At 60.3% G+C, this 57671-nt stretch carries 49 protein-coding genes (1 of these 49 running past the window's edge); 24 read left to right on the forward strand and 25 right to left on the reverse strand.

What is annotated here, in order from left to right:
• Positions 1-345 precede the first annotated feature (345 nt).
• From glpD to ASE80_RS10395, 8 genes are all read left to right on the forward strand, one after another.
• Complete coding sequence (gene glpD, locus ASE80_RS10360; protein WP_056858824.1) at positions 346-1884, forward strand: glycerol-3-phosphate dehydrogenase; 1539 nt, start codon at positions 346-348, stop codon at positions 1882-1884.
• Positions 1885-2312: 428 nt separating this feature from the next.
• Positions 2313-3239 (forward strand): glutamate/aspartate ABC transporter substrate-binding protein, encoded by a 927-nt coding sequence (locus tag ASE80_RS10365; RefSeq protein ID WP_056858825.1) that lies wholly within the window; start codon positions 2313-2315, stop codon positions 3237-3239.
• Positions 3240-3433: 194 nt separating this feature from the next.
• Positions 3434-4180, forward strand: coding sequence for an amino acid ABC transporter permease (locus ASE80_RS10370; RefSeq protein ID WP_056858826.1), 747 nt, complete (start codon positions 3434-3436; stop codon positions 4178-4180).
• Positions 4180-4851 carry an amino acid ABC transporter permease gene (locus ASE80_RS10375; protein WP_017137030.1) on the forward strand — a complete coding sequence of 224 codons (672 nt, stop codon included), beginning with the start codon at positions 4180-4182 and terminating at the stop codon, positions 4849-4851. Before ASE80_RS10370 ends, ASE80_RS10375 begins: the two co-directional genes overlap by 1 nt.
• Positions 4848-5582, forward strand: coding sequence for an amino acid ABC transporter ATP-binding protein (locus ASE80_RS10380; RefSeq protein ID WP_049709764.1), 735 nt, complete (start codon positions 4848-4850; stop codon positions 5580-5582). Before ASE80_RS10375 ends, ASE80_RS10380 begins: the two co-directional genes overlap by 4 nt.
• 209 nt (positions 5583-5791) lie before the next feature.
• Positions 5792-7693 (forward strand): sensor histidine kinase, encoded by a 1902-nt coding sequence (locus ASE80_RS10385; protein WP_056858827.1) that lies wholly within the window; start codon positions 5792-5794, stop codon positions 7691-7693.
• Positions 7693-9030, forward strand: coding sequence for a sigma-54-dependent transcriptional regulator (locus tag ASE80_RS10390; protein WP_056858828.1), 1338 nt, complete (start codon positions 7693-7695; stop codon positions 9028-9030). The genes ASE80_RS10385 and ASE80_RS10390 overlap by 1 nt, the downstream gene beginning before the upstream one ends.
• Positions 9030-9368: a GlpM family protein gene (locus ASE80_RS10395; RefSeq protein WP_056858829.1), complete on the forward strand. Its 339-nt coding sequence runs from the start codon at positions 9030-9032 to the stop codon at positions 9366-9368. Before ASE80_RS10390 ends, ASE80_RS10395 begins: the two co-directional genes overlap by 1 nt.
• Before the next feature lie 134 nt (positions 9369-9502).
• Here ASE80_RS10395 and ASE80_RS10400 read toward each other — a convergent pair whose 3' ends face one another.
• Genes ASE80_RS10400 through ASE80_RS10425 form a run of 6 tightly spaced genes read right to left on the reverse strand, consistent with a single transcriptional unit; the run spans position 9503 to position 16771 of the window.
• On the reverse strand, positions 9503-10900 hold the full coding sequence (locus ASE80_RS10400; RefSeq protein ID WP_056858830.1) for a sigma-54-dependent transcriptional regulator: 1398 nt from the start codon (positions 10898-10900) through the stop codon (positions 9503-9505).
• Complete coding sequence (locus ASE80_RS10405) at positions 10890-12668, reverse strand: sensor histidine kinase (protein ID WP_056858831.1); 1779 nt, start codon at positions 12666-12668, stop codon at positions 10890-10892. Before ASE80_RS10405 ends, ASE80_RS10400 begins: the two co-directional genes overlap by 11 nt.
• Positions 12668-13792 (reverse strand): GNAT family N-acetyltransferase, encoded by a 1125-nt coding sequence (locus tag ASE80_RS10410; RefSeq protein ID WP_056858832.1) that lies wholly within the window; start codon positions 13790-13792, stop codon positions 12668-12670. Before ASE80_RS10410 ends, ASE80_RS10405 begins: the two co-directional genes overlap by 1 nt.
• A gap of 9 nt (positions 13793-13801) precedes the next feature.
• Positions 13802-14677 carry an alpha/beta hydrolase gene (locus ASE80_RS10415; RefSeq protein ID WP_017137022.1) on the reverse strand — a complete coding sequence of 292 codons (876 nt, stop codon included), beginning with the start codon at positions 14675-14677 and terminating at the stop codon, positions 13802-13804.
• Positions 14674-16068 (reverse strand): aspartate aminotransferase family protein, encoded by a 1395-nt coding sequence (locus tag ASE80_RS10420; RefSeq protein WP_056858833.1) that lies wholly within the window; start codon positions 16066-16068, stop codon positions 14674-14676. Before ASE80_RS10420 ends, ASE80_RS10415 begins: the two co-directional genes overlap by 4 nt.
• Complete coding sequence (locus ASE80_RS10425) at positions 16061-16771, reverse strand: MtnX-like HAD-IB family phosphatase (protein WP_056858834.1); 711 nt, start codon at positions 16769-16771, stop codon at positions 16061-16063. Before ASE80_RS10425 ends, ASE80_RS10420 begins: the two co-directional genes overlap by 8 nt.
• A 226-nt stretch (positions 16772-16997) precedes the next feature.
• Between ASE80_RS10425 and ASE80_RS10430 the strand changes: the two genes are divergently transcribed.
• The gene (locus ASE80_RS10430) at positions 16998-17768 is read left to right on the forward strand and encodes a MipA/OmpV family protein (protein WP_056858835.1); all 771 of its coding nucleotides are present in this window, start codon (positions 16998-17000) and stop codon (positions 17766-17768) included.
• Positions 17769-17889: 121 nt separating this feature from the next.
• Here ASE80_RS10430 and ASE80_RS10435 read toward each other — a convergent pair whose 3' ends face one another.
• Together ASE80_RS10435 and ASE80_RS10440 are read right to left on the reverse strand one after the other, a co-directional pair.
• Positions 17890-18543: a DsbA family oxidoreductase gene (locus tag ASE80_RS10435; RefSeq protein WP_056858836.1), complete on the reverse strand. Its 654-nt coding sequence runs from the start codon at positions 18541-18543 to the stop codon at positions 17890-17892.
• Positions 18544-18601: 58 nt separating this feature from the next.
• A complete protein-coding gene (locus tag ASE80_RS10440; protein WP_056858837.1) occupies positions 18602-19621 on the reverse strand; it encodes an alpha/beta fold hydrolase in 1020 nt (339 codons plus the stop codon).
• A gap of 182 nt (positions 19622-19803) precedes the next feature.
• Here ASE80_RS10440 and metR point away from each other — a divergent pair, with 182 nt between their 5' ends.
• The gene (gene metR / locus ASE80_RS10445) at positions 19804-20721 is read left to right on the forward strand and encodes a transcriptional regulator MetR (protein ID WP_056858838.1); all 918 of its coding nucleotides are present in this window, start codon (positions 19804-19806) and stop codon (positions 20719-20721) included.
• A 166-nt stretch (positions 20722-20887) separates the two neighbouring features.
• On the opposite strand, the gene ASE80_RS10450 is transcribed toward metR, so the two are convergent.
• The 3 genes from ASE80_RS10450 to ASE80_RS10460 are packed head-to-tail and all read right to left on the reverse strand — an operon-like array spanning position 20888 to position 23111.
• Positions 20888-21394 (reverse strand): GNAT family N-acetyltransferase, encoded by a 507-nt coding sequence (locus ASE80_RS10450; RefSeq protein ID WP_056858839.1) that lies wholly within the window; start codon positions 21392-21394, stop codon positions 20888-20890.
• A complete protein-coding gene (locus tag ASE80_RS10455) occupies positions 21388-21801 on the reverse strand; it encodes an NUDIX hydrolase (RefSeq protein WP_056858840.1) in 414 nt (137 codons plus the stop codon). The genes ASE80_RS10450 and ASE80_RS10455 overlap by 7 nt, the downstream gene beginning before the upstream one ends.
• On the reverse strand, positions 21798-23111 hold the full coding sequence (locus ASE80_RS10460) for an HD domain-containing phosphohydrolase (protein ID WP_056858841.1): 1314 nt from the start codon (positions 23109-23111) through the stop codon (positions 21798-21800). Before ASE80_RS10460 ends, ASE80_RS10455 begins: the two co-directional genes overlap by 4 nt.
• A gap of 227 nt (positions 23112-23338) precedes the next feature.
• On the opposite strand from ASE80_RS10460, the gene ASE80_RS10465 reads away from it, so the two are divergent.
• The 4 genes from ASE80_RS10465 to ASE80_RS10480 are packed head-to-tail and all read left to right on the forward strand — an operon-like array spanning position 23339 to position 29396.
• On the forward strand, positions 23339-25213 hold the full coding sequence (locus tag ASE80_RS10465; RefSeq protein WP_056858842.1) for a putative bifunctional diguanylate cyclase/phosphodiesterase: 1875 nt from the start codon (positions 23339-23341) through the stop codon (positions 25211-25213).
• A 21-nt stretch (positions 25214-25234) separates the two neighbouring features.
• Positions 25235-26197 (forward strand): cytochrome-c peroxidase, encoded by a 963-nt coding sequence (locus ASE80_RS10470; protein ID WP_056858843.1) that lies wholly within the window; start codon positions 25235-25237, stop codon positions 26195-26197.
• On the forward strand, positions 26194-28020 hold the full coding sequence (locus ASE80_RS10475; RefSeq protein ID WP_236708822.1) for a DAHL domain-containing protein: 1827 nt from the start codon (positions 26194-26196) through the stop codon (positions 28018-28020). Before ASE80_RS10470 ends, ASE80_RS10475 begins: the two co-directional genes overlap by 4 nt.
• A complete protein-coding gene (locus tag ASE80_RS10480; protein ID WP_056858845.1) occupies positions 28017-29396 on the forward strand; it encodes an ATP-binding protein in 1380 nt (459 codons plus the stop codon). The genes ASE80_RS10475 and ASE80_RS10480 overlap by 4 nt, the downstream gene beginning before the upstream one ends.
• Positions 29397-29416: 20 nt before the next feature.
• Here ASE80_RS10480 and ASE80_RS10485 read toward each other — a convergent pair whose 3' ends face one another.
• The 3 genes from ASE80_RS10485 to ASE80_RS10495 form a co-directional block, all read right to left on the reverse strand.
• Positions 29417-29689, reverse strand: coding sequence for a type B 50S ribosomal protein L31 (locus ASE80_RS10485; RefSeq protein ID WP_056858846.1), 273 nt, complete (start codon positions 29687-29689; stop codon positions 29417-29419).
• Positions 29690-29789: 100 nt separating this feature from the next.
• Entirely contained in the window at positions 29790-31115 is a 1326-nt protein-coding gene (locus ASE80_RS10490; RefSeq protein WP_056858847.1) for an APC family permease, read from the reverse strand.
• A 188-nt stretch (positions 31116-31303) separates the two neighbouring features.
• On the reverse strand, positions 31304-32125 hold the full coding sequence (locus ASE80_RS10495) for a carbon-nitrogen hydrolase family protein (protein WP_056858848.1): 822 nt from the start codon (positions 32123-32125) through the stop codon (positions 31304-31306).
• A gap of 93 nt (positions 32126-32218) precedes the next feature.
• On the opposite strand from ASE80_RS10495, the gene ASE80_RS10500 reads away from it, so the two are divergent.
• The 5 genes from ASE80_RS10500 to ASE80_RS10520 all read left to right on the forward strand — a co-directional run bounded on the left by ASE80_RS10500 (position 32219) and on the right by ASE80_RS10520 (position 37703).
• A complete protein-coding gene (locus ASE80_RS10500; protein ID WP_056858849.1) occupies positions 32219-32983 on the forward strand; it encodes a helix-turn-helix transcriptional regulator in 765 nt (254 codons plus the stop codon).
• 101 nt (positions 32984-33084) lie between these two features.
• The gene (gene bglX / locus ASE80_RS10505; RefSeq protein WP_056859194.1) at positions 33085-35346 is read left to right on the forward strand and encodes a beta-glucosidase BglX; all 2262 of its coding nucleotides are present in this window, start codon (positions 33085-33087) and stop codon (positions 35344-35346) included.
• Positions 35347-35429: 83 nt separating this feature from the next.
• The gene (locus tag ASE80_RS10510) at positions 35430-37049 is read left to right on the forward strand and encodes an FMN-binding glutamate synthase family protein (protein WP_056858850.1); all 1620 of its coding nucleotides are present in this window, start codon (positions 35430-35432) and stop codon (positions 37047-37049) included.
• A gap of 12 nt (positions 37050-37061) precedes the next feature.
• The gene (locus ASE80_RS10515; RefSeq protein WP_056858851.1) at positions 37062-37346 is read left to right on the forward strand and encodes a putative quinol monooxygenase; all 285 of its coding nucleotides are present in this window, start codon (positions 37062-37064) and stop codon (positions 37344-37346) included.
• A gap of 60 nt (positions 37347-37406) precedes the next feature.
• Positions 37407-37703, forward strand: a complete 297-nt coding sequence (locus tag ASE80_RS10520; RefSeq protein ID WP_056858852.1) for a cupin domain-containing protein — start codon at positions 37407-37409, stop codon at positions 37701-37703.
• Between the two features lie 14 nt (positions 37704-37717).
• Here ASE80_RS10520 and ASE80_RS10525 read toward each other — a convergent pair whose 3' ends face one another.
• Genes ASE80_RS10525 through ASE80_RS10535 form a run of 3 tightly spaced genes read right to left on the reverse strand, consistent with a single transcriptional unit; the run spans position 37718 to position 40583 of the window.
• Complete coding sequence (locus ASE80_RS10525; protein WP_162238847.1) at positions 37718-39211, reverse strand: glycosyltransferase family 39 protein; 1494 nt, start codon at positions 39209-39211, stop codon at positions 37718-37720.
• Between the two features lie 44 nt (positions 39212-39255).
• A complete protein-coding gene (locus ASE80_RS10530; RefSeq protein WP_056858854.1) occupies positions 39256-40212 on the reverse strand; it encodes a glycosyltransferase family 2 protein in 957 nt (318 codons plus the stop codon).
• On the reverse strand, positions 40209-40583 hold the full coding sequence (locus ASE80_RS10535; RefSeq protein WP_056858855.1) for a GtrA family protein: 375 nt from the start codon (positions 40581-40583) through the stop codon (positions 40209-40211). The genes ASE80_RS10530 and ASE80_RS10535 overlap by 4 nt, the downstream gene beginning before the upstream one ends.
• A 222-nt stretch (positions 40584-40805) precedes the next feature.
• Here ASE80_RS10535 and ASE80_RS10540 point away from each other — a divergent pair, with 222 nt between their 5' ends.
• A complete protein-coding gene (locus ASE80_RS10540; RefSeq protein WP_056858856.1) occupies positions 40806-41930 on the forward strand; it encodes an OpgC family protein in 1125 nt (374 codons plus the stop codon).
• A 46-nt stretch (positions 41931-41976) separates the two neighbouring features.
• Here the strand turns inward: ASE80_RS10540 and ASE80_RS10545 are convergent, their stop codons facing one another.
• Positions 41977-43389 (reverse strand): amino acid permease, encoded by a 1413-nt coding sequence (locus tag ASE80_RS10545; protein WP_056858857.1) that lies wholly within the window; start codon positions 43387-43389, stop codon positions 41977-41979.
• Between the two features lie 382 nt (positions 43390-43771).
• Between ASE80_RS10545 and ASE80_RS10550 the strand changes: the two genes are divergently transcribed.
• Entirely contained in the window at positions 43772-46867 is a 3096-nt protein-coding gene (locus ASE80_RS10550; RefSeq protein ID WP_056858858.1) for a transglycosylase domain-containing protein, read from the forward strand.
• Positions 46868-47093: 226 nt separating this feature from the next.
• Here ASE80_RS10550 and ASE80_RS10555 read toward each other — a convergent pair whose 3' ends face one another.
• The 5 genes from ASE80_RS10555 to ASE80_RS10575 form a co-directional block, all read right to left on the reverse strand.
• The gene (locus ASE80_RS10555; protein ID WP_056859195.1) at positions 47094-47576 is read right to left on the reverse strand and encodes a CS1 type fimbrial major subunit; all 483 of its coding nucleotides are present in this window, start codon (positions 47574-47576) and stop codon (positions 47094-47096) included.
• 5 nt (positions 47577-47581) lie between these two features.
• On the reverse strand, positions 47582-48340 hold the full coding sequence (locus tag ASE80_RS10560; protein WP_056858859.1) for a hypothetical protein: 759 nt from the start codon (positions 48338-48340) through the stop codon (positions 47582-47584).
• A 58-nt stretch (positions 48341-48398) separates the two neighbouring features.
• Positions 48399-49634, reverse strand: a complete 1236-nt coding sequence (locus tag ASE80_RS10565) for a hypothetical protein (RefSeq protein WP_056858860.1) — start codon at positions 49632-49634, stop codon at positions 48399-48401.
• A gap of 18 nt (positions 49635-49652) precedes the next feature.
• Positions 49653-52175 carry a TcfC E-set like domain-containing protein gene (locus ASE80_RS10570; RefSeq protein WP_056858861.1) on the reverse strand — a complete coding sequence of 841 codons (2523 nt, stop codon included), beginning with the start codon at positions 52173-52175 and terminating at the stop codon, positions 49653-49655.
• Between the two features lie 115 nt (positions 52176-52290).
• Positions 52291-52788, reverse strand: coding sequence for a CS1 type fimbrial major subunit (locus ASE80_RS10575; RefSeq protein ID WP_056858862.1), 498 nt, complete (start codon positions 52786-52788; stop codon positions 52291-52293).
• Between the two features lie 497 nt (positions 52789-53285).
• On the opposite strand from ASE80_RS10575, the gene ASE80_RS10580 reads away from it, so the two are divergent.
• Entirely contained in the window at positions 53286-53795 is a 510-nt protein-coding gene (locus tag ASE80_RS10580; protein ID WP_056858863.1) for a PadR family transcriptional regulator, read from the forward strand.
• A complete protein-coding gene (locus ASE80_RS10585) occupies positions 53792-54559 on the forward strand; it encodes a siderophore-interacting protein (protein ID WP_056858864.1) in 768 nt (255 codons plus the stop codon). Before ASE80_RS10580 ends, ASE80_RS10585 begins: the two co-directional genes overlap by 4 nt.
• A gap of 57 nt (positions 54560-54616) precedes the next feature.
• Here the strand turns inward: ASE80_RS10585 and ASE80_RS10590 are convergent, their stop codons facing one another.
• Together ASE80_RS10590 and ASE80_RS10595 are read right to left on the reverse strand one after the other, a co-directional pair.
• Positions 54617-55240 carry a Pr6Pr family membrane protein gene (locus tag ASE80_RS10590; protein WP_056858865.1) on the reverse strand — a complete coding sequence of 208 codons (624 nt, stop codon included), beginning with the start codon at positions 55238-55240 and terminating at the stop codon, positions 54617-54619.
• 4 nt (positions 55241-55244) lie between these two features.
• A complete protein-coding gene (locus tag ASE80_RS10595; RefSeq protein WP_010212838.1) occupies positions 55245-55478 on the reverse strand; it encodes a VF530 family DNA-binding protein in 234 nt (77 codons plus the stop codon).
• A gap of 204 nt (positions 55479-55682) precedes the next feature.
• On the opposite strand from ASE80_RS10595, the gene ASE80_RS10600 reads away from it, so the two are divergent.
• Positions 55683-57671 carry the 5' portion of a TonB-dependent receptor gene (locus ASE80_RS10600; RefSeq protein ID WP_056858866.1) on the forward strand. It continues 30 nt past the right edge of the window, so 1989 of the gene's 2019 nt are visible here — the first part of the coding sequence; it begins with the start codon at positions 55683-55685; its stop codon lies beyond the right edge, outside the window.

Here is a 57671-nt window from a genome sequence, read left to right on the forward strand (position 1 = left end):
GCCTGCATGCGGATACTACTGATCAGACTAAATGCCATGCTGCGAGACGGTACAGAATGGCGCTGACGGACGGTAGGTTAAGACAGTTGCTCCCACAGTTGATCTGCATTCTCATGCAGGCACTCGTTCAACTGTGGGAGCCGGGCTTGCCCGCGATAGCGATAGTTCCGACACCACAAATCCCGAGCCGGCCCTAGGCTCATGTTCACAATTCTTCCTTTTCCCGCCCTTCGATGAGTTTTTTCAATCGAAGTCAGGTGGCTGTGCGCGCGTTTATCAGCTACCATTTTCGCAAATGAACATTAATGTTCGAATTCAAAGACGAAAAGATCGCGAGGCCAGCCGATGAACCCTTCCACCTTGCCTGCTCCACCGCTTGCCGAAGTCTATGACGTTGCCGTAATTGGCGGCGGGATCAATGGCGTCGGCATTGCAGCAGACGCAGCCGGGCGCGGTTTGTCGGTATTCCTTTGCGAAAAGGACGACTTGGCCAGCCACACCTCTTCGGCCAGCAGCAAGCTGATCCACGGTGGCCTGCGTTACCTCGAACATTACGAATTCCGCCTGGTACGCGAGGCGCTGGCCGAACGTGAAGTGCTGCTGGCCAAGGCCCCGCACATCGTCAAGCAGATGCGCTTTGTATTGCCGCACCGCCCGCACCTGCGCCCGGCGTGGATGATTCGCGCGGGCCTGTTCCTGTACGACCACTTGGGCAAGCGCGAAAAACTCGCCGGGTCCAAGAGCCTCAAGTTCGGCCCCGACAGCCCGCTGAAGAGCGAAATCACCAAAGGCTTCGAATACTCCGACTGCTGGGTCGATGACGCACGCCTGGTTGTGCTCAACGCCATGGCCGCCCGCGAAAAAGGCGCACATATCCACACTCAGACCCGTTGCATCAGCGCACACCGCAGCAACGGCATGTGGGAAATGAACATGGAACGCGCCGATGGCAGCCTGTTCTCGATCCGCGCTCGCGCCTTGGTGAACGCCGCCGGCCCGTGGGTCGCCAAGTTCATCAAGGAAGACCTGAAGCTGGACTCGCCTTACGGCATCCGCCTGATCCAGGGCAGCCACCTGATCGTGCCGAAACTCTACGAAGGTGCGCATGCGCACATTCTGCAGAACGAAGACCAGCGCATCGTCTTCACTATTCCGTACCTGAACCACCTGACCATCATCGGCACCACCGACCGTGAGTACACCGGTGACCCGGCGAAGGTTGCGATTACCGAAGGTGAAACCGACTACATGCTCAAAGTAGTCAACGCGCACTTCAAGAAGCAGTTGAGCCGCGACGACATCGTGCACACCTACTCCGGCGTGCGCCCGCTGTGCAACGACGAATCGGACAACCCGTCGGCCATCACCCGCGACTACACCCTGTCACTGTCTGGCGGTAATGGTGAAGCGCCGATCCTGTCGGTGTTCGGTGGCAAGTTAACCACCTACCGCAAGCTGGCCGAGTCGGCGATGGCGCAACTGGCGCCGTTTTTCACGCAGATGCGCCCAAGCTGGACCGCCACCGCGAGCCTGCCGGGCGGCGAAAACATGACCACGCCAGAAGCCTTGTCCGAAGCGATTCGCGCCAAATTCGACTGGGTGCCCAGCGAGATCGCACGCCGTTGGTCTACCACATACGGCAGCCGTACCTGGCGCTTGCTCGAAGGTGTGCAATCGCTGGCTGACTTGGGCGAACACCTGGGTGGCGGCCTGTACACCCGCGAAGTCGATTACCTGTGCGCCGAAGAATGGGTGACGCAACCGCAGGACGTGCTGTGGCGCCGGACCAAGCTGGGCTTGTTCACTACACCGCAAGAGCAGGACAACGTGCAGCGTTACCTGTCCAAGGTTGAGCAAAACCGCGCAAAGATTGAAGCGGCCTGATCGCAGGCAGTGACAAGAAGCCCCTGTACCGCAAGGTTCAGGGGCTTTTTTATGTTGCCAGTGCCTGCGATTGCATCACCTCGGCTCAACTAAAGACCGAGGTGCCTGCATCGCAGCGGTGCGACGATTCGACAAGCCAGCTCCCACAAAAGCCCCGCTCGGAATACCTTGCTGAGCATTCGGTTTTCCGAACGCTACACCCCACCCCATTCGGTTTGCCGGACCGAACCGTTATAAATCCCTCGTAACACAAAGTTAATCTCCTTATAAATCAATCAAATAACCTTTTATTTCCGGTATGGCACGACTCATGCTCTACACTCCCTGACGATTGCCTGAGGCGCCTTAGGAGCCGTCATGGGCATTCGCAGTACAAAGAGAGCCGCTAAGCCGGCTTCATAAAAAAAACAAATGTCGAGGAAGTATTGATGCGCATCGTTCCCCATATCCTGGGCGCAGCTATCGCTGCTGCTCTGATCAGCACTCCAGTTTTCGCCGCCGAACTCACCGGCACACTGAAGAAAATCAACGACTCCGGCACCATCACCCTCGCTCACCGCGACAGCTCCATTCCGTTTTCCTACATCGCGGATGGCTCGGGCAAACCCGTGGGCTACTCCCACGACGTTCAGTTGGCTGTGGTTGAAGCCCTGAAAAAAGACCTGAACAAGCCCGACCTGAAGGCCAAGTACAACCTGGTGACTTCGCAGACTCGTATCCCGCTGATCCAGAACGGCACGGCGGACCTTGAGTGCGGCTCCACCACCAACAACGCCGAACGCGCCCAGCAAGTTGATTTCACCGTCAACATCTTCGAAATCGGCACCCGTCTGCTGGTCAAGAAGGACAAGGATGGCAAGCCGTCCTACGCTGACTTTGCCGACCTGAAAGGCAAAAACGTCGTGACCACCGCCGGCACCACGTCCGAGCGCATCATCAAAGCGATGAACGCCGACAAGCAGATGGGCATGAACGTCATTTCCGCCAAAGACCACGGCGAATCCTTCCAGATGCTCGAAAGCGGCCGTGCCGTTGCGTTCATGATGGACGACGCTCTGCTGGCCGGCGAAGAAGCCAAGGCCAAAAATCCGAAAGACTGGGTCATCACCGGTACTCCACAGTCCTTCGAAGCCTACGCGTGCATGGTGCGTAAAGACGACCCGGCCTTCAAGAAAGCCGTGGATGACGCCATCGTCGCCCTGTACAAATCCGGCGAGATCAACAAGATCTACAGCAAGTGGTTCGAGAGCCCGATCCCACCAAAAGGCCTGAACCTGAACTTCCCGATGAGCGAAAAGGTTAAGGAGCTGATCGCTAACCCAAGCGACAAGCCAGCCCCTGACGTAAAAATCTGATACCTGACTAAGCTTATGTCCTGAGGGAGCCAACCCTCCCTCAGGCGTCTGTTACTACCTGCTGGCTTTAATGTGGAACACTCGACCTGGCGGTTTTCGAGCCGATCGCGTGTGCCTGGCGTTCACCGTCAGGCGGGAAAGGATCTTCCCCAAGCAGGTGCTTGTACATCGATCGATCTCGAGGGGAGACCCTAATGAATTACAACTGGGACTGGGGCGTGTTCTTCAAGTCCACTGGCGTGGGCAGCGAGACTTATCTCGACTGGTACATCGCCGGTTTGGGCTGGACCATCGCCATCGCTGTCGTGGCATGGATCATCGCCTTGTTGCTTGGCTCCATTCTGGGCGTCATGCGCACCGTGCCAAACCGCCTCATAGCGGGCATCGCGACCTGTTACGTGGAACTGTTTCGTAACGTGCCGCTGCTGGTGCAGCTGTTTATCTGGTACTTCCTGGTGCCCGATATGCTGCCGCAGAACCTGCAGGACTGGTACAAACAAGACCTCAACCCGACCACCTCGGCCTATCTGAGCGTTGTCGTGTGCCTGGGCCTGTTCACCGCCGCCCGTGTGTGCGAACAAGTGCGTACCGGCATCCAGGCGCTGCCACGTGGCCAGGAAGCTGCGGCGCGCGCCATGGGCTTCAAGCTGCCGCAGATCTACTGGAACGTGCTGCTGCCCCAGGCCTACCGCATCATCATTCCGCCGCTTACCTCGGAATTCCTCAACGTGTTCAAGAACTCCTCCGTGGCGTCCTTGATCGGTTTGATGGAACTGCTGGCGCAAACCAAACAGACCGCCGAGTTTTCGGCCAACCTGTTTGAAGCCTTCACCCTGGCCACGTTGATCTACTTCACCTTGAACATGAGCCTGATGTTGCTGATGCGTGTGATCGAGAAGAAAGTCGCGGTGCCCGGCCTGATCTCCGTGGGGGGTAAATAATGGACTTCGATTTCAGCGGTATCATCCCCGCCATCCCGGGCCTGTGGAACGGCATGGTCATGACCTTGCAGTTGATGGTCATGGGTGTGGTCGGCGGCATCGCGCTGGGTACGGTCCTGGCGCTGATGCGCCTGTCGTCCAGCAAACTGCTGTCACGCCTGGCCGGCGCCTACGTGAACTACTTCCGCTCGATCCCGCTGCTGCTGGTGATCACCTGGTTCTACCTGGCGGTGCCGTTCGTGTTGCGCTGGATTACCGGCGAAGACACCCCGATCGGTGCGTTCACCTCCTGCGTCGTGGCCTTCATGATGTTCGAAGCCGCGTACTTCTGTGAAATCGTGCGGGCCGGCGTGCAGTCGATTCCCAAGGGCCAGATGGGCGCAGCCCAGGCGATGGGCATGACCTATGGCCAGACCATGCGCCTGATCATCCTGCCCCAGGCGTTCCGCAAGATGACCCCGTTGCTGCTGCAACAGTCGATCATCCTGTTCCAGGACACCTCGCTGGTCTACACCGTGGGCCTGGTGGACTTCCTCAACTCCGCCCGCTCCAACGGCGACATCATCGGCCGCTCCAATGAGTTCCTGATCTTCGCCGGTGTCGTCTACTTCATCATCAGCTTTTCCGCCTCGCTGCTGGTCAAGCGTCTGCAAAAAAGGTTTGCCGTATGATCTCTATCAAGAACATCAACAAGTGGTATGGCGACTTCCAGGTGCTGACCGATTGCAGCACTGATGTCAAAAAAGGCGAAGTGATCGTGGTGTGCGGCCCATCGGGTTCGGGCAAATCCACCCTGATCAAGTGCGTCAACGCGCTGGAACCGTTCCAGAAGGGCGACATCGTGGTCGACGGCACCTCCATCGCCGACCCGAAGACCAACCTGCCCAAACTGCGCTCGCGCGTGGGCATGGTGTTCCAGCACTTCGAGCTGTTCCCGCACCTGACCATCACCGAAAACCTGACCATCGCGCAGATCAAGGTGCTGGGCCGCAGTAAAGAAGAAGCCACCAAGAAGGGTCTGCAACTGCTTGAACGCGTTGGCCTGTCGGCACACGCCCACAAGCACCCGGGCCAGCTCTCCGGCGGTCAGCAACAGCGTGTGGCCATCGCCCGCGCCCTGGCCATGGACCCGATCGTCATGCTGTTCGACGAGCCGACCTCGGCACTCGACCCGGAAATGGTCAATGAAGTGCTCGACGTGATGGTGCAACTGGCCCACGAAGGCATGACCATGATGTGCGTGACCCACGAAATGGGCTTCGCGCGCAAAGTGGCCGACCGCGTGATCTTCATGGACGCCGGCAAGATCATCGAAGACTGCCCGAAAGAGGAGTTCTTCGGCGACATCAGCGCCCGCTCCGAACGCGCGCAGCACTTCCTTGAGAAAATCCTGCAGCACTAAAAAGCAGCACTGTTCTCCCTGTGGGAACCGGGCCTGTGTGGAAAACGGCTTGTGTGGGAGCTGGCTTGCCTGCGACAGCATCACCTCGGTGCAAATGATACACCGAGGCGCCTGCATCGCGGGCAAGCCCGGCTCCCACACAGTCAAACTGCCCACACAACCGGTTTCACAGCAGGGCTGACAGCGCTGGTTGACCCAAGGCATCTGTGATGAAATGCGACCCCAACCAATTTCGCGCCGCACCGCCATCACTTGCCGTGAAACCTCGTCTGATTCGCCAACTGTTCCTGCCGCCGTTGATCATCGCCCTGATGGTCGGCCTGGGTTACATCGGCTTCTGGGTCAGTGAGTACTATGGCATCCGCACCCTCAGCGACAACGGCGAGCGCCAGCTGGAACTGCATGCCCGCACCGTCGAAAGCGAACTGAGCAAATACACCTACCTGCCCAGCCTGTTGGAGCTCGAATCCAGCGTCTCCAGGCTGCTGGCCGACCCGAGCCAGGAAACCCGGCAAACGGTCAATAGTTACCTCGAAGGCCTGAACCGACGCAGTCGCAGTCGGGCCATCTACGTGATGGACACCACCGGCCGCGTACTGGCCACCAGTAACTGGCGCGATGCCGACAGTTACCAGGGTGAAGACCTGTCCTTCCGTGCCTATTTCCAAAATGCCGTGCGCGGCCAGCCCGGCCGTTTCTATGGCATTGGCAGCACCAACGGCGAACCCGGTTACTACCTGGCCCACGGCCTCGAAGAGCACGGCAAGATCATCGGCGTGGCCGTGGTCAAAGTGCGCCTTGAAGCCCTCGAAGAACGCTGGCAGCGCGCGCGTCTTGAAGCCTTTGTGAGCGACGAAAACGGCATCATCATCCTTTCCAGCGACCCGGCCCGGCGCCTCAAGGCCGTGCGCCCGCTGAGCGATGACACCAAGGAACGCCTGGCCCACAGCCTGCAATATTACTGGGCAACGTTGAACGAGCTGGAGCCGTTGGCCCGCGAGCGACTCAACGAAGGCACCGAGAAGCTCACCTTCCCGGCCAACAGTGAAGTGGTCAACGACGAGCGTGAAGTCAGCTACCTGGCCCAGACCCGCCCGCTCAGCGACACGCCGTGGAACTTCACCCTGCTGACCCCGCTTAACGACTTGCGCCGCGCCGCGATCAATCAGGGCATTCTGGTGGCGGTCGCCTTTGGCCTGGTCGCGTTCCTGCTGATCGCCTGGAACGAGCGGCGCAAAGTCATCGCCACCCGCCTCGCCGCGCGCGAAGCCTTGCAGGAAGCCAACAGCCAGCTGGAACGACGGATTGCCGAACGCACCGCCGACCTGCGCGCCAGTAACGAACGGCTCAAGGGCCAGATCCGCGAGCGCCGCCAGGCCGAAGAAACCCTGCGCCGCGCCCAGGATGAACTGGTGCAGGCCGGCAAGCTGGCGGCCATCGGCCAGATGTCGACCAGCATTGCCCATGAATTGAACCAGCCGCTGGCGGCATTACGCACGCTGTCGGGCAACACCGTGCGCTTCCTCGAACGTGGCGCCCTCGACACCGCCAGCGCCAACCTCAAGACCATCAACGAGCTGATCGACCGCATGGGCCGCATCACCGCCAGCCTGCGCTCATTTGCCCGGCGCGGTGATGACCAGGGCGAAGCCAACCTGGGCAAAGCCGTGGACGCCGCCTTCCAGGTGCTGGGCGCGCGCCTGGACGGCTTGCCGTTGACCGTGCACCGCAACTTCGCCCCCGCCCAGCTGCAGATCGACCAGACCCGCCTGGAGCAGATCCTGGTCAACTTGATCGGCAACGCGCTCGATGCGATGCAAGCTCAGCCGACACCCGAGCTATGGTTGGACGGCCAGGGCGCCGACGGTAAATACCGTCTGCACGTGCGCGACAATGGCCACGGCATCGACCCCGAAGCGCGCAAACATTTATTCGAACCGTTCTTCACCACCAAACCCGGCGAACAAGGCCTGGGCCTGGGCCTGACCCTTTCCGCCAGCCTGGCGGCGGCCACCGGCGGCAACCTCGCCGTGGAACACCCGGCCAGTGGTGGTACTGCCTTTGTCTTGTGCCTGCCGTTGGTGGGCACCCAAAAAGCTGAGTCGACATGATGAGTACCGATCCTAAAGACCTCACCGTTCTGATCGTCGAAGACGACCCCCATGTGCTGCTCGGCTGCCAGCAAGCCCTGGCGCTGGAAGACATTCACAGCGTGGGTGTGGGCAGCGCCGAAGAAGCCCTCAAGCGCATCGGCGAGAACTTTGCCGGCATCGTCATCAGCGACATTCGCCTGCCCGGCATCGACGGCCTGGAGCTGCTGACCCGCCTCAAGGCCCTGGATAAAAGCCTTCCGGTGGTGCTGATCACCGGCCATGGCGATATCTCGATGGCGGTCGGCGCCATGCGTAACGGCGCCTACGACTTTATGGAAAAACCCTTCTCCCCCGAACGCCTGGTCGATGTGGCGCGCCGCGCCCTTGAGCAACGTGGGCTGGCACGGGAAGTCTGGTCGCTGCGCCGCCAACTGGCCGAGCGCGACTCGCTGGAAGGCCGCATCATCGGCCGCTCGCCCGCCATGCAGAACCTGCGCGAGCTGATCGCCAACGTCGCTGACACCTCGGCCAACGTGCTGATCGAAGGCGAAACCGGCACCGGCAAGGAACTGGTCGCGCGTTGCTTGCACGATTTCAGCCGGCGCCACGACCACCAGTTCGTAGCCCTGAACTGCGGCGGCCTGCCGGAGAACCTGTTCGAAAGCGAAATATTCGGTCACGAAGCCAACGCCTTTACCGGCGCGGGCAAGCGGCGTATCGGCAAGATCGAACACGCCCATGAGGGCACGCTGTTCCTCGACGAAGTGGAAAGCATGCCGATCAACCTGCAGATCAAGCTGCTGCGCGTGTTGCAGGAGCGCACCTTGGAACGCCTGGGCTCCAACCAGAGCGTGGCGGTGGATTGCCGGGTGATTGCCGCGACCAAATCCGATCTCGACGAGCTGAGCCGCGCCAGCCAATTCCGTAGCGACCTGTACTACCGCCTTAACGTGGTGACCCTGGAACTACCACCGCTGCGCGAGCGCCGCGAAGACATTCTGCAGTTGTTCGAACACTTCCTGCAGCAGTCCTCCTTGCGTTTTGACCGCAGTGTGCCGGAGCTGGACAACCAGACCGTATCGACCCTGATGAGCCACGATTGGCCTGGCAACGTGCGCGAACTGCGCAACGTCGCCGAGCGCTTTGCGCTGGGCTTGCCGGCCTTCAAGAAAAGCGGCGCCAGCAGCAGCAATCACGGCCTGGCCTTTACCGAGGCGGTGGAAGCCTTCGAGCGCAACCTGCTCAACGATGCCCTGCAACGCAGCGGCGGCAACCTTACCCAGGCGAGCCTGGAACTGGGAATGGCCAAGACCACGCTGTTCGACAAGGTCAAGAAGTACGGGTTGAGCCACTGATGGACTTACTCCTGAAAGCCGCCCTGGGCGCGGCGGTGGTGCTGATCCTGGCGGCGCTGGCCAAGACCAAAAACTACTACATCGCAGGGCTGGTGCCGCTGTTTCCGACCTTCGCGTTGATCGCGCACTACATCGTCGGCAAGGGCCGTTCGGTGGACGACCTGAAGACCACTATACTGTTTGGGATGTGGTCGATCATTCCGTATTTTGTGTATTTGGCGACGCTGTATGTGATGGTCGACCGCATGCGCCTGGAGGCGTCACTCGCCGTGGCGGCGGTGGCATGGCTGATGGCGGCGACCGTGTTGGTGAGCGTGTGGGTACGCGTCCACGCCTGACACACCGCAAACTGATCGTTCCCACGCTCCGCGTGGGAATGCCGCTTGTGACGCTCTGCGTCACGCTTCGGGACGCGGAGCGTCCAGGGCTGCGTTCCCACGCAGAGCGTGGGAACGATCGGCATCAAACACTTTCAGCGGATGATCTTCTCGACCTGAATCCCCAGCTTTTTCAGCCGATACCAGAAGCTCCTCTCGGAAATCCCGATCTTCGCCGCCGCCGCAGCCTGCACGCCGTTGCTCTCGTTCAGCGCTGCCATGATGTAGGTTTTCTCGACTTCAGCCAGCGCCGCATCCAGGTCGGCAGGCACGCCCGGTGTGTCGCCCAGCAGCGCCGTAACGCCGTCCTCGGCAGGCTTGGATGCAAACAGGTAAGCCGGCAAGTCAATGTCTTCGATCACCGGGGAAGCCGCCACGATGGTCGCCCGCTCCACGCAGTTTTGCAGCTCACGGATATTGCCCGGCCAGTGGTAGGCCGCCATCGCCTGCAACGCCTCGGGGCTGAAGCCGGTGATGCGTTTGCCCGCAGTAGCACTCAGGGTCTGGGCGAAGTGGCGGGCCAGGGGCACGATGTCTTCGGCGCGCTCGCGCAGGGCCGGCAAAGGAATCGGGAACACATTGAGGCGGTAATACAGGTCTTCGCGAAACTCTTTATTGGCCACCGCATCCAGCAGGTTCTTGTTGGTGGCGGCGATCACGCGCACATCCACCTTGCGCTCGCGGGGGTCGCCCACCGGCTCGATCACGCGCTCCTGCAAGGCCCGCAGGATCTTGGCCTGCAACGCCAACGGCATGTCGCCCACTTCATCCAGAAACAAAGTGCCCTGGTCGGCCTGCATAAAGCGCCCTACCCGGTCGGCCACGGCGCCGGTAAAGGCGCCTTTGCGATGGCCGAACATCTCGCTTTCCAGCAAGCCTTCGGGAATGGCCGCGCAGTTGACCGCCACGAACGGTTTGTCGGCGCGGCTGCCATGTTTATGAATCGCTCGCGCGACCATTTCCTTGCCGGTGCCGCTTTCGCCGGTCAACAGAATGGTCGCGTTGCTGTCGCGTACCGAATCGACCGCGTGCAGCACCTGGCGAAACGCCGGGCTGTCGCCCACCAGGCTGTCGAACTGCGCATGGTGATCCAGCTCGGCGCGCAGGCGCGCGTTGTCGCGCATGATGTCGCGAAACTGCAGGGCCTTGGCCACGGTGATGTCCAGCTCGTCGATATCGAACGGCTTGGCAATGTAGTCATAGGCGCCGTTGCGCATCGACTGCACGGCGTTTTTTACCGTGCTGTAGGCGGTCATCACGATCACCGGCAACTCCGGGAAGCGCACTTTTATCTCGGCCAGCAGCGCCGGCCCGTCCATGCCCGGCATACGCCAGTCGCTGATCACCAGGTCGATGTCCTCCTGCTCCAGCACCTTGAGCGCGTGCAGGCCGTTGCCGGCGGTAAAGACCTGAATGCCATTCTGGCTCAAGGCCGATGACAGCAAGTCGCAGAGCTTGGGCTCGTCGTCGACTACCAATACGTTATGCGTCATGAACTTCCTCATCGTCGCCGTCATCTTCGCCATGGGCCGGAATGTACAGGCTGAAGGTGGCGCCGGCATCTTTCTCACTGGCACATTCGATGCTGCCGTCGTGACTTTCCATGATCGAATAGACTTTAGCCAGCCCCAGGCCCGTGCCCGAGGCCTTGGTGGTGACGAATGGTGTGAAGATGCGCTCGATCATATCGGCCGGAATACCTTGGCCGGTGTCGGCGATGCTGATCACCGTATTGCCGTCCACGCTGCGAATGCCCAGGGTCAGGCGCCCACCTTCGGGCATCGCGTCGATGGCGTTGAGGATCAGGTTCAGGCAAGCCTGCTTGAGTTGCTTGGCATCGGCATAGATTGTCGCGCCGGGCGACTGGTCATCGATGTGCGCATCGATGTTATGGGTGGCCAGTTCCGGGCTGCAAAAGCCGAGGATTTCTTCCACCACCGGGCGCGCCGCCTGCAACACACGCAGGGGCGGATTGGGCTTGGCGAAATCCAGAAACTCGGTGATCAGGTCGTTGATGCGGCTGACTTCGCTGATCACGTATTCCAGGTGGCGCTTGTCGGTGTCCGGCAGGTCAACTCGGCGGTGCAGCAATTGGGTGGCGGTCTTGATGATGCCCAACGGGTTGCGAATCTCGTGGGCCAGGCCCATGGCGACTTCGCCCAACGCATGCAGCCGGTCGCGACGGCGCAGCTGGGCTTCAAGGTGATGCAACTCGCCCAGGCGCTCGGTCATGTGGTTGAAGGTGCTGCTCAGTTGCGCCAGCTCATCGCCGCCGGTGACCAACACGCGATGCTCGTAATTGCCCGAGATCACCGCGTCAACGCCCTGGGACAAATCGCGCAGCGGTTTGGTCAGGCGGCGTGACACCAAGACACCTGCGCCCAGGGACAACGCCGAACTCAGCAGGAAAATCAGCACGAACAGGTTGCTCTGGTTCACCAGCCCCACCAGGCTGGTGTGGCGCAACAGGCCGCTGAAGATCACGCCTTGCAGGTCGCCGGCATCATTGAAGATCGGCCAGTACAACCCGCTGTAGTTATTGGTGAACTGCTCGCTCGGTTGCTTGGTGGCGCGCATGGCGGTTTCGACATTCTTCGGGATGCGCGAAGGGTGGTTTTCAAAACGCTGGGTCGAGAAGATCTCGGAAAACCCTTGAGGGTTGGCCAGGTACAGGCGCAGGTCGAGGGAGTGCACATCGGCCACGCTGGTGAGGAAACTGCTGTCCAGGTACGTGGCCACCAGCAGCAGGTAATCGACGCCCTCCTGGGTGGTTTCGAATGTGGAGACCACCAGGCCCGTGGTCACGCCGGCCACTTGCACGGTCTGCAATACCGCGTTGCTGGTCAGGTTGATCTGCTTGACCACATCGTCGGCGGCGGTGCTGAACACCACTTTATGGTCACTCACGCGAATCAGCGCGACCACATCGATATCGGTGGCGTCGGCGATGTCGGCGGTCAGGCGGTCATGCTTGGCCGCTTGCTTGCTCGACGGCGGCGCGGTGTAGCGCAGGAACAGTTTGGCCATGCGCGCGTTGTCATGCAGGATGTCGCCGATTTCGTCCTTGACGATCTTGGTCGACTCTTGCAGCCAGATGCGCACGTTGCTGTCGAAAATCTGCGACAAGGTGGTCGCCGCCAGTTCGGCCGCGATCATGGTCGGGATAACGCTGACCAGCCAGAACGCCAGCACCAGCTTGCGCTGGACGCTCCAACGCGAAATGGCAAAGGGGCGGGCTTTTTGGCGGGTCTTGGTGATCATCAGGTTTCGCTTATCGCAGCAGCCATGGCAGGGTCGGATCGATCCGGTCTTATATACATTTTCACGAGCTTGAGCACGCTGTTGACCAGCCGGTTACGGTGACGGAAGAACATGCTGTTGCCCTGGAACTCACAGCCCAGGCGCAGCTTACTGGCATAGCCCTCCTGACCGCACTCGTACAGCGGGATCTTGTGTGCAATACAGTAGTCGACATTGGTCAGCCAGTAGCGAAAGTACAAACTGTATTCACGGGTAAATTCACGGTCATGCCCGAAAAACTTATCGACCAGGCGGTGCTCGTCCAACAGCACCAGGTTGAACGCTACCAGCCGCTCATTAACCCAGTAAAGAGCACAGACCGCACGCCCTTGCAGCCGTTCCAGGATGCCGGTGAAGTAACTGGCCGGCAGGCGTTCGAACTGCAAATCGGCGCGGCTGAGCGTGTCTTCGTACAGGCGCATCACCTCGGGTAACACGTCATCAATGGTGTACCGCCACTCAACCCGCGGGCCCGGCGCACGCAATTTGCGGCGCAGGTCTTTGCGGGTCGCCTTGCACAGCGAGCCCAGGTAGGCGTCCACCGAGCCGTAAGGCACCGTCAGCCAGCCACTGGGTAAGCTTGGCATGCTCTGAAAGCCCGCCTGGCGGCAATTGTCTGCCCAGTCGAGGTCATGGGTAGGCACGTCTTTGACCGCCACCAGGCCAATCCCGAAGGTATTGGCGTCCTGGCGGGCGGCCTCCAGCAAGTGCTTGATCAGCAGCGGGCGCTGCTCCTGGGGCACGTGGCTGGCGATACCTGCATCGCAACGCTCGGCCACCGGCGAGCCGATGGCGTACAACTGCAAGCGCAAAACACCCGGCCACAGTCGCTCCAGGCGCTCGGTAAAGCGCTTGCCGGCGCCCGACACCGTGGTGTCGAGGCGATAATAAGTGATGAACGCGGCGGCCACGGCCACCAGCGTTTCATCGTCGTAGACGGCCAGGTAACGCCACTTGAAATCATCGATCGCGGCGTTTTCCACGGCAACGTAAAAATCCCAATCCTCCAGGGCTGCGGGAAAGCAGTCATTCCAGGCGCAACGCGGGATGGCCCGGATAGTCGAGAAGGCTTGGGCGGTAATCACGTCTAGTCCTTAGGCTGATGCCCGCTGTCGATAATCCACGGGTGCCTGTACAGCCGGGGCGGCGTGTTGCTCGACAAATTCTGCGCTCAACTCGATCACCCGCCGGTATTGCAGGTCGACGGTGATCATGTGGTAGCAGTTATCCAGCAGAATCTTGGTCACTGGGCCACCGAGGTGGCGTTCCACGTAATCGGCATTCCAGCGGCTGGTGATGTCGTCCTCGATGGAGTGCAACACCAGCGCCGGTACCTTGACCTCGGGCATGCGCTTTTTGACCACGGCGTTCATGCGGTGCAACTCGCGCACCGTGATGCCTTCCATGGTCAGCAAACCGGCCTCGCTGCTTTCGCCTTCCTTCATCTGACGCTCGACGATCGCCCGCAGGCGCTCGTTCTTGATGCCGTAAGGCGGCTTCTCTTCGAAGCGGCAGATGTGCACGCCGAACGGGATCTTCATCAGCAACGGCGTCAAAAACGCCAGCTTGTTAATGCTCCAGCCGTCGTACTTCAAGGTGGTCGAATACATCAACAGCCCGGCCACTTGCCCTGGGTGCTCGGCAGCCACATACATGGACATCACCGCGCCCATGGACAAGCCACCGACAAACACCTGCTCGTGGCGCTGCTTGACCTGCGCAAAGGTCTTGCGCACGCCTTCGTACCAGTCCAGCCAGCCGGTGGCCTGCAGGTCGCTGTTATCGCCGCAATGCCCAGCCAGCGTGGGCACGTACACCGTGCAATTACCGGCTTTGGCCAGGCCTTTGGCGACCTGGCGCAATTCCGTCGGGGTGCCGGTCAGGCCGTGGATCAACAGGATCCCGACCGGACCTTCACCGAGAACGAAGCCGGCATCACCCTCGCCGAGGTCGATCCCAACGCTGTTCACCGTTTAGTCGCTCGCACCAGCAATTGCTCGAGCAGCTTCAGGCCCAGGTCGATTTCCGGGTAGCTGATTTCCAGGGACGGTGCCAGGGTGATCACGTTTTTGTAGTAGCCGCCCACGTCGAGGATCAGGCCGAGTTTCTGGCCATCCACGATCATGTCGCCCTTCATGCCTTCTTCGACCATGTAGTCCAGGGTCGCCTTATCCGGCGTGAAGCCATCCGGGCCGCAGATTTCGCAGCGCAGGGCCAGGCCCAGGCCGTCGACGTCGCCGATGATCGGGAAACGTTTCTGCAGGTCTTGCAGGCCTTCCAGGAAGTATTTGCCCTTGGCCATGACCATCGCACCGTAGTCGACTTCGCTGGTCATCTTGAACATTTCCAGGCCTACCGCCGTACCCAGTGGGTTGGAAGCGAAGGTGGAGTGGGTCGAACCTGGCGGGAACACCGTCGGGTTGATCAGCTCTTCACGGGCCCAGATGCCGCCCAGCGGGTTGAGGCCATTGGTCAGCGCCTTACCGAAGACGATCACGTCCGGCTGCACGTCGAAGTGTTCGATCGACCACAGTTTGCCGGTGCGGTAGAAGCCCATCTGGATCTCGTCGGACACCATCAGGATGCCGTGCTGATCCAATACTTGCTTCAGTTCGCGGTAGAAGTTCATCGGCGGGATCACGTAGCCGCCGGTGCCCTGGATCGGCTCGACGTAGAACGCTGCGTATTCGCACTGGTTGGTTTTAGGGTCCCAGACGCCGTTGTATTCGGTCTCGAACAGACGCGCGAATTGCTGCACGCAGTGGCTGCCGTACTCTTCTTTGGTCATGCCTTTAGGGCCGCGGAAGTGGTACGGGAACGGGATGAAGTTGGCGCGCTCGCCAAAGTGGCCGTAGCGGCGACGGTAGCGGAAGCTCGAGGTGATCGACGAAGCGCCGAGGGTACGGCCGTGGTAGCCGCCTTCGAAGGCGAACATCAGGCTCTTGCCGTTGGAGGCGTTACGCACCACTTTCAACGAGTCTTCGATCGACTGCGAACCGCCGACGTTGAAGTGCACGCGACCGTCGAGGCCGAATTTGTTCTTGGCGTCGACGGCGATCATTTCCGACAGCTCGATCTTGCCTTTGTGCAGGTACTGGCTGGCGATTTGCGGCAGGGTATCGATCTGCTGTTTCAGCGCGTTGTTCAGGCGCGGGTTGGCGTAGCCGAAGTTAACGGCCGAGTACCACATTTGCAGGTCGAGGTAGGCCTGGTCTTCGGTGTCCCACACGTAAGAGCCTTCGCAACGGCTGAAAATACGTGGCGGCTCGATGTAGTGAACGGTGTCGCCGTAGGAGCAGTATTTGGCTTCTTTATCCAGAAGAATCCGGTCTTCGGCGGTAGCGATACGAATATCAGACATGGTGGAAGAGTTCCTGATTTTCAACAGAGAGGTCGGCGGCAAAGGCGCCGGAGTTAGCGGCGATGCCTTGTGGCAAAGCGGTCAGCAATGCGGGCAATTCGGCAAAGGTGTCGAAGCGCGCATGGGCAATGTTGTTGGCTTCGCAGTACTTGGCGAGGCTGCCTTTGGCGAAGACGAAGTCGGCGCTTGAGGCCACGCACATGTCGGACTTGCCGTCGCCAATCACCAATACGCGCTTGTTGCGCGGGGTGGATTTGCACTTGCAGTTGCCGGAGGCGGCGCGGCAGGCATCGCTGGAGTACGGGAAGTCGATGCGCCAGCTGTTCTGGTCGACCTGGCGCAGGCGGTTGGCGAGGATCGGCAGCAAGGTCACGTAGTTGCGCGACAGGATGCGCGCGATGCCTTGCTCGATGCCGTCGCTGACCACTTCGATGGTCGCGCCCAGGCCCATGACGTGATCGACGAAGTCCGGGAAGTCCGGGTCGATCTCCACGCTGTCGAAGTACGCCAGCAGTTCAGCCGGGGTGGCTTTGATCAGCGCCAGTTGACGGCTCAGGCATTCGCGGGAACCGATATGCCCATCCAGCCATTCCTGTTCGATGGTTTCCCACTCAGGGCCGGCGAAGCGCTGGAGGACGTTGTCGATGACGTCGGTGGGGGTGATGGTCCCGTCGAAGTCGCACACGATATGCCACTGGATCATTGCGTTTACCTTGAGGAGTAGCGCTCTGTGCGCTTGTGCCAAGGGGTATTGCAGAGACTGTGCCAACAGGCCAAAGCCCAGCGGGGCTGGGGTTTTGGTCGATATGCAGGGGGATTTGTGTCGCAGGAGCTACAATTTTTGTAGCTTGCTACAAACAAGATGAGTGCTTGCGTCAGGGAGGCGCTTCGCGCGTGAATGCGCGCAAGTTCAGATAAGGAAACGCTCCATGTTCAAGGTTACTTCTGCTGTATTCGCCGGCTTGCTGGGGCTGTGGGGCTTTTCCAGCACGGCATGGGCCGAAGGCATTACCGGCGAAGTCGGCGCAGGCGTCAGCTACCAGCCCCATGACCCGACAGGCAGCCGCTACGAAACCCGGCCGATTCCCTACTTCGATCTGGACTGGGGCAATGTGAGCCTGGGCACCGACGACGGCCTGACCTGGAGTGCACTCAATACCAACGGTTTCACCGCCGGCCCGTATATCAATTACCTGCCGGGCCGTACGGCTGATCGCTCGCTGCGCGGCTTGCGGGATGTGCCGGACATGGCCGAAGTCGGGGGGTTCGTCCAATACGCACCGGCCGAGTTCTGGCGCGTGTACGCTCAGGTCGGCCAGGCTGTCGGCGGCCCGCGTGATCAGAGTGGTGTGTTGGGCAAGGTCGGTGGCGAACTGGGCTACCCGCTGGGCGGCGGCATTATCGGCAGCACCGGCCTGATGGCGCATTTTGCCGATGCGCGCCAGACCCAGGCGTTTTTTGGCGTTGACGATAAGGAGTCAGCGGCATCCGGCATTCGCGCCTATAACGCCAGCGCGGGCTTTCAGAACCTGACGCTGACCCAGAGCTTCGAATTCCCGCTGGCGACCCATTGGTCGCTGTTGACCAGCGCCAGCTGGACACACCTGGTGGGTTCGGCGGCCAACAGCACAATCGTCAAGGAGACCGGCAACGTGAACCAGGGCCAGGTGCAGACGGCGATCAGCTACAAGTTTGACTGACCCTGTGGGAGCTGGCTTGCCTGCGATAGCCACCGTGGTCTGACTGACAGACCGAAGCGCCTGCATCGCAGGCAAGCCAGCTCCCACACAAGCCTAGTGCGACAGGAAGATTTATCGGCGCTCAGGCCTTGGCTTCCTGGATGATCTGGCGAATCGCGCCCACAAAGGCCTCCACCGGCTGCCCACCGCTGACCGCGTACTGGTCGTTGAACACGATGGTGGGTACTGAAGTCACACCGCGTGAAATCCACAATTCTTCCTGCTCACGGACTTCGGCAGCGTATTCGTCGGACGCCAGAATCTGCGCCGCACGCTGGATATCCAGCCCGACGCTCTCGGCGATGATCGCCAGCGTCGCGTGGTCGGACGGGTCTTTCCCATCAGTGAAATACGCCTTGAACAGCGCTTCCTTGAGGTTGTACTGCAACCCTTCAAGCCCCGCCCAATGCAGCAGCCGGTGCGCGTCAAAGGTGTTGTAGATGCGGCTCTGCCCGTCCGTGCGAAAGGCAAAGCCCAGCGCCGCGCCCATGTCGCGGATACGCGCACGGTTGGCCTGGGACTCTTCAGCGGTGGAGCCGTATTTTTCAGTGATGTGCTCGACGATGTTCTGCCCTTCGGCGGGCATCTTCGGGTTCAGCTCGAACGGCTGGAAATGAATCTCGGCCTGCACCTCGCTGCCCAGTTGGTCGAGGGCTTCGGTCAGACCGCGCAGGCCGATAATGCACCAGGGGCAAGACACGTCGCTGACGAAATCGATTTTCAGGGGAGTACTCATGGCAGGCAACCTCGCTGGCAGTATTAATGCGCCGTAAAGGTTGCACGATACACCAACTTCACAACACCTTCGAAGGCTCGCCCAGGTCAATCTGCGCCCAATGCGCGGCATCTTCGCGATGGGCTTTGAGGTAAGGCAGCACTGCCGTCAACAGTGGCGCCTTGAATGCTTCCTGAAAACGGTGGGCCATGCCCGGTATGAGCTTCAGCTGGCTGCCCTGGATATGCGCGGCCAGGTGTACGCCGTGCATCACCGGCAACAACGGGTCGGCGGTGCCGTGCACCACCAGGGTCGGCACGCGCAATTGGTTAAGCAAGGGCACGCGGCTCGGCTCGGCCAAAATCGCCATGATCTGGCGCTTCACGCCGTCCGGGTTGAAGGCGCGGTCGTAGGACAGCGCAGCCTGATGCAGCAGCGCCTGGCGATCATCTTTCACGTTGGGGCTGCCCAGGGCGGCGAGTAAATCGGCTTGCTGTTCCAGCGCCACTTCACGGTTCGGCGCACTGCGCCGCGACAGCAACTGCACCAACGCGGCGTTGGGCGCCGGCAGGCCTTCGGCGCCGGAGCTGGTCATCACCAGGGTCAGGCTTTCGACCCGCTGCGGCGCCATGGCTGCCAGATGCTGGGCGATCATGCCGCCCATGCTTGCGCCCAACACGTGGAATTGCTGGACCTGCAGCGCGTCCATCAAGCCCAACGCATCGTCGGCCATGTCGGTCAGCGTGTACGGCGCCGCCACCGGCAAACCGAGTTTGTAGCGCAGCACTTCGAACGTCAGGTTGGCGCTGGCGGGCGCCTGGCGCCAGGTGGACAGGCCAACGTCACGGTTATCGTAGCGAATCACCCGAAAACCCTGTTCGCACAAGGCCACCACCACTTCATCCGGCCAGTGGATCAACTGCCCGCCCAGGCCCATGACCAGCAGCAACGCAGGGTCGGACGCTCGGCCGATACTCTGATAGGCGATGCTGACTTTTTCCACGTCGACCGTTTGGGTCGGGACATTGACATCACATCGAGAAGCCGCAAAGGACGGCAGGCCGAACAATAGAGCGGCCAGTAAACACCACACGCGCATGAAAAACACCGAAACGCAGAACCCCAGTAGAGCGCGAGTCTGATGAAGTTTGTTCAAGCGCGCTGCCACAGTTGCGTGACAGTTTGATGAAGTGCGCCCAACGGTCATGGTCGACATGACCGGTAACATGAGACAAACTCACGCGATATCTCTTCATCACAAATTATCTTCATGGAGCGCCCGTGCTCGAAATCCGCCACCTCAAGACCCTGCACGCGTTGCGCGAAGCCGACAGCCTGGTCGAAGCCGCCGAACGCCTGCACCTGACGCAATCGGCGCTGTCCCACCAGTTCAAGGAGCTGGAAGAGCGCCTGGGCATGCCGCTGTTCGTGCGCAAGACCAAGCCGCTGCGCTTCACCAGCGCCGGCCTGCGCCTGCTGCAACTGGCCGACGCCACCCTGCCCTTGCTGCGCGGCGCCGAACGCGACATCGCGCGCCTGGCCGGTGGCACCGCCGGGCGTTTGCACATGGCCATCGAGTGCCACAGCTGCTTTCAGTGGCTGATGCCGACCATCGACCAGTTCCGCGATGCCTGGCCAGAGGTTGAGCTGGACCTGGCCTCAGGTTTTGCCTTCGCGCCGCTGCCGGCCCTGGCCCGTGGCGACCTGGACCTGGTGGTGACCTCCGACCCGCTGGAACTGCCGGGCATCACCTATGTGCCCTTGTTTACCTACGAAGCCATGTTGGCCGTGGCCAACCAGCATGCGCTGGCGAACAAGTCGTATATCGTGCCGCAAGACTTGCTCAGCGAAACCCTGATCACCTACCCGGTTGAGCGCGACCGCCTGGACATTTTCACGCGGTTCCTGGAACCCGCTGACGTGGAACCGGCCCAGGTGCGCACCTCGGAGCTCACGGTGATGATGATGCAGCTGGTGGCCAGCGGCCGCGGCGTGTGCGGCATGCCGCATTGGGCGCTGCATGAATACAGCTCGCGTGGGTATGTGAAGGCCAAGCGTTTGGGCGAGAAGGGCTTGTTTGCGACGTTGTATGCGGGGATTCGGGCGGACATGCTGGACGCGCCGTATATGCGCGACTTCTTGCTGACCGCCAAGGACACCTCGTTTTCGACCCTGGATGGTGTCAGCGCCGTGCGTTAATCAGGCACAAATGAGGACTCTAATGTGGGAGCTGGCTTGTCGAATCGTCGCACCGCTGCGATGCAGACACCTCGGTGTGTCAGGTACACAGAGTTGATGCTATCGCAGCGGTGCGACGATTCGACAAGCCAGCTCCCACACAGAACTATGGTTCCCCTATGGAATTTCAGGCGCCTTTGAGTTCACGCCACATGTGGATCTTGTCGAAATATTCGATCCCCACCCGCACCGCCAACGGCTCCAGGCCGTATTGAATAAAACCGCAGCGCTGGTACAACGCGAACGCGGCGTCGTTGCCGGCGGTGACGGTCAGTTGGATCAGTTTGACGCCGGGCTGGTGGCGCGCCGCACTGAGCGCCGCCTCCAGCAACTCACGGCCCAGGCCCCTGCGCTGATAAGCCTCGGTCACGAACATGCCGAACAGCGTGACTTTGTGCCGGGCCTTTTCCCGGGGTTCGAAGGCCAGGCCGACAATGCCGGCCAAGGTGTCAGCCGCGAACGCGCCGAGTACCCGGTCCAACGGATTGTCCAGGCGCTTTTCCCACCAACTCATTGGCATCCGCGCGCGCTCGGCGACGCTGGAGGTAAACGCTTGGGGATAGGCGCCGTAGGCCTCAAGCATCAGCGCTCGATATGCCTCGGCGTCGTGGGCACCCAGTGGGCGAATCAGCATGCGGTGAGTGAAGCTCGGTAAAACGGCAGGATCAAATCCCGCGTTAAAGGCGCCAGGTGCAAGCCGCCGTCACCGGCCGGGTCGATCCAGCGCACTTCTTCAATCTCGGCAGCGGGCGTCACCGGCACATCAATGTGCACCTGGAACAGCTCGGCGTGCACCGTGAAACCCGGTTCGTTGGCGGCAGGCGCCGAGAACTGGCCCAAGTACACGGCGTCACTCGGTTTGATACACAGGTTCAGTTCTTCGTACAGCTCACGGGCCAGCGCCTCGGCGGGTTGCTCACCGGCGTCGATCTTGCCGCCGGGCTGCATGAACGCCTGGGTGCCACGTTTGCGTACCAGCAGGGTTTGACCGTCGCTGCCGATCAGCAGGGCGGCGGCAATTCGAATAGTGGAAATGCTCATGAAAGGATCGGTGTCTCTTCAGGTTGTTTGATAAATACGCTGTATTTCGCGCCTTCCATCGCCTCGAACGCGATCAGCTTGTCCACCAGCGGCAGGTTCAACACCTTGCCGGCGTTCAGCAACAGCATGCCGTTATCGGCATTGAGGTTGCGCGCCAGCACCATGCCGGCTTCCAGCTCTCGGGTGGAGAGGACCTTGACGTTGGGGTCGCCCAGGGTCACATCGCTGAGGAAGGCCGCGCAGGCCTGCACGAAGTCTTCCACCAGTTCCGGATCGTAAAGGCGCCCGGCGTACTTGCGGATATACAGCAACGCTTCGTCGCTGTTCAGATGCCGTTCAAGGATCAAGCCTTTTTGCAGTTCGATGAAGTCCACCGCCAGTTTAAGCAGGCGCGAGCCGGGCGGGATCGCATCGCCCTTGAGGTGATCGGGAAACCCCGTACCGTCCCAACGCTCCTGGTGGTGGCGAATGATCCGCGCCGCATCCTTCATGGGTTCGAGGGTCATCAGCAGCGATTCGCTCTGGGTCGGGTACTCGCGGTACAGGCCACGGTCGGTGCTGTGCAGCTTGTCCGACGGCGCAACCATCATGCTGTCGCTCCAACTCAGCTTACCGATGTTGTACAGCGCAGCGGCCATGGTCAGGTCGCGGGTGCTGGCTTCGTCGATGGACTGGGCCGCGCAGTAAACCCGCACCAGTTCGATCAAGGCGCGGTTGGTCTGTTTGTCCTTGGGCAAGCGCAGATTGGCCAACAGCGAAAACACTTCGGTACCGGTCACGTAGCTGCGTTTGAGCTCGTCGTAGGCCAGATCGAGCATGTCGGCGGTCTGTTGCAGCTCGCTGGTACGGGCTGCCACGCGTTTTTCCAGGTTGGCGTTCAACACCTTGAGCTGATCGTTCTGCTCATGGGCCAGGCGCTCCAGGCGCTGATGCTCCAGGGCCTGGCGCAACACCAGCGGCAGTTCTTCGTCATTCCAGGGCTTACTGATGTAGCGGTGAATCTGCCCTTCGTTGATCGCCTTGATGATCGTCGCCAGGTCAGCATAGCCGGTCAACAGGATGCGGCTGGTAGCCGGGTACAGCCGGTGCACTTCAGCCAGCAATTGCGCGCCGTCCATGCCGGGCATGCGGGCGTCGCTCATCACCAGGTCGATGGGCTGGGCCGCCATGATCTCCAGGGCCCGGGCGCCGCTGCCGGCGAGCACGACATTGAAAGGGTGGCCGCGCAACAGCCGGCGCAGGCTGTTGAGGATCGACTCTTCATCGTCAACCAGCAGAATCGTGGGTGGGGTCGCAAGTTGTTCGTCCATGGTTACTGCGCCTTAAAAATAAACGTAATTGAGCTGAATTGAACCCTGATATCCCGCCGCATTTCTGCGCTTGATGCACGTAGCCACGCAGCTGATTTGACGCCAATTGGCCGTCGATATCAAGGGAACTCAACTATGCTGTCTCAACCGGTACGTACTCCTCCCGGATGTCAAACCAAGGAAGGAAGCGTTATGCCATCGAACTTGTTGCCAATACAAAGTGCGCCATGAACCCGGACTCAGGGCGGGCCAACCGACGCATTCTGATCGTGGATGACACGGCGTCTATCCACGAAGATTTCCGCAAGATTCTGTGCGCCAACCCCCACGATGCCCCCTCACTGGACAGCCTGGAAGAAGCACTGTTCGGCACCGAGGTGCCGGTGCGCCAGACGTTTTTGCTGGATTCGGCCTATCAGGGCCAGGAAGCCCTTGCCCTGGTGAACAAGGCCCTGGCGGACGGTGCGCCCTACGCCATGGTGTTTATCGACATGCGTATGCCACCCGGCTGGGATGGTCTGCACACCATCGAACAGTTGTGGAGCGTCGACCCCAACCTGCAGATTGCCCTGTGCACCGCCTATTCCGATTACTCCTTTGAGGCCATCGAAGCGCGGTTGAAGTACAACGACCAGTTACTGATCCTGAAAAAACCCTTTGACCACCTGGAAATCCGCCAGATGGCCAGCGCCCTGACCTGGAAATGGCAGCTCGCCCAAGACGTCGCCCTCAAGGTGCGGAGCCTGGAGCGCACCATTGAAGAACGCGTGCAGGAACTGCTCAAAGTTTCGCACCTGCTGCAATACGACGCGCTCACGCAGTTGCCCAACAGCACCTTGCTGGGTGACCGCCTGACCCAGGCCATCGCCCTGGGCCGACGGCATGACACACAACTGGCGGTGATATTTATCGGGCTGGACCGCTTCAAGCGCATCAACAATGCCTTGGGGTATCCGGTGGGCGACGAGGTACTCCAGCAGGTCAGCCAGAGCCTGGTGGCGACGGTACGAGGCTCGGATTCAGTGTTTCGCTACGTGGCCGATGAGTTTGTGATTCTGCTCAACGATATCCAGCACCCGCAACAAACCCAGCATATTGCGCAAAAGTTGCTCACGGCCGTGCGCGCAACCCGCCACCTCGCCGGTCACGACCTGAGCGTCACCGCCAGCCTCGGCATCAGTATTTACCCCAATGACAGCAGCACCGCGGTGGAACTGATCAAACATGCCGAAACCGCCATGCACACCAGCAAGGAGCGCGGCCCGGGTGACTTCAGCTTTTATACCCAGACCATGAACCTGCGCGCGCAACAGCAACAGGGCCTGGAAAGTGCGATCCGCCAGGCCCTGGAGCGTGACGAGTTTGTGTTGCACTACCAGCCGAAACTGGAATTGAAAACCGGCAAAATCGTCGGTGCTGAAGCCCTGATACGTTGGTTTGAGCCGCGCTGGGGATGGATCAGCCCGTCTGAGTTCATTCTGGTGGCTGAAGACAGTGGGCTGATAGTGCCCTTGACCCAGTGGGTGCTGCGCCAGGCCTGCGAGCAAGGGCAAGCCTGGCGCGCCATGGGCTTGAGCCCGTTGTGCATCTCGGTAAACGTCTCGGCCATCGACTTTCGCCAGCGGGACTTTACCGACAACCTGGCCGAGATACTTACACAGACCGGCCTGCCGCCTGCCCAGCTGGAGCTGGAAATCACCGAAAGCGTGTTAATGCAGAATGTCGACGACACCGTTGCCACCTTGAACACGATCAAGGCCATGGGCGTGCGTCTGGCCCTGGATGACTTCGGCACCGGTTACTCCAGCCTCAGCTACCTGCGGCGCTTTTCCATCGATGTGCTGAAAATCGACCAATCTTTCGTGCACGGCATGAGCGTAAATAGCCAGGACGCCCAGCTGATCAGCGCTATCATCGCAATGGGCAAAAGTCTGAACCTGAGCATCGTTGCCGAAGGCGTGGAGACCCTCGAACAACTGAACTTCCTGCAAGCTCAGCGGTGCGAAGAAGGCCAAGGTTTTCTATTCAGCAAAGCCGTGCCCCCAAAGGATTTTGCGCAGTTGATGCAAGCCGGTCACCCTGCCCTGATGCCCGATCAATAGCCGATTGCAAGGAGTGCTCGCTTGAACGATGTATCAACCCACGGGCTCATCCTCACCTTATGGTTAAGCGCGAGTCTGCCACTGGCAGCCGCACCGCTGGACGAGGCACTCAAACCCTTGCCGGACGTGCCGACGCTGGACCCGGCCAAAGTCGAACTGGGCCGGCAACTGTTCAATGAGCCGCGCCTGTCAGCCAACAACACACTGTCCTGCTCCAGTTGCCATCGCCTGGCGTCCGGCGGCGGCGACGACAAGCCGTTTTCGATCGGTTTTGACGGCAAACCGGTAGAGGTCAACACCCCATCGGTGTTCAACGCCAGCCTGAACTTCAAACAGTTCTGGAATGGTCGTGTCGACACGCTGGAGGCGCAAGTCGAACACGCGGTCATCAGCACGGCAGAGATGGGCAGCGACTGGAAAACCGTGGTGCAGAACCTCGCCGCCGTGCCCGCCTACCAGAACGCATTCCAGCGGACCTATCCCGATGGCGTCACTGCGGCCAATGTGCAAAACGCCCTGGCCACCTATGAGCGCACGCTGCTCACGCCCGATTCGAGATTCGACCAATACTTGAAGGGCAATACAGAGATCCTCACCCTCAAGGAAAAGTACGGCTACCAGCATTTCAAAGATTACGGCTGTATCGCCTGTCACCAGGGAGTGAACATCGGCGGCAACATGTTTCAAAGATTCGGCGTGATGGATGACTACTTCACGGCCCGCGGCAACCCGGTCGAGTCAGACCTGGGGCGTTACCTGTTGACCAAGGATGAAGAGGACCGCTATGTGTTCAAGGTGCCCAGCCTGCGCAATGTGGCGGTCACCGCGCCCTACTTTCACGACGCTTCGGCCAAAAGCCTGGAAGAGGCCGTGGACGTAATGTTCAAATATCAACTGGGGCGCACTCCGACCCAGGAAGACAAGGACCTGATCATCCTGTTTCTCAAGACCCTGACTGGCCAATGGGCGGGCAAGCCGTTATGAGCCGACTGCCGAGCCTGTCCCGCCGCCGTACCAGCCAGCTGTTGCTGGGGTTGATGACCCTGCTGCTGGCCTCGACCCTGATCTTTTTGTACCTCATGTCCTCCCGCGACCAAACGGCCAGCTACACCCAGTCACGGGACCTGATCCGCCAGCTCCAGCAACTCAATGCGCAATGGGACAGCGAAGTGCTCAAGGCCCGGATCTCGATTACCCACAACTACGATCCGCTGGTGACACCGCTCACCGAAATGACGCGCATATGGGCCGAGCTGGGCAGCCGCGACACCTACCACAACACCGCCGACCGGCCCCTTTGGCGCGCCACCCAGCAAGCGTATCAAGCCGCCATCCAGGAAAAGGCGCGGCTGGTCGACCAGTTCAAATCCCACAATGCGGTGCTGCGCAACTCGCTGGCGTTTCTGCCGACCGCTGAAGACGAGATCCAGGCCCAGTTCAGTCGTATTGACGATGGAAGTCGGCAGCAACTGCAAAGCGTGGCCACCGACACCTACGACCTGCTGCTCAGCAGCCTGGAGTTCGCCCAGGTCACCAGTGACGATCGCGCCGCCGATATTCTGGTGGGCCTGGGCAAGCTGAAAGTCAACAAGGAGCGCCTGCCCAGTGAATTCCAGGCACCGGTCGTGATCCTCAGCAACCACATTTCACTGATCCTGCGCGAGCAGCCGGTGGTCAACAGCCTCCTCGAACGAATTGCCGCAGTGCCCGTGGCCGAGCGCCTGGATGACTTGACCACTCACCTCAACCAGGACCAGCAGGCGGCCGACCTCGTTGATCATCAATACCACCGCTACCTGTTGATTTTCTCAACCTTGCTGGTGGTGTTGCTGCTGTACCTGGCGGTACGCCTGTTGCGCAGTTTTGCCGAGATCAACCGGATAAATCGTGCCTTGCAGGCCGCCAACGAAACCCTGGAACACAGGGTGGAGCGGCGCACGCAACAGCTCAAGGACGCCCAGAGCGAGTTGATGGACAGCGCCCGCCAGGCAGGGATGGCGGAAATCGCCACGAACGTGTTGCACAACGTTGGCAACGTGCTCAACAGCGTGAACATTTCCGCCGATCTGGTGGCGCGCCAATTGCGCAACAGCAAGGTCCAGGGCCTGGGCAAAGCCATGCAACTGATCAACGCGCATCAGGGCGACCTGGGCACCTTCCTCAGCGAGGATGAAAAGGGCAAATTGCTGCCGGGCTACCTGAACCAGTTGGTCGAAGCGATTGCACTCGAACAGCAAGGCATGAGCGAGGAACTGACGCAACTGAGCAAAAGCGTTGACCACATCAAGGACATCGTCTCGACCCAGCAATCCTATGCCGGCGCCTCCACACTGCTCGAACCCGTCAACATCAGTGCGTTGATGGAAGACGCCCTGCGCATGAACGCCGGCGCTTTGAGCCGTCATCACGTCACGGTGGTCAAGGAGTACGCCCAGGTACCGGAGATTCTGGGCGACAAACACCGACTGTTGCTGATTATGGTCAACCTGATCAGCAACGCCAAGTACGCCATGTCCAACCTCAGTGACCGGCCACGGCAAATGACCCTGACCGTGCAACCGGCGGCTGACGAGACCCTGAAAATCAGTGTAAAGGACGATGGCGAAGGCATACCCGCCGAGAACATGACCCGGATATTCACCCACGGCTTCACCACGCGCAAAGAAGGCCACGGTTTCGGCCTGCACAGCTGCGCCCTGGCCGCCGTGGAAATGCACGGCCAACTCAGCGCCCACAGTGATGGGCCAGGCCTTGGCGCAGTGTTTACCCTGACGATTCCTCTCACCCTTGCCGGAACTGCCCCATGAACCAGCCTCCCAACCGGCGCATTCTGCTGATTGATGACACACCGTCAATTCATGAAGATTTTCGCAAGATTCTGATGCCGAGCGTGGCCTCCAACTCCGCACTGGATGACCTGGAGTCAGCGCTGTTCGGCGACGCCGCCACGCCTCAGGCTCAGGCATTCGACCTGCATTCGGCGTACGGCGGTGAAGAAGGCCTGGGTTTGCTGACCACGGCCATGGCAGAACAACGGCCCTACGCGCTGGCTTTTGTGGACATGCGCATGCCCCAGGGCTGGGACGGCGCGAAGACCATCGAGGCATTGTGGAAGGTCGACCCCGACCTGCAAGTGGTGGTGTGCACCGCGTACTCGGATTACTCCTGGGAGGACCTGCTCTTTCGCCTGCACGCCCATGACCGTTTGCTGATCCTGAAAAAACCCTTCGACAACATTGAAGTCCAGCAAATGGCCAACACCCTGGCCAACAAGTGGGACATGGCCCGTCGCGCCGCCTTGCAAACCTTGCACCTGGAACAGTTGGTGGAACAACGTACCCAGGCGCTGCAACTGGAAATCGACGAGCGCAAGCACTTGGAAAGCCAGCTGGTGCAGTCGGAAAAGCTCGCTTCACTGGGTCAGCTTGCCGCCGGTGTCGCCCATGAGATCAACAACCCGGTAGGCTTCATTTCGTCCAACCTCAACACCCTTGATGGCTACTTTAACCAGCTGCAACAGATGCTTGAAGCTTATCGCAACAGTGAGGAAATAATCGCATCGCAACCACAGCGCGACCAGCTCAAGGCCTTGCGCACTACGTTGGAGCTGGACTTTCTCAAGGAGGACATCCCGATCCTGATCCGCGAATCCAAGGATGGCATTGGCCGCGTGGTGCAAATCGTCAAAGACCTGAAAAATTTTTCGCGGGTGGACAACGACCAGACCTGGCAATTCTCCAACCTGCAACAAGGCATTGATTCGACGCTGAACATCGTCGCCAGCGAACTCAAGTACAAGGCTGATGTGGTCAAGCACTACATGCCGCTGCCGGACATCGAGTGCCTGGCGTCGCAGCTTAATCAAGTGGTGATGAATCTGGTGATCAACGCCGCACAGGCCATGGGCCCGGAACGCGGCACCATTACCATCAGCAATGGTGTGGAAGGTGAGAACATCTGGCTGGAAGTGGCGGACGACGGCTGTGGGATCGCGCCGCAAACCGTGCAGAAGATTTTCGACCCCTTCTTCACCACCAAACCCGTCGGCGAAGGCACCGGCTTGGGATTGTCACTGTCCTACGGCATCGTCAAGAAACACCAGGGCTCAATCTCGGTCAGCAGTGAACTGGGCAAGGGCACGACCTTTCGGGTGGTATTGCCGATTCGGCAAACGACGGCGTAGGGCACGCCGTCGAGTCTGGGTTATGCATCCGCTTTTTTTGAGCTGGACCCAAACGAAGCGAAACGCTTGTTGAACCCGGCAATCCGGCCTTCGACCTGGGTCTTGCGCTGCTGGCCGGTGTAGATCGGGTGCGAGGCGCTGGACACATCGAGCGGGATGTACGGGTAAGTGTTGCCGTCGCTGTGTGTATGGGTGCGGTCGCTGTCGGCGGTGGAGCCGATCAGGAAGAACACGTCGGCGGCGGTGTCGTGGAACAGCACGGTGCGGTAGTCGGGATGGATACCAGCTTTCATAAAGCCTCCGGGGCGTCTGGATGCAATTTAAGTGTTACACAGTAACATAAATCATGCACCCAAACGAGAACCGATTGCAATAAGAATAGGCCGACTGCTTCTATGCCACTTCCTGAAAGTCCATTTCCGGCGGTTGCCTTGAGAAACCGCGGGTGAGGAAGCCCAGGTACACCAGGCCAATCGCCAACCACACCGCGCCCAGGTAAATCGCCAGGTGATCGAGGCTGACCATCAGCCACAGGTCCGCCAACAGGCCGATGGTCGGGAAGACCAGGAACAGGATCACCTCACGCACACCGCGCGCTTTGGCGCCGATCCAGTAGTGAAAGATCACCGACAGGTTCACCAGGCTGAACGCCAGGAACGCACCGAAGTTGATGAACGAAGTCGAGGTGGTCACGTCGAGCTTCAAGGCCAGCAGGGCCACCACCGCACACAACAGGATGCTGTTGACCGGCGTGCCGAAGCGCGCATGCAAGGTGCCGAAGAATGACTTGGGCAACACGCCGTCACGGCCCATGGCGAACAACAGGCGCGAACCGCTGGCCTGGGCCGACAGCCCCGAGGCGAACTGGCCGACGATCAGGCCGATCAGGAAGATCGACACAAACAGGTCACCGCCCACGTTGCGCGCAATCTCATAGGCCGCCGAGTCCACATCGGCAAACTCAAACGATGGGTGGGCGATCTGCACGAAGTACGACACACCGACGAAGATCAGCCCGCCGATCAAGGTGATCAGCATGATCGCCCGTGGGATGGTGCGGCGTGGGTCGCGGGTTTCTTCGGTGAGGGTACTGACCGCGTCAAAGCCCAGGAACGAATAACAGGCGATGGCCGCGCCGCTCATGATCAGCGGCATGTGCATCTGGCCGTTGAAGAACGGGGCGATGGTCCATAGCGGCTTGCTTGCGTCACCGCCGATGTAGTGGATGCACAGCGCGACGAATGCGATCAGCACTAGAAATTGCACCAGCATCAGCAGCGCGTTGATGCCGTTGGCGAGCTTCAAGCCGATGATATTGATTGCCGTGGTGATGCCGATAAACGCCAGCACCCACACCCACTGCGGCACCGTCGGGAACGCCGAATGCAGGTACGCAGCGCCGATCAGCCAGATGGCCATGGGCAGGAACAGGTAGTCGAGCAACACCGCCCAACCGGCGATAAAACCCAGCTTGGGGCTGATAGCCTTGCGCACATAGCTGTAGGCGGAACCGGCCACCGGGAAAGCCTGGGCCATGCGCCCGTAGCTCATGGCAGTAAAGAACATCGCCACCAGCGCCGCGAGGTACGCGGCCGGCACCATGCCGCCGGTGGATTGCGCGAGGATGCCGAAGGTGCCAAGCACAATGATCGGCGTCATATACGCGATGCCAAACAGCACCACCGACCCTAACGACAGGGTGCGTTGCAAACGAGCCATGAGCGATTCTCCGCTGATTTATTAGATTTATGGCAGAACTGAAGTCGGTGAAGCAGGAGTCATTTTTCTTATTGATCGTCCCCACGCTCCGCGTGGGAATGCAGCCCAGGACGCTCCGCGTCGGCTCTTGAACATCGTGACGCGGAGCGTCACCTCAGGTATTCCCACGCAGAGCGTGGGAACCATCATCAGGGCTGGGGAATCAGCAATTCGCGCGCCCCATCGCCGTGCTCAATCACTTCGCCGGGCAATTTCAAGCGCTGGTCATTGAGGTAGCGGTAGTCCTTGCGTGCCGCCACCAATTGGTCGAGATCCAACTCGACGGTGAATTGCCCTTCCTCACGCCCGGCTTCAAACAGCAAGGTGCCGATCGGGTCCACCAGCGCGCTGCCGCCGGCGAACAACAGGTCTCCGTCGCCTTCTCCGACCCGGTTGACCATCAGCGCAAACGCCTGGTTTTCCTGGGCGCGGGCCATGATCGCGGTGCGGTGCGTGGGGCCGTAAGGGTCCATGTTGCCGTTGGTGACGATCAGCAGTTCGGCGCCCAACTGCGCCAGGGCGCGGGCGGTTTCCGGGAACTCGATGTCGTAGCAGATCAGCAGGCCGACGCGCACGCCGTTCCACAGGCACGTGGTGTAGCGATCACCCGGGTTGAACACGCCGCGATCCGAAGCCCACAGGTGGGTCTTGCGATACCGCAGGGCGATGCCTTCGGGGGTGATCAGCAAGGTGGTGTTATAGAACTGGCCATCGTCGTGCTCGGCCATGCCGATGACCACGGCAATATTGCGCGCACGGGCCGCCTGGATAACCGCGTGTACGGTGGGGCCGTCTACCGGTTCGGCGATCGCGGCGACGGTCTCGGCCGACGGGAAGCCCATCAGGTGGGTTTCCGGGAAGACGATCAGTTGCGTGTCGGCGGCGCACGCAGCAATGGCCGCTAAGGCGCGCTCAAGGTTGTAAGCTGTACCGTTATCGCGGCCTGCCAATTGGGCAAATTCGACCTTCATGGGTATTCCTTGTTCTTTATCCGTGCCGCAGTATGCGCAGCCAACACCGGCCAGGGAATTACGCGGCCGGGGTAACCCGATAGGGGTAGATTGATGAGCATGACGCTGCAAGACATCGCCTGGCACCGTTCGGTGGGGCAAATGATAGACGCCCTGGACCAGCCCAACTTCTGGACCCAGCTGGTGCGGCTGTTGGACCAGTACGTGCCGTCCGACAGTTGGGTGGCCTTGCTGTTCAGCAGTGACCACCGCCCGCTGGTGTTCGCCGAATGCCCAGGCGCCGACGGCGCGCCGGACCCTCTGTTCCAGGACTACCTCAACGGCCTGTACCTGCTTGACCCGTTCTACATCGCCAGCCGCGAACAGGCGCGCACCGGCCTGTTGCGCCTGGCGGACGTGGCGCCGGAGCATTTCGAGCTGACCGAGTACTACCAGCGCTACTTTCGCCTGAACGTGGTGGCCGATGAAATCCAGTTCAATTGCCACCTGCCGGACGGGCGCACTCTGTGCCTGTCGCTGGGGTCAAAACAGCGTTTTGACCCACAGCAAATTGCCCTGCTGTCACTGATCCAGCCTTGGGTGGTGAGCCTGCTGCGCCAGCGCCTGCCCCATGAACTGAACCAGGTGAGCGCGCCGCAACCGCCGATTCAAAATGATGATTGGGGCGCGCAACTCACCGCCCGCGAGCTGGATGTAGGCCGCTTGATGCTCAGCGGTTGCTCCAGCAAGGAGATCGCCCGCAAGCTGGAAATCTCGGTGGAGACCGTGAAAGTCCATAAGAAACACATGTACAGCAAGCTGGGGATCAAATCCCAGTCGGAGCTGTTTTCGATCTTTCTTCAGGCGCAAAACGCCTGACCATTTGTCTGAAACCGTTGATGAGCTGTTATTTCTGACAGTAGACGGGTGTACCTGCGCACCGAACACTCATGGGCATCTTTCGGCCAGCGCTGACAACCATGCCCACTCGCCTCTTGCTGCTATTGCTGAGCTTTTCGTCCTTGATCGCAACCGCCCAGGATGATGTTGTCGAACGCCTCCTGGCGCAAATGACGCTGGAGGAAAAAGTCGCCCAACTCAGCCTGCTCGGCATCAAGGAGACGCCGACCGGCACTATTGTTGATCAAGACGGCTTGGAAGAACGGCCAACGTTAACCGTCGGTTCGGTCATCGGAGCCTACGGTGCCGAGCTGACCCGCACGCTGCAAGCACAGGCCGTGCAAGGTTCGCGCTTACATATACCGCTGCTGTTCACCCTTGATGTTATCCATGGCTTTCACACCGTGTTCCCGGTGCCTCTGGCGGAGGCTGCGGCCTGGGACGCTCAACTGACGCAACGAAGTGCCCGCGCGTTGGCCGTTGAAGCCACCGCCAGCGGTGTGCACTGGACCTACGCTCCCGTAGTCGACATAGCGCGAGACCCACGTTGGGGACGCGTGGTGGAGGGTGCTGGTGAAGACCCGTTTCTCGGCTCGATCCTGGCGGCTGCGCGAGTGCGCGGCTTTCACGGTTCAGGCCCGCCTGATACCTCGTACATGATGGCTACCGCTAAACACTTTGTTGCCTATGGGGCTGGCGAGGGCGGGCGGGATTACAACGTCGCCGATCTGTCGGAACGAACCTTGATGGAGGTCTACCTGCCTCCGTTCCAGGCGGCCGTAGCCGCGGGCGTTGACGCAATCATGCCCGCTTTCAACGAGGTCGCCGCCACTCCCACGCACAGCAACAAGGCCTTACTGACAGGGCTGTTGCGTCAGAAGTTGGGCTTCACCGGTATTATCGTCAGCGATTACTCCGCCATAGAGGAACTGATCCAGCACGGCATCGCCCGCACCCCATCCGATGCGGCTTGGCTAGGCTTCAACGCTGGCGTGAATATCGAAATGGCCAGCCAGACCTACAGGCAGCACCTGCCGACGCTCATACGCAACGGCCAGGTTTCAATGGCAGTCGTGGACGAAGCCGTGCGCCGCGTACTCAAGGCCAAGCAGCGTCTGGGACTGTTTGAAGACCCTTACCGTTACAGCAACGTAAACCGCGAAGCCAATAGCCTGCTAATACCGCAGCACCGTGCTCTCGCCCGTGAGGCGGGGCAAAAGTCCATTGTATTGTTGAAAAACAACCACCAACTACTGCCTCTCTCAAAGAAACTGGGCAGGCTGCTGGTCGTCGGAAGCTTAGCCACAGATGCCGCCGCCACGCTCGGGCCAGCATCTTGGCCCGGCACTTCAGAAAATGCGGTAACCCTCCTGCAAGGTATAAAAAACATCGTATCCAACGACACTGATGTGACCTACCTGCCAGGTGCCTCCCCCGTCAGCTCAGACACTCAAGGTATCGCGGCCGCCCAAAAGGCCGCCCGCGACGTCGACGTGGTAGTGGCAGTACTGGGCGAAAACGCCGAGCAGAGCGGCGAAGCCCATAGCCGCGCCGAACTTGGCCTGCCCGGTGCCCAGGATGCGTTACTGCGAGCACTGCTGGACACCGGCAAACCCATAGTGGTCGTCCTGATGAATGGTCGCCCCTTGGTGTTTTCGGATACCGTTCAACAGGCCCCGGCACTGCTTGAAACCTGGTTTCTTGGCAGTGAAATGGGGAATGCTGTGGCGGATGTGCTATTTGGCGACGTAAACCCCAGCGCCAAACTGCCTATCACCTTCCCACGCAGCGTGGGGCAGATTCCCATTTACTACGCACACAAAAATACGGGCCGCCCCAACAGCAACGCCGACGGTTTGCCGGACATTTTCAGTTCCAACTACATGGATATCAATCACGCGCCAGCCTACCCATTTGGCTTTGGCCTGAGCTACACCACGTTCGCCTACTCTAAGCCTCGGCTCAGCGCCCAGCGGTTGGCGTCCCACCAGTCGTTGACCGTCGAGGTCACCGTCACCAACACCGGCAAGCGTGCAGGCGACGAAATCGTCCAGTTGTACCTGCGCGATGACGTCGCCAGCGTGACCCGCCCGGTCCGACAGCTGCGCGGGTTTCGCAAAGTGCATCTGGCCCCCGGCGAGGCGCAGAGCGTGACGTTCACCCTCGATCAAAAGGACTTCGCCTTGCTGGATTTGAACCTCTCGCCCGTGGTCGAAGCGGGCACCTTTACCGTCTTCGTCGGGGCCGACTCGACCGCCACCCACCAGGCGCAATTCGAGGTCACCGATAGCCGCCAGTTGTCTATTCCGGGCCAGTCTGTCCCACCGGTGCAGCCAAACTGATTATTCCCATAGGTTGTCTATGGTTTCCCTACAGGCGCAGAATGGCCGATCGACCTGTAGAGTTGAACCTGAGGAAAAACCGTATGAGCCTGTCGTTGCTAAGCCGTTACGCCTTCTTTGCCGTGTGCGTCATTTTTACCCTCGCCAGCCTCCCTTTTATCCAACATGAATGGCTGTGGCCCATCACCGTGGTCACCGGCGTCCTCAGCCTGATCGGCCTTTTCGACCTGCTGCAAAGCCCCCATGCGGTACGCCGCAACTACCCGATCCTGGGCAATATCCGTTACCTGGTGGAAGCCATCCGCCCGGAGATCCGCCAGTACCTGCTCGAATCCGACAGCGACGCCCTGCCCTTCTCCCGGGCTCAACGCTCGCTGGTCTACTCGCGCGCCAAGAACGAAACCGCCGACAAGCCCTTTGGCACCCTGATCGACGTGTACCAGTCAGGCTTCGAGTTTATCGGCCACTCCATGCGCCCGGCGCCGCTCAGCGACCCCAGCGCCTTTCGCGTGATGGTCGGCGGCCCGCAGTGCACCCAACCTTACTCGGCCTCGGTGTTCAACATCTCGGCCATGAGCTTCGGCTCGCTGAGTGCCAATGCGATTCGCGCGTTGAACCAGGGCGCCAAGCTCGGCAACTTTGCCCATGACACCGGCGAAGGCAGCATCAGCCCCTACCACCGCGAAAACGGCGGCGACCTGACCTGGGAACTGGGCAGCGGTTACTTCGGCTGCCGCACCAGCGACGGCCGTTTCGACCCGGAGCGCTTTGCCGTGCAGGCGCAGAACCCGCAAGTGCGCATGATCGAAATCAAGATGAGCCAGGGCGCCAAGCCCGGCCACGGCGGCATCCTGCCCAAGCACAAAGTCACCCAGGAAATCGCCGAAACGCGCGGCATCATGATGGGCGAGGACTGCATCTCGCCGTCGCGCCACAGCGCGTTTTCCACACCGATCGAGATGATGCAGTTCATCGCCCAACTGCGTGAACTGTCCGGCGGCAAACCGGTGGGCTTCAAGTTTTGCCTGGGCCACCCATGGGAATTCATGGGCATCGCCAAGGCCATGCTCGAAACCGGCATCCTCCCGGACTTTATCGTGGTCGACGGCAAGGAAGGCGGCACCGGCGCCGCGCCGGTGGAGTTCACCGACCATATCGGCGTGCCGCTGCGTGAGGGCCTGCTGTTTGTGCACAACACCCTGGTGGGCCTGAACCTGCGCGACAAGATCAAGCTCGGCGCCAGCGGCAAGATCGTCAGCGCCTTCGATATCGCCAGCGTGCTGGCCATCGGCGCCGACTGGGCCAACTCGGCGCGCGGCTTTATGTTCGCCATCGGTTGCATCCAGTCGCAAAGCTGCCACACCAACAAATGCCCGACGGGCGTGGCCACCCAAGACCCGCTGCGCCAGCGTGCGCTGGTGGTGCCCGACAAAGCCCAGCGCGTGTTCAACTTCCACCGCAACACGCTGCACGCCTTGGCGGAAATGCTCGCTGCGGCCGGCCTGGATCATCCCTCGCAACTGTCGGCCAAGCATTTGGTGCGGCGCATGTCGGCAACTGAAATCAAACTGTTCTCGCAGTTGCATGTGTTCCTCAAGCCTGGCGAGTTGCTCACCGGCGAGGTGAACGGCGAGTTCTATTCGCGCATGTGGCAGATGGCGCGGGCCGATAGTTTTGAGCCGCATGAAGTCGCCGCTGCGTAAGGAATGCCTGCCATGTTGAAAGTCATCGCTGAAGATTTTATCCAGCCTGAACACCTGGACACCGTGCGCGCGTGGTACACCGAACTGGTGGAGAAAACCCGCCAGGAACCGCTGTGCATCGCCTACGATCTGTTTGTCGATCAAAACGACCCAGGGCACTTCATCTTTATCGAGCAGTGGCCCGACCAGGCGGCGCTGGACGCTCATTGCCAGACCGAACACTTCACCCGGCTGGTGCCGAAAATCAACGAGCACCAGGCCAAAACCTGCCGTGTCTTGCTGATGGACGCGTTCTGAAAACACTTACTCCCCGCTGAACCGGACCACCGACGGCATCGTTGAAACAAGGAGCTTCACATGCCGTTATTCGACTTCAGCGCCATTGCCGCGCAACTGCCCGAGAGCTGGAAATCCAAGTGCCTGGGCCAGGTCGGCCCGGCGCGGATCAAGGTGTTGCGTATGGATGAGCAGGCTTATGAGGAGGAAACCCATGATTACAATGAGGGGTTGCTGGTGATCGACGGTCAATTGCGCTTGAGCGTCGGTGATCAGGAGATTCGGGTGAGCGCCGGGCAGATGTACTTTGTGGAAGCAGGGGTTGCACATGCCGTAGCTGCTGGGAGCCATGGCACGTTGGTGATAATCGATACGTAGGTAAACCGGCATCGCTAAAGCGCTTGGTAAAGACGCAGCTCAAGGTCTCCCGCGGGCAAATAGTCGATCGCCTGCCTCTTACCACGGTAAGGGTGATGTACGTCCAGGCTTGGATTGCCAGTCACCCACCACACTCTGCGAGCGCTGTTAGGCTCACCGTCAGGGTCGACCAGGAAGTGCTCATCCCAAGTATCTAACATAAGTGTTAATGCTCCATACCCATTTGGCCGACTCAGCTTTTCTCTGCCAAAGGATTCATCCAACAGATACAAGGCTTTATCGGAACCATTATAAAAAGCTGCGCTAAAATAAAAAAAGCCACCTCCCACCACAACCATATCGGTCTTCTGCTGATGATCACGAATGTAATTAAACACCTGTTCCATACGTACTACTTGACCGCTTTTTACATAGCCAACTTCACTTTCTTGGTTGTAAATGGCATTTAACCCAATCAGTTCCAAACCTATAACGCAAAAAAACAATAGTGCGGACACTGCCGCATGCGTGCGTCTGAGACCCACTATCGCACCCGTCAGTAGCAAGGGCAGCCCAGCAGCGGAAAAAGCCACATACCGCTCCAGATAAGCTGGCATTAACAATGAAAGGCAAAACAGCACGAGCATAGGCACAAAAGAAAAAAACGTCAGCAGAATGGAGAGCCGATACTGGGTCCTGTCCTGAAAAACTACCCATCCAGTCGCCACCATCATTCCTATGGGTACCAACCAGTACCCTACCCGCCAAGCCCCTTGTGGAGATAGCAACGTAAAAAACCGCCACACCGTGTTCGGTAAAGTATAAAGGTTGCCTACTGCCAACCACGCCACATTGCCGACCTCTTCTATTTTCGCGTAGTGCCTTATTAAATCAAACAGACTAAATAGCCAAGGTACATAAGCAACAGCTACCAGCGCATTACACATCCACCACACGTTGCTTGTAACGTGTGGTGCCTTCACTGAGGGATGTACCCGTAGCACAATCAAGTACAGCCAATGTGCCAAAGCAGCAAGCACCGCGTAATAGTGTGTGTAAAGTGCGGCCGTCATACACAAGGCATACAAAAGGCAATAACGATATTGCGCCGACTTTCTCATCCAATAGATCAATGCAAGTGTCGCGCCCATCAGAAACATAGCTTCCACTGCGTACATTCGGGCTTCCTGGCTCAATCGAACCGACATCGGTAACAAAGCCAGAAACAGCCCGAACACCAATGATGCTCGAGAACCGAAGACGCTGCGCGCCATCAGCACTCCCAGGGGGACCGTCAACGTGCCGGCGATGGCACTCAGACTCCGGATCGATAATGGTGTTTTTCCAAACACCTCCATCCAACAGTGAAGCAACAGGTAATAGAGAGGTGGGTGAACATCTCTTCCGGTGTGAAACCAGATCGCTTCAGGTGACAACGCGCTTATCCAGACACTAAAGGCTTCGTCGTACCAGACATAAGCATCCGTGATCGCGTAAAACCGAATACCGGCCGCGAGTACAGTGATCAACAGTAATATCGCAAAATACCTTGTACCCTCTGTCCTAAGCTGAGTCATCGTCCGCTCCCTGACGCGCGCGCCGGGCGGTCATACTGGATAACATCCTTCACCACATACCTGGGCCGATGCTTGGCCTCCATATAAATCCGCCCCACATACTCCCCCAATATCCCAATCCCGATCAGTTGCACCCCGCCCAAAAACAAAATCGCCGTCATCAGCGACGGATACCCCGGCACGTCATTGCCGAACAACACTTTGTCGACGATCAAAAAACCCGCATAAACCAACGCCACCAGCGAAATACACCCACCGATATAACTCCAAAGCCGCAGTGGCAGGGTGCTGAACGAGGTGATGCCGTCCAGCGCCAGGTTCCAGAGTTTCCAGGCGTTGAACTTGCTCTGGCCCATAGTGCGCGGGGCGCGGTCGTATTCGACGATGGCCACGGTAAAGCCGGCCCAGGACAACACGCCTTTCATGAACAGTTGCTGCTCGGGCAGGGCCTTGATCACGTCGACTACCTTGCGGTCCATCAGCCGGAAGTCGCCGACGTTTTCCTCGATGTGGGTGTAGGCGATGCGGTTGAGCAGGTGGTAGAACAGCGAAGCAGTGTGGCGCTTGAGGTAACCGTCACTGGCGCGGTTGCGGCGTTTGGCCAACACCACATCGGCACCTTTTTGCCATTCGGCAAGCAATTGCGGAACGACCTCGACCGGGTCTTGCAAGTCCACGTCCATGGGCACCACCGCGTCACCCGTGGCGTACTCCAACCCGGCGAACAAGGCGGCTTCCTTGCCGAAGTTGCGCGAGAAGTTGATCAACCTCACGTCGCTGTCAGCCATGGCGAGCGCGTGCACCCGTTCGGCGGTGCGGTCGGTGCTGCCGTCGTTGATAAACACAATCTCGACCGTATGTTTGCGCAACAAAGGCTCCTGCCGCGCCGCGCGGTAGAACCCATCCACGGCCTGCTCCTCGTTGTACAGCGGCACCACCAGCGAGACTCTCATTGTTCACGCTCGCGAAACACCACCCAGCGCGACAGTAAAAACCCGCATACCAGACTGACCAGCGAAAACACCAGCACGGTGACCATGCCCGGCACGCCCCAGCGATCGGCCAGCCCGCCCACCACCAGGCTCAAGCCGCCCATGCACAGCATGAACAGCCCGTAACGCGGCAATGAGGGCGGCATGGAAAAGGTGTAAAGCGCATTCATGTAAAAGGACAGCGACGCCGCCGCCGCGAAGGCAAGAAAATTGCTCGCCGCCTGGCTCATCTCAAACGCGGTCCTGAACACAAAAAACAGCTGCCAATGGATCACCGTATTGGCGATACCAATGACCGTGTAGCTGGAGAATCCCTTCCATACTCGGCGCATAAAGTTGTCCTGTGGCGGCTGGCCCAGCAAGCCATGACGCGCCCACGGCGTCTACTGTCAAAGTTGACAGGTAGCCCGCCCGCCGCATTGAGACATTCAGTAATACCCAGCCTTTGCAATTGCTTACAAATACCGCCAACCTGCGCGCGCCCGACGTGCGGCGTGTGACAACACGCGCATTCGTCTGTCATGACTTAAACCATTGCCCAAGAGCCCGCTGCCATGCTGAACGGACGCGACCCGCGCATCGATTTTTTTCGGGGCCTGGCGTTGATCTTTATTTTCTGGGATCACGTCCCCCACAACCCACTCGGCCAGATCACCCTGCGCAATATCGGTTTCAGCGATGCCGCTGAAGTGTTTGTATTCCTTGCCGGTTATGCCTCAGTGCTGGCCTATGGCAAGGTCTTGCAACGCGAAGGTTACTGGATGGCCTGCCTGAAGATCCTGCGGCGCACCTGGGTGCTTTACGTGGTGCATATCTTCTTGCTGGCGATGCTGATGGGCATCGTGTTCTTCGCCAACAGCCATGTAGAAACCCGCGACCTGGTGCAGGAGATGGGCCTGACGCACTTTGTCACCCAACCACAGCAAGCGTTGGTGGATGAATTGCTGCTGCGCTTCAAGCCCAACCTGATGGACCCGTTGCCCTTGTATATCGTGCTGCTGGCCGGCCTGCCGCTGGTGTTGCCGTGGCTCTTGCGCAAAACCTGGTGGGTGGTCGCGGGTTCGATGGCGGTGTACCTGCTGGCGCCACACCTGGGTTGGAACCTGGCAGCGATTGCCGACGGGGTGTGGTACTTCAACCCGGTGACCTGGCAGTTCCTGTTCGTGCTGGGCGGCGCGGCGGCGATTCATGGGCAACAACCCCGCGCGCAGGACCATCGGCCACTGCTGCGGCAGCCGCTGTTCATGATGGCCGCGACCTACGCATTGATGGCCGGCGTGATCACGATCGGCTGGCGCTGGCCCGAAGTGCATGACGCACTGATGCCGCACGCGCTCAGTGAACTGTTGTACCCGATCAGCAAGACCGACCTGTCGCCGGTGCGTCTCCTGCATTTCCTGGCCTTGGCCTATGTCACCGCCAAACTGTTGCCGGGGCGTGCCTGGACGCAAAACTGGCTGGCACAGCAGTCCTGCCGGATGGGCCGCTTTTCGCTGGAAGTGTTCTGCCTTGGCGTGTTGTTGGCGCCGCTCGCGGACATGGTCAACGCCATGGCCGGCGATGCCTTTGCCATGCAAATTTTTACCGCACTTGTGGGCGTTGCCTTGATGGCGGTGTTGGGCGCCTGGCTGGAGTTCAACAAACGGCTGGACCAATCGACACGCATGGCCGTCGCCTGAAAACAAAAAGCCCCGATCAAGGGGCTTTTTGTTGTGCGCCAGGCCGTCAGGCTACGGAGCGTGCCGCAGCATGGGTCGGCTGCAACTTGAACACGTAATACAGTACCGTCAACAGCACCAGGAACGCAGGCCCTACATACAGCGCCACCCGCGTATCCGGGAAGTACGCCATCAGGCCAACCACCAGCAGCAGGAACGCCAGCGCCAGGTAGGAACTGACCGGGTACAGCCACATGCGGTACTTGAGGCTCGCCGCTTCGGCCGGGCTCAGGCCCTTACGGAACTTGAGCTGGGCGAGCAGGATCATCAGCCAGGTCCAGATCGCGCCGAAGGTGGCGATGGAGGTCACCCATACGAACACCTGGTCAGGTACCAGGTAGTTGAGCAACACGCCCAGCAGCAGGGCAAAGATCGACAGCAGCAGCGCCTTGCGCGGTACGCCATTGCTGGAGGTAGTGCCGAAAGCCGCCGGCGCCTGGCCGTTCTGCGCCAGGCTGTAGAGCATGCGCCCGGTGCTGAAGATACCGCCGTTGCAGGACGACAGCGCGGCGGTGATCACCACGAAATTGATGATGCCGGCGGCGGTCTTGATGCCCAAACGTTCAAAGGTCATCACGAACGGGCTGCCCTGGGTGCCGATCTCATTCCAGGGGTAGATCGACAGGATCACGAACAGCGCGCCGACGTAGAACAGCAGAATGCGCCAGAACACCGAGCCGATGGCGCTGGGGATGGTCTTCTGCGGGTTACGTGCTTCACCGGCGGTGAGGCCGATCATCTCGACGCCCAGGTAGGCGAACATCACCATCTGCAAGGACATCAACACGCCCTGCACGCCGTTGGGCATAAAGCCGCCGTGAGCCCACAGGTTGGAAATACCCAAGGCCACGCCGTCATTGCCGAAGCCGAATGCAATGATGCCGACGCCACCGATCACCATCGCAATAATCGTGACGATCTTGATCAGCGCGAACCAGAATTCGAACTCACCGAAGGCTTTGACGGCGATCAGGTTGATCGTGCCCATGCTGATCAGCGCCGCCAGGGCCCAGATCCAGCGCGGTGTGTCGGGGAACCAGACGCCCATGTACACCGCCACCGCGGTGATCTCCGCGACACAGGTCACCAGCCACAGGAACCAATAGTTCCAGCCGGTAAGAAAGCCCGCCAATGGGCCGAGGTAATCCTGGGCATAACGGCTGAACGAGCCGGCCACCGGGTTGTGCACGGCCATCTCACCGAGGGCTCGCATGATCACCAGAATGGCCAGGCCACCGATGATGTACGAGAGCATGATCGCCGGGCCGGCCATCTCGATGGCCTTGGCCGAGCCGAGGAACAGGCCCACACCGATGCAGGCGCCGAGGGCCATCAGACGGATATGCCGTTCACCCAGTTCACGTTTGAGCGGGCCGCCTTGAGCGGTCTCGCCAGGGGGCAGTGGTTTGCCGACAGGCATAGGGAAACAACCTCATTTTGTTATTGGTTTGTCCGTCGAGTTTCCAGGGTGCAGGCCGGTAAGCCTGTGCCCTTGTCGAAACCGGGGCCGCCTCATGGACGGGCCCTTCTTGCCGGGCAAGATCAGCGGGACGTGCAGTATAAAAAGCCGAGAGCAGGGTCTTTCACTATAAAAACCATACAATTCAGTGAAAGACCCGGCTAAAAACCCACTTTACAGGAGCATCTTACCTGCGTTGAGCGACAAAACGTCGCAACCCACCCTGCATTCACACAGCCTCCAAGAAGATTCCCACCCCCCCATCACAATTCCCTCACAGCTGTCGCCCAGCGACTAAGCTTCAAGCAAGTCCGATCAATCTGCATGCAGGGATCAATCGACTATGGGCGCACTGTGGCAAACCGAATCGACCAAGGCTGCGAAACTACAAGGCAGTTCGGACCCAGCGCCTTTACCCAAAAATAAACCCAGGCCCCGTTACATACGTCGCCTGTTCTGGCTGATTGTGTTGATGGTGCTGGTCACTCTGGGGTTCGCTGCCGCCAAAGAGATACGCACCTCCGCCCTGCAGGCGCGGCAGTTGAGCCGCCTGGCCCACGACCTCACCTACCGGCTGGAACCCGGCCCCAGCCAGGCGATGGTTTACCCCGGCGCCGGCCCGTTCGACCGCCGCTTGGGCTACAGCGACCTCGGCACCTTTTTGCCGCGCCTGCTCAAGCGTGGTTACGTGATCCAGTCCCAGGTGCAGTTTTCGCCAGCGCTGATGAGCTACGCCGGCCAGGGTCTTTTCGTGCCCTACCCAGAGAAAATCCAGGCCGGGCTTTCCATCACTGACTGCCGTGCCTTGCCCCTGTATCAGTTCGAATACCCGCAGCAACTGTACTCAAGTTTTGCCGCCATCCCGCCGCTGGTGGTCAACAGCCTGTTGTTCATCGAGAACCGTGACCTGCTCGACCCCGCCCAGCCCCAGGCCAACCCGGCGGTGGACTGGCCGCGCTTTGCCATGGCGGCCTGGTCACAAGTCGCGAAGGTAATGCACCTGCCCGGCCAGAGTGCCGGTGGCAGTACCCTGGCCACTCAGCTGGAAAAATACCGGCATTCTCCCGACGGCCTGACCTTGTCCGGCAGTGAAAAATTACGCCAGATGCTGTCCGCAGGAGTGCGCGCCTACCAGACCGGGCCAGACACCCTCGTGGCACGCCAGAACATCGTGCGCGACTACCTCAACAGCGTGCCGCTGTCCGCCGTGCCGGGGCATGGCGAAGTGCATGGCATGGCCGAAGGCTTGCGCGTGTGGTACGGCGCCGACTTCAAGCAGGTGAACCTGGCCTTGAGCAGCACCGAAAATGATGCGGCCCAGGTGGCGCAACGTGGCCTGGCTTTGCGCCAGGTGCTGTCGTTGATGATCGCCCAGCGCCGGCCGTCTCATTACCTGGCCAACGGCCGCGAAGAACTGGCGCAACTCACCGACAGCCACCTGCGCCTGCTGGCGCAGAACGCCGTGATCGACGCGCCGTTGCTCAAGGCCGCCCTGGCGTCCCACGTCACTTACCGTGACTGGCAGCAACAGCCGACCGTGCAGCCCATCGACACCAACAAGGGCATCAGCGTTGCGCGCAGCCGCCTCGCCGCCCTGCTCAACCGGCCGCTGTACGACCTCGACCGCCTGGACCTGGCCGCCACCAGCACCCTGCAAGCCGAGCTGCAAAGCCAGGCCACCGACTACCTCAAGCAACTGGCCGACCCGGCCTTCGCCGGCAAAATGGGCCTGCTCGGCGAGCGCCTGCTCACACCCGCCAGCACGCCCCAGGTGCGCTACAGCTTCACCCTGTTCGAACTGACCCGGGACGGCTCGCGGGTGCGCGTGCAAACCGACAACACCGACCAACCTTTCGACATCAATGAGGGCAGCAAGCTGGAGCTGGGGTCCACGGCCAAGCTGCGGGTGCTTACCACCTACCTGCAAATCATCAGCGAGCTGCATGATCGCTACGCCGCACAAACGCCCGCCGCGTTGAAAAAAACCGAAATCGCCGAGCAGGACCGTATCAGCCGTTGGGCGGTTGATTACCTGCTCCAGAACCCCGACAAGTCCCTGGCCAACATGCTCGATGCCGCCCTTGATCGGACTTACTCGGCCAACCCCAACGAAGGTTTTTTCACCGGCGGCGGCCTGCACCACTTCCACAATTTCCGTAACCAGGACAATGGCCGCAGCCCGTCGCTGCGAGACGCCTTGCGCGAGTCGATCAACCTGCCGTTCATTCGGTTGATGCGCGACCTGGAGCGCTACGTCACCTACGCGGGCCCCAACAACAGTGCGCAATTGCTCAAGGATGATGACGACCCACGGCGTCAGGAATACCTGGCCCAATTCGCGGATCGCGAAGGCACCACCTTCCTGCTCAAGTTCTGGAAGAAGTACCAGAAAAAAGACACCCAGGCGCGCCTCGAGACCTTTCTTGACGGGCTGCACCCCACCGCGATTCGCATGGCGGCCGTGCACCGCTACCTGTTTCCCGAGGCTGACCAGGACACCTTCAATCGCTTCGTGCGCTCACACCTGGTGAATGCCAAAACCAGCGACAAACTCACCGACGAACGCCTGCAGCGCCTGTACATCGACTACGGCCCAGGCCGTTATGATTTGCCTGACCAGGGCTACATTGCCAAGGTCCACCCGCTGGACCTGTGGCTGCTCGGTTACCTGCTCAACCACCCTGACGCGACCTTCAGCGAAGTGGTCAAGGCCGGCCAGTTCGAACGCCAGGAGGTCTACAGCTGGCTGTTCAAGAGCCGCCATCAAAGTGCGCGTGACAGCCGCATCCGCACCATGCTGGAGGTCGAGGCGTTCCTGGATATTCACCAGCGCTGGCAGGCGGTGGGTTACCCGTTCGACCACCTGGTGCCGTCGCTGGCCACCGCGATTGGCAGCTCGGGCGATCGCCCCGCCGCGCTCGCCGAACTGATGGGCATCATCCTCAACGACGGCGTACGCGGCAAAGTACTGCGCATCGACAGCCTGCACTTTGGCGCCGATACGCCTTACGAAACCCGCGTGGTCAACACGCCCGATGCGGGCAAACGGGTGATGCCGTCCGAGGTCGCTACCGCGTTGCGCGGCGCGTTATCGCAAGTGGTGGACGCGGGCACGGCCAAGCGTGTTTCCGGCAGTTTCGTGCAGGCCGACGGCACGCCGATGGCCATGGGCGGCAAGACCGGCACCGGCGACAACCGCATCGAAGCGATGGGCGCCGGCGGCCGGGTGATCAGTTCCAAAGCGATCAACCGCACCGCCACGTTCGTGTTCTACATCGGCGAGCGCTACTTCGGCACCCTCACCGCCTTTGTGCCAGGCAGTTCGGCGCAAAACTTCACGTTCACCTCGGCACTGCCGGTGCAGGTGCTCAAAGGCATGGCGCCGATTTTGACCCCGTACTTGCAAGGCAGCGGCACCCTGCTGTGCCACGGGGCATGACCGAAGCGCCTGGGGTGAAATGTGTGGGAGCTGGCTTGCCTGCGATGGCGGTGGTGAATTCACTATTGCTATCGCAGGCAAGCCAGCTCCCACATTTAATTTTTAGCGCTGGCAACACTGATCCCCTGTGGGAGCTATCGAGCTTCAGCGAGGCTGCGAAAGCACTGGGTCAGGCACCTTGTAGTTCCCCTGTGCCGCCGATTTCGCGGACGGCAAAGGGCATGCCTCAAGGCGCCGGAAAGTCAAACAGCAGGTGCACCGTGCCGTAATACTCGCCGCCCTTATAGCCGTCTTCCGGTTCAACGGCGGTGATTTCCAGCTCAGCGCGACGGCCCGAGCGGGCTTCATCGGCGCTGATCACCAGGGTTGAATCAAGGGTCAGCGGCACTCGGTTGAACAGCACCTGCAAATCGATGCGGTTGCGGCCACTTAACAGGTAGGGCGTGTCGCCCAGGCGCGCCGCCACGCCGCCATTAATGTTTTTCACATCGAAGTTCTTGCGCAGGCGGCCCAGCCGGGCAGTCGCCAGGTCCCAGGCCAGCACTTGGTCGTGGCCCATCCAATCAGGTTCGGAGGGCAGCACATAGGCTTCATGGATCGGGATGCTGACCGACACATCAAAGCTTTGGCGTTCCTGGAACGCCTGCGCGCGATCGCCAACCAGCACAGGCGCCATCAGTACCGCCAGTACCGTCAGTTGCTTGAACATAGTCATCACCCGTTACTGTTGACCGTCATCGGTTTTTTGCTACGGCCCTCGATCATCTGGAAGCTGAATTGGCGTTCGGGCTTTTTCTCGAACACCAGTTGGCGACCGGGCAGGATGTGGTGCTTGGTGGTGGCTTCACAGTCGGTTTTTTTCGCCACTGCGCAGTCGCGGAACTCATCGAGCACCACCACGCTGTTGCCCGCGTTGCGCAGGGTGTATTGGCTGGCGGTCTCGTTGATCTGCGTGTCGAAGCGGGTGTCTTGCGGACGCACGAAAAACACCGTGCCGTAGCCGGCCATGACGTTGACCCCGGCCGCCAGTGCGTCCTTGTACTCGGCACGTTCCTGATCGGTGACGGCAAAGTCATCTTCCTTTTCCGGCACCACCGGAATGAAACGCACGCGGAAATAGCGCTCGCGGTCGCGCTGGCCCATATACAGCAAGCGCGTGCCCTGGCGCCCGCCGGCCGGCACGATCAGGCGTGCGGGGCTGGCCATCAGGCCGTCACGGTTGGTGGTGCTGCCCTTGGCGTCGGTCATCGACGCAACGGGCACTTCCCTGGAGGTGCCGTCGGGGTTGTAGACGATCTCCAACACGTTGACCTTGATGAACGCGGTGCTGGTGCCGCCGTTGTACACGCGCTTGAGGTAGGAACTGCGATCGCCTTCGAGGTAGTCGTAGACCACGCCGACATTGATCGCCGGCCCCGCATAAACCGTCAACGACACCAGCCACAGCCCCACCGATAACACTGCATGTTTCATGTTTGATTACGCCTTGATAATTGAACGTCGCCCACTGTTCGTGAGCGGCGGATGCCACCTAGACTTCCGAATCCCAGATCACCGTGACCAGGCCCGAATAAGTGCTGCCCGGCTGCTCGAGCATGCTTTTCACATCCTCTCGCTCGACCTCAAAGTGCAGGGTGCCGGGGCGGTTATTCACGTAGTGCCGGGCCTGGAACAGCTCGGTGCCCGAGCCGTCCAGCCGCAGGGGCAACTTGTTTACCGCCTGGCCGTATTGGTCGTTCAAACCAAAAGGCAGGCTGACGGCCATCTGCAACGGCACCTCATCCCCCGCGCCATTGCGCAAGCCGCAGGTGTTGCCAATCGCCAGACCACATTCGAGCTTCATCTTGAAACGCCCACTGGCGAAGATGTTGAAGGTCTGGTCGCGGAACAAACGTGAAGGCTGGCGCCCACGATTGAGCCAGGCCTGCCAGCCGCCTTCGGGCAATAGCTCGACACGGTTGCCGCCGGGTGGGAGGGTCACCGTGAGGATATGTTCGACCGTCAGGGTGAAATTGAACGTAAGGGCGTTATCGACGGGAATCATCGCGTCGCCGAAATCAATGTCGCCGCTCGGCCCCATGCTGTAGGTAATGCTGCCCTCATACACACCGGCGTCCATACCCAAGGGGTTCGGGGTCTTGAGTTCATAGCCATACTCAAGGGTGGAGTAGCTCATCCACTCAATGTCGTAACCATTGGTCACGCTGCAGGCCCCGGCATTTTCCGGCACGATCCAGAAGAACAACGCATAGGATCTCGACGCCGCCAGGTAATTGATCGGCATACAGGGTGCAGGCGCCCCATACCAGTAGCGATCCCACGGAGCGTCCCTGGTCCCCCAGGCCGAAACCGCTGGAAGATTCCATCGACCACCAATCCCCGCTATACGCATCTGCACCGTTTCTACTCGGCCGGTATCCCTGTGGGTCACTTGCAGGTCGCGAAACGCCGAAGGCACCTTGAAATAAGCACTCTTGCGCGGGTCGTCGGGGTAGGCCGCAATCGGACCGTTCGAAAAGGCCCTGAAACTGCTGTTACGGATGCTGAAGGTATTGACCGCCTCGCATTTGGCCGGCACATGCCACGGGCACAAACCACTTTGCGGCGTGGTGTTCTTGAACGTGTTGCTCATCGGGTTTGTAGGGTCGGGGCGAAACACCGCGGTGATCTCCTCGACGAATGCGTGCGCCGACAGGCTCATGCCGCCCAGCGCCAGTGCCAATGCACACAGCCCCAAGCCTTTTACAGTTGCGTTAATCAAGGTCATACAATCCTGTCCATGCCATCAACCAGCGGTTTGGGGGGTGTGGACCGCTTCTGCGAGCGTGTCCTTGGTGCAGCGCAAATCGCCGATCATCAGCACATCGCTTTCGCTTGGCGCATTGGCCGGGTCCAGACGGAACTGGCAGAGCAACTGGTTCTGGTAGCGCACTTGCAAGGTGGGTGAGCTGGCGCTCATTTCCATCGAGAAGAACCCGTCCACTTCGCTGACCCCGCGGCTGGCGTGGTTGATCACGTGATGGCCCCTAAGCGGCGCGCCGTGTTCGTCCAGCAGGCGGCCGAGCACGCTGACGGTTTTCATCACAGTGATTTTTTGGTAGTCGACGCCGCCCTTGTTCAGGTGATAACTGGCGCGGGTCGGTTGAATACTCGCCGCAGGCGGGTGATTGCCTTCGAAGTCGAAGCTCACGCTGCTGCTCTTGTAAGCCGAAACCGGCACGTAGTTGCGCCCCGGCCGCAGGAGCGCTCCGCCGCCACCGAGGTCGTCGGCGCGCAGGGCGATCTCGTCGAGGTCGGTTTCCACGTCGATGATCATGCCCGCCCCGTTGCCCTGATACTGGCTGCTCAGCAGCATCTGGCCGGCGCCGGCAACGAAGGTGCTGTTGAGGTTCAAGCCGCCGCTCAGGTCGCCATTGAACGAACTGCGCTGTACAAAGCCGTCACCGCTGACCGCCGCCGTATTGAAGCTGGCCATGCCCGACAGGCCGACGCCATAGGTGTCGGTGATCGCCGTGGCCGAGACGCTTTGCAGCAAGTGGTCGGTGAGGTCCTGGCGCAACGTGACCGAGGCGTTGTTGTCACGCCCGCCATCCCGGGCAGTACGGGTGCCGATGCTGCCGGAAATCTGCCGGCCTTCGGTGCCCAGGTTGACGCTGACGCTCACGTCCACGCCGCGGTTGCGCGCGTCATTGGTGCCGGCGCTGCCGGGCCGGTCGAACACCGAGAAGCGCCAGTTGGCATCACTGCCGAACAGGTTGTCGTGACGGCTCCAACCCAGGTCAATGCCGGCGCCCTCCACATTGCCTTCGCTGTGGGACAGGCGCATGTTCAGGGTGTTTTTCGCATCCAGCCGGTGGTTGACCGACAACGCCGTGTTGCTGGCCTCGCCGACGAAGGTGTTACGCCGCAGGCGTGTGCCGTCAGGCAGGGTCTCGTAAGTGTCGCGGGTATCCAGCCAACTGCGGTTATGGCTGAACACCAGGTTGGTCGCCCCCAAGGTATACACCCCTTGCAGGTCCATGCCGGTGCCGTGTTCCTGGGTCTGGTAGAGGTTGGCGTACACGCTGGTGTTGTTGGCCACCGTCCAGTCCGCCGAGCCGCCATATTGGAGTTGTTCGCGGACCTGACGGGCCGACAGGCCGAGGATCACCCGAGGGTGCACCAGGTAGTTGAGCGACGCACCAGCGGTCATCGCGCCGGAGGCTTGTTCGTCCCAGTTGCTGAACAACCTGGTTTCGCGCCCGGCGAACAGGTTATAGCGCCAACGGTCTTCGGCGTTGCGCCAGTTGCTGGGTTTGTAGACCAGCTCCTGGGTGGTGCTGGTGGTGAGGCCGTCTTCCACCAGGCGCACTTCCACTTCATAAATACCGCCGGGCAAGGGCCGGGTGTCGAGGGTTTGCAGGCCGGCGGAAACCGCCTGGGTATTGATCAACAGGCCGTTGCGGTAAATCTCCACCGCCGCCTGGCGGTTGGCGGTGACATAGATCGGGTACACGCTGGGCTTGGCGTTATTGATGGCCAGGCTGTCGGAGCTGCCATACATCAGGCCCAACGCAGTGTCGGGGCTGGCGCCGAAGCTGCGCAACTGGCGGGTCAGGCCATCGGAATTGGGGGTGAAGTGGCCCAGGCGGAAAAACTGCCCTTCGAGTTCTCGCTGGGTGTACAGCTCGTGGATCGCATGGCGCATGGGCTCGTCATCGCCGCTCTGGCGCGCCAGCTGCAGGTTGAACACCTGGCTCCAATTGCCCAGGCTGGAGCTGGCTTGCAAGCCGTAGCGTCCGCCGAGGCTGTCCGCCTGGCCGCCGTTGAGGTTGAGCTGGTTGTTGATGATCAGCCCCAGGCTGCCGCCATTCGGCTGCTCATAGAAGCGTGGGATGTCGCTGCTCAGTTCGGCGTTTTGCGTGAGGATCGACAACTGAGAGCTTTCCAGGTTGTAGAACACCGAGAGCATTTTTTCCGGGCAGGACTGGGTACACGCGCCCAACGCCACACCTTTTTCCAGCAGCGCTTGCCAGGTATCACGGGTGGCGGCCGGGACTTTGCTGTCGCCGGTGTCAGTAAACTCCAGCAAGGTGACGCGGTCATCACGGGACAAGACGATGAGGGCCTCGCCGAGCAATTGTTGGTCAAGGTCTACGCGCACCGCCAATGGCACATCGAAAAAATGATCAGTAAACCCGGCGGGCAAGCCTTGCGCCTGGTTAATCAGACTGCCCGGGGTTGAAGCGCCCAGGGAGGCAGGCGCAGCCAGGGCACTCGTACACATCGACAGCGCAAGCGCAGCCGCGATAGGCGTCATCGGGAACATGAACGGAACACTCTGAATGCCAAAAAACGGAGAAGGAAAACCAGGCCGGCAGACCGAGGAGGGAAATCAGCCGACCTGAAAGCAAACGCCCGGGGTTATCGGGTATTTTTTGGCATCAAAGCGTTGGCAGTACGGCGTCGAATACCACCGGCATTACGGCGGTGTAGGAACCGCGCTGGGTCGCGGAAGGCTTGGCCGCGCTGATGCGCATCTCGGCGCCGATACCTGGGGTGGAGTCGGCTTCGTTGACCACTTCCTGCGGTGCGCCGGTGAGTGTCACGCCATTGAGGGTGGTGGTCAGCGCGATGTTCTGCGCAGCATCACCGTTGAACAGTACGGCCGGGCCGCCTTCGATGTAGGCGTGGACCGAGCCGTTGGTGTTCTTGATGTCGTAGATGGCACTCAGGGGCGCCAGCTCACCGCTGACCAGGTTGTAGCTCATGGTTTCGTCACGGCCCCAGTTCGGGTCACGCGGCTGGGCGTGGAACACGGTGGTCGGGATGTTTGCCTTGAGGTTGACGGTATGGCTGGCTTCGCCGGCAGCAAAAGCTGCAACCGAGGAAGACAGCGCCAGAACAGCCAGGGGAACGGCAACAGCAAACTTCTTGAACATGGCATTTACCTGTAGTTAGCAACATTGATTGATTCATTGCCGAGTAAATACTCGACAACGAAAGCGCGCAGTAAGCGGGTTGAGCCAACCACGCCAAACAATGATCAACTTAACTAAACAACCGGTATGCAGGCTGCTTCGCATAGCGTCGTAGCCACAGGAAGCAAGGGTCGCGGGAAAAAGATGGCATTTTGCCAAAACTTTAAAAGTTACCGTAAGAATAGGACTACGTGATTAAAAATCCAACTAATGAATGGGCCGTAAGAATCAGACTACACGAAGTTATACCACCGGAAAATCAAGGCACACACGGCAAAACCGAGTAGTTAACCTAATTAAAGTTATAACTCTAAACTTATTAATCGTCTATACAACCTATCCGATTTTGGGCAACACCTTCTTCGCATACGGGCGAGGTTTGACCGTTGGTCGCCGCGTGCTTTCGTCGTCTTAAGATATATCTTAAGTTATATCTAAATGTGAAAGAGGATAGAAAAATGCGACACGAGCATCGCAGCGAATTTGAAAAACGCGGTGGCCGCGGCCCTCGGGTATTTGCCCCTGGCGACCTGAAGCTGCTGCTGCCGGCCTTGATCGCCGAGCAGCCCTGCCATGGCTATGACCTGATCCGCCAGATCGAAAGCCTGTTCGACGGCGCCTACAGCCCCAGCCCCGGTGTGATCTACCCCACGCTGACCTTTCTGGAAGAAAGCGAGTTGATCAGCGGCGACGCCGAGAGTGGAAAAAAACGCTACACAATCACCGACGCCGGTCGTCTCTTCTTAAGCGAGCAAGCCGTTGCCCTGGAAGGCGTGCGCATGCGCATTGATGTCAGCAAGCGCTCGCTGCGTGGCCATGACCGCCCACCGCAAATCCACGAAGCGGTGCATAACCTGCGCCACGCCTTGCATTCGCACCACGGGCGCTGGAGCCCGGAAGAAATCGTTCGTGTCGCGGCGCTGCTCAACGGCACCGCGCAAGCCATTGCCGACGGGAAAAACCAATGAATACTCAAGCTATCCATCGCGTTACCCACGAAATCAAACGCCGCCGCCTCGAAGTACTGCGGGTGGTCGACATCACCCCACGCATGCGCCGCGTCACCTTGGGCGGGCCGGAACTGGCAGGTTTTATCAGCCTGGGCAGTGACGACCACATCAAGCTGCTGTTCCCGCAGAACGCCGCCGAGCAGGCTGCGCTGGAAAGCCCGACGTTCAACATCAAGGGCGACGGCCCGCAACCGGCCATGCGCGACTACACGCCACGGCGCTACGACCCGAGTATCGGCGAGCTGGATATCGACTTCGTGCTGCACGGCGATGGCCCTGCCTCTACCTGGGCCGAACAGGTGCAAGTCGGCCAGCACCTGTACATCGGCGGGCCGCGCGGCTCGATGATCGTGCCGGACATCTTCGACAGCTACTTGTTGATCGGTGATGAAACCGCGATCCCGGCCATCGCCCGTCGCCTGGAAGAATTGCCGGCCGGGCGCAAGGTGTTGGCGGTGATTGAAATCGCCAATAACGCCGAACGGCAGCCACTGAACAGCGCCGCCGATGTAGAGGTGATTTGGGTGGTGCGCGGCCAGGACGACCTGCTTGAGACAGTGCGCAGCCTGAGCCTGCCGGGCGGCTCACTGTTCAGCTTTGTCGCGACGGAAACCAAGCTGTCGCGCCAGGTACGCCGCGTGTTGCTGGACACGCACCAGGTCAATGAGGCGTTCCTCAAGGCCGTGGGTTACTGGCGTGCCGAGGGCAGCGAAGAAGAATAAAGCCCTCAAGCCCACTGAAGATCCAATGTGGGAGCAGGCAAGCCAGCTCCCACATTTTTACGCTGCCCGTTTAAGAACTTTGTCCAACCCCACCACCGCCAACGCAATCAGCACAAACCCCGCCAAAATCCCTCCGGCATTCACGAACACCTGTGGATAACCGAGGCTGTCCACATCGATGAATGGGTACTGATACTGCCCCAGCAGATGCCCGCGCAGCAGCACATAGCCGAAGTACACCAACGGGTAGATCACCCAACCGCCAATGTGTTTCAAGCGCAACGTGCCCTTGGGCACACACCGCCACCAATAAATCACAAACAGCACCGGCAGCACGTCGTGCAGCAACTCGTCGGCGATAAATTGAAAGCCGGTGGGGCTCCACAAATGCCGTAGCAACAGGTTGTAGGCCAGGCTCACCACGACGATGCTCGTAGCAATAGCGCTGCTGACGGTGGGCGCCAGGAAGAAGCGCTTGGCCGCCGACTCGCGATTGACCAGCGCATAGCTCAACACCACGACCACCAGCGTGTTGGTCAGCACCGTGAAGAAACTGAAAAAGTTGATCAGCCCGCCCAACAGGCTCGCGCCGGCCTCCCAGCGTGAATGGAAAATCAGGTATTGCTGAATCGCCAGCCCTGTCCAGCCAGCCAGCGCCGCCGTGGCCACGTACCGCTTCATAGCCTCAATCCAGCGGACGTTTGGTACGCATCAGCTTGACGTACAAGCCTTCGACTTTCTCCCGCGCCCACGGTGTTTTGCGCAGGAAGGTCAGGCTCGACTTGATGCTGGGGTCGCTCTTGAAACAGCGCACATCTATGCGTTCGGCCAGACCGCTCCATTCGTAGTGCTCCACCAACGTGGTGAGCACGTGCTGCAGGGTCACGCCGTGAAGTGGGTCGTTGCTTGTCGCGGTCATGCCAGGCCTTTTGCAAAATGAGGAAACACAGCCGCGCACCTTAGCCGACAGGGCGTAGCGGTGGAAGCACTGCATTGAATATAGCCCCTGGGAAAAAGTTCCCCTTTTCAGGCAAAAAAGAGATGTTATATTGTAACGATACTTATCAAAGCCGATACCGTTTTAAGCCTTCTCTTTTCTGTGCCTTTTACCAAGGAATGTTTGATGTCCCTCTCCTCTCTGTGGCGCTTGACCCCGCTTGCCGCCGCCCTGTTGATCGGCTCCGAAGCCCACGCCCTGGAACTGCAACCCCAAGTCATCACCGGCAACCCCTTGGGCAGCGAACAACTCGCCTCGCCCACCACGGTGCTCGAAGGCGACGACCTGACCCTGCAGCAAAAAGGCAGCCTCGGCGAAACCCTGAACAAGCAGCCGGGCGTGTCGTCGTCGTACTTCGGCCCAGGCGCCAGCCGCCCGATCATTCGTGGCCAGGATGGCGACCGTATTCGCATCCTGCGTAACGGCGTGGGCGCGCTGGATGCCTCGTCGCTGTCCTATGACCACGCCGTGCCACTGGACCCGATCAACGTCGACCGCATCGAAATCGTACGTGGCCCGGCGGCGCTGTTGTACGGCGGCAGCGCCATCGGCGGCGTGGTCAACACCTTCGACAACCGCATTCCCACCGAGGCGATTGAAGGCATCCACGGTGCCGGTGAACTGCGTTACGGCGGCGCCGACACCACCCGCAGCAGCGCGGGCAAACTGGAAGCCGGCAACGGCACCTTTGCCTTGCACCTGGACGCCAATGCGCGGGAATTCAACGACCTCAAAATCCCCGGCCAGGCCCGCAGCCGCCACGCTCCGGAAACCGAAGACGGCCCCGGCAAAAATGGCCGGCTGGGCAACAGCGACGGGCGCCAGGATGGCGGCGCGGTCGGCGGTTCCTACACCTGGGACGACGGTTATGCAGGGCTTTCCTACAGCAACTACGACAGCAACTACGGCTCACCCGCCGAGCAAGACGTGCGCATCCGCATGAAGCAGGATCACTACGCCTTTGCGTCCGAGACCCGCAACCTGCAAGGCCCGTTTACCTCGGTGAAACTTGACGCGGGCTACACCGATTACGAGCACCGTGAAATCGAAGGCGGCGAAACCGGCACGATCTTCAAGAACAAGGGCTATGAAGCCCGCGTTGAAGCGCGCCACCAGCCGCTCGGCCCGTTCGAGGGCGTGGTCGGCGCCCAAGTGACGCGCAATGAGTTCTCGGCACTGGGCGAGGAAGCCTTTGTGCCGCAGACCGACACCAACGCCGGCGCGCTGTTTATCCTCGAAGAGATGCAGGCCACCGAGCGCCTCAAGCTCAGCCTGGGCGGGCGCGTGGAACACACCAATGTCGACCCGAATGCCAAGGGCAATACGCGCTTTGCCGGTGCCGATAAATCCAATGACTTTACCGCCGGCAGCCTGTCGTCCGGCGCGGTGTACAGCCTCACACCCGTGTGGTCGCTGGCCGCGACACTGGGCTACACCGAGCGCGCGCCAACCTTCTACGAGCTGTATGCCAACGGCGCCCACGTCGCCACCGGCACTTACGAGCTGGGTGATGCCAACCTGAAAAAAGAGAAAGCCGTGTCCAGCGACCTGGCGCTGCGCTTTGACAATGGCACGCACAAGGGCAGCTTTGGCGTGTTCTATAGTCGCTTCTCCAACTACATCGGCTTGCTGGGCACTGGCCGCACGCTGAACGATGAAGGTGAAGAAGACGCGGGCGGTATCCCGCAATACAAATACTCCGGCGTGCGTGCACGTTTCGCCGGCTTCGAAGCCCAGGATCACTGGAAACTCGGCGAAAGCGCCTACGGTAAGTTCGCCCTGGAGCTGTCGGGCGATTACACACGCGCCACCAACCTGGACACGGGCGAAGCCTTGCCACGTATTGCGCCGCTGCGCCTGAACAGCGGCTTGCTGTGGGAGCTGGACCGCTGGCAGGCGCGGATCGACGTGGAACACGCTGCGGGCCAAGGGCGTGTGCCGGATAACGAAAGCGGCACCGACGGCTACACCACCTTGGGCGCCAGCGCCGGTTACCACTTCAATGTGGGTGGCAGCCAGTGGCTGGCGTTCGTCAATGGCGAAAACCTCACCAACCAGACCGTGCGTTATGCCAGCTCGATCCTGCGCGATATCGCCCCGGCACCTGGGCGCAGC

The organism is Pseudomonas sp. Leaf15, from assembly GCF_001421425.1.
GTDB lineage: Bacteria > Pseudomonadota > Gammaproteobacteria > Pseudomonadales > Pseudomonadaceae > Aquipseudomonas > Aquipseudomonas salomonii.

Excerpts from the sequence above, each read along its gene's own strand:
- glpD (WP_056858824.1), top strand. The coding sequence starts at position 346 with ATGAACCCTTCCACCTTGCCTGCTCCACCGCTTGCCGAAGTCTATGAC.
- ASE80_RS10365 (WP_056858825.1), top strand. The coding sequence starts at position 2,313 with ATGCGCATCGTTCCCCATATCCTGGGCGCAGCTATCGCTGCTGCTCTG.
- ASE80_RS10370 (WP_056858826.1), top strand. The coding sequence starts at position 3,434 with ATGAATTACAACTGGGACTGGGGCGTGTTCTTCAAGTCCACTGGCGTG.
- ASE80_RS10375 (WP_017137030.1), top strand. The coding sequence starts at position 4,180 with ATGGACTTCGATTTCAGCGGTATCATCCCCGCCATCCCGGGCCTGTGG.
- ASE80_RS10380 (WP_049709764.1), top strand. The coding sequence starts at position 4,848 with ATGATCTCTATCAAGAACATCAACAAGTGGTATGGCGACTTCCAGGTG.
- ASE80_RS10385 (WP_056858827.1), top strand. The coding sequence starts at position 5,792 with ATGAAATGCGACCCCAACCAATTTCGCGCCGCACCGCCATCACTTGCC.
- ASE80_RS10390 (WP_056858828.1), top strand. The coding sequence starts at position 7,693 with ATGAGTACCGATCCTAAAGACCTCACCGTTCTGATCGTCGAAGACGAC.
- ASE80_RS10395 (WP_056858829.1), top strand. The coding sequence starts at position 9,030 with ATGGACTTACTCCTGAAAGCCGCCCTGGGCGCGGCGGTGGTGCTGATC.
- ASE80_RS10400 (WP_056858830.1), bottom strand. The coding sequence starts at position 10,900 with ATGACGCATAACGTATTGGTAGTCGACGACGAGCCCAAGCTCTGCGAC.
- ASE80_RS10405 (WP_056858831.1), bottom strand. The coding sequence starts at position 12,668 with ATGATCACCAAGACCCGCCAAAAAGCCCGCCCCTTTGCCATTTCGCGT.
- ASE80_RS10420 (WP_056858833.1), bottom strand. The coding sequence starts at position 16,068 with ATGTCTGATATTCGTATCGCTACCGCCGAAGACCGGATTCTTCTGGAT.
- ASE80_RS10425 (WP_056858834.1), bottom strand. The coding sequence starts at position 16,771 with ATGATCCAGTGGCATATCGTGTGCGACTTCGACGGGACCATCACCCCC.
- ASE80_RS10430 (WP_056858835.1), top strand. The coding sequence starts at position 16,998 with ATGTTCAAGGTTACTTCTGCTGTATTCGCCGGCTTGCTGGGGCTGTGG.
- ASE80_RS10435 (WP_056858836.1), bottom strand. The coding sequence starts at position 18,543 with ATGAGTACTCCCCTGAAAATCGATTTCGTCAGCGACGTGTCTTGCCCC.
- ASE80_RS10440 (WP_056858837.1), bottom strand. The coding sequence starts at position 19,621 with ATGCGCGTGTGGTGTTTACTGGCCGCTCTATTGTTCGGCCTGCCGTCC.
- ASE80_RS10450 (WP_056858839.1), bottom strand. The coding sequence starts at position 21,394 with ATGCTGATTCGCCCACTGGGTGCCCACGACGCCGAGGCATATCGAGCG.
- ASE80_RS10455 (WP_056858840.1), bottom strand. The coding sequence starts at position 21,801 with ATGAGCATTTCCACTATTCGAATTGCCGCCGCCCTGCTGATCGGCAGC.
- ASE80_RS10460 (WP_056858841.1), bottom strand. The coding sequence starts at position 23,111 with ATGGACGAACAACTTGCGACCCCACCCACGATTCTGCTGGTTGACGAT.
- ASE80_RS10465 (WP_056858842.1), top strand. The coding sequence starts at position 23,339 with ATGAACCCGGACTCAGGGCGGGCCAACCGACGCATTCTGATCGTGGAT.
- ASE80_RS10475 (WP_236708822.1), top strand. The coding sequence starts at position 26,194 with ATGAGCCGACTGCCGAGCCTGTCCCGCCGCCGTACCAGCCAGCTGTTG.
- ASE80_RS10480 (WP_056858845.1), top strand. The coding sequence starts at position 28,017 with ATGAACCAGCCTCCCAACCGGCGCATTCTGCTGATTGATGACACACCG.
- ASE80_RS10485 (WP_056858846.1), bottom strand. The coding sequence starts at position 29,689 with ATGAAAGCTGGTATCCATCCCGACTACCGCACCGTGCTGTTCCACGAC.
- ASE80_RS10490 (WP_056858847.1), bottom strand. The coding sequence starts at position 31,115 with ATGGCTCGTTTGCAACGCACCCTGTCGTTAGGGTCGGTGGTGCTGTTT.
- ASE80_RS10495 (WP_056858848.1), bottom strand. The coding sequence starts at position 32,125 with ATGAAGGTCGAATTTGCCCAATTGGCAGGCCGCGATAACGGTACAGCT.
- ASE80_RS10500 (WP_056858849.1), top strand. The coding sequence starts at position 32,219 with ATGAGCATGACGCTGCAAGACATCGCCTGGCACCGTTCGGTGGGGCAA.
- bglX (WP_056859194.1), top strand. The coding sequence starts at position 33,085 with ATGCCCACTCGCCTCTTGCTGCTATTGCTGAGCTTTTCGTCCTTGATC.
- ASE80_RS10510 (WP_056858850.1), top strand. The coding sequence starts at position 35,430 with ATGAGCCTGTCGTTGCTAAGCCGTTACGCCTTCTTTGCCGTGTGCGTC.
- ASE80_RS10515 (WP_056858851.1), top strand. The coding sequence starts at position 37,062 with ATGTTGAAAGTCATCGCTGAAGATTTTATCCAGCCTGAACACCTGGAC.
- ASE80_RS10520 (WP_056858852.1), top strand. The coding sequence starts at position 37,407 with ATGCCGTTATTCGACTTCAGCGCCATTGCCGCGCAACTGCCCGAGAGC.
- ASE80_RS10530 (WP_056858854.1), bottom strand. The coding sequence starts at position 40,212 with ATGAGAGTCTCGCTGGTGGTGCCGCTGTACAACGAGGAGCAGGCCGTG.
- ASE80_RS10535 (WP_056858855.1), bottom strand. The coding sequence starts at position 40,583 with ATGCGCCGAGTATGGAAGGGATTCTCCAGCTACACGGTCATTGGTATC.
- ASE80_RS10540 (WP_056858856.1), top strand. The coding sequence starts at position 40,806 with ATGCTGAACGGACGCGACCCGCGCATCGATTTTTTTCGGGGCCTGGCG.
- ASE80_RS10545 (WP_056858857.1), bottom strand. The coding sequence starts at position 43,389 with ATGCCTGTCGGCAAACCACTGCCCCCTGGCGAGACCGCTCAAGGCGGC.
- ASE80_RS10550 (WP_056858858.1), top strand. The coding sequence starts at position 43,772 with ATGGGCGCACTGTGGCAAACCGAATCGACCAAGGCTGCGAAACTACAA.
- ASE80_RS10555 (WP_056859195.1), bottom strand. The coding sequence starts at position 47,576 with ATGTTCAAGCAACTGACGGTACTGGCGGTACTGATGGCGCCTGTGCTG.
- ASE80_RS10560 (WP_056858859.1), bottom strand. The coding sequence starts at position 48,340 with ATGAAACATGCAGTGTTATCGGTGGGGCTGTGGCTGGTGTCGTTGACG.
- ASE80_RS10565 (WP_056858860.1), bottom strand. The coding sequence starts at position 49,634 with ATGACCTTGATTAACGCAACTGTAAAAGGCTTGGGGCTGTGTGCATTG.
- ASE80_RS10570 (WP_056858861.1), bottom strand. The coding sequence starts at position 52,175 with ATGTTCCCGATGACGCCTATCGCGGCTGCGCTTGCGCTGTCGATGTGT.
- ASE80_RS10575 (WP_056858862.1), bottom strand. The coding sequence starts at position 52,788 with ATGTTCAAGAAGTTTGCTGTTGCCGTTCCCCTGGCTGTTCTGGCGCTG.
- ASE80_RS10580 (WP_056858863.1), top strand. The coding sequence starts at position 53,286 with ATGCGACACGAGCATCGCAGCGAATTTGAAAAACGCGGTGGCCGCGGC.
- ASE80_RS10585 (WP_056858864.1), top strand. The coding sequence starts at position 53,792 with ATGAATACTCAAGCTATCCATCGCGTTACCCACGAAATCAAACGCCGC.
- ASE80_RS10590 (WP_056858865.1), bottom strand. The coding sequence starts at position 55,240 with ATGAAGCGGTACGTGGCCACGGCGGCGCTGGCTGGCTGGACAGGGCTG.
- ASE80_RS10595 (WP_010212838.1), bottom strand. The coding sequence starts at position 55,478 with ATGACCGCGACAAGCAACGACCCACTTCACGGCGTGACCCTGCAGCAC.